A 56662-nucleotide genomic window follows, 5' to 3' on the forward strand; every position below is an offset into this window, starting at 1 on the left:
GCTCGCGGCCCTCCCGCGGCTGTCCCGGATGGGTCTGGTGCAGCGCTCCAAGCAGGACGAGATCGTCTCGTTCTTCATCGATCGGCTGCAGATCAAGGTCTCCAGCCCCGCCCAGCGGGTCTCGGATCTGTCCGGCGGCAATCAGCAGAAGGTGCTGCTCGCCCGCTGGCTGTGCCTGCACCCCAAGGCCCTGCTCCTGGACGAGCCGACCCGCGGGATCGACGTCGGCGCCAAGGCCGAGGTGCAGGGGCTCATCGAGGAGCTCGCGCGGGACGGGCTCGCGGTGCTGCTGATCTCCTCCGACCTTGAGGAGTTGATCGAGGGTTCGGACCGGATCGTGGTCCTACGGGAGGGGAAGGTCGTGGACAACCTCACCGGGGACGCCGTCACCGACGACAACCTCATGCGTGCTCTCGCCGCTGACCCCTCCAGATCCGATGACGCGCAACCGGCGAAGGACTCCTCATGACCGCCACCCTGACCTCGACGAAGGCCGAGCAGCCCGTGGGGCGCAGGCGGTGGGCCGGACCCGTGGCCAAGTACGCCGTCTACGCCGGCATCGTCGTCCTCATCGTCGTCAACGCCGTGATGAGCTCCACGTTCCTCAGCCTAGACAACCTGCGCGTGCAGCTCTACCAGGCCGTGCCGGTGCTGATTGTCGCGCTCGGCATGGCGTTGGTGATCGGCACGGAGGGCATCGACCTGTCGGTGGGCGGCGTCATCGCGCTCACCTCGGCGGTGCTGCCGCTCTACCTCGGCTACGGGGTGTGGGTCGCGATCGCCCTCGCGATCCTGGCCGGCGGGGTCTGCGGCGCGATCTCCGGGAGTCTGGTCGCCTTCGCCCGCGTGCAACCGATCGTCGCGACGCTGTCCCTGATGATCGGGTTACGCGGGCTGGCGGTGATCATGAACGGCGCCACGGCCAAGCCGATCAACGACTCCACCCTGCTCAACCTCGGCCTCACCGGGTGGTTCGGGCTGCCGCAGATGGCCTACATCGGCGCCGGGCTCGTGGCGGTCATCGCCTTCGTGGTCCGGCGCACGACGCTGGGCCGCAACCTGGTGGCCGTCGGCGACAACGCGTCGGCGAGCTTCCTGGCCGGGCTGCCGGTGCGCCGCATCCTGCTCTCGGTCTACGTGATCTCCGGGATGCTCGCCGCCGTCGCCGGCGTCCTGATCGCGGGTCACGGCGCGTACGCCGACCCGGCCAACTACGGGCTCAACTACGAGCTGCTCGCGATCACCGCCGTCGTGGTGGGCGGAACTCCGTTGAGCGGCGGCCAGATCCGCGTGATCGGCACCGTCGCCGGCACGATCTTCATGCAGTTGGTCTCCGCGACCCTGATCCAGAACAACGTCAAGAACTCCTACGAGCAGATGATCGAGGCCGTCATCATCTGCATCGCCGTGTTCATCGCCCGGGAGAGTGCGAACCGATGAGCAGTCAGACGACCGCACCCGCCGAGGATGTGGCCGGCGGGGTGACGGAGACACCCCGCGAGCGGGTGTTCGCGCTGCTGCAGCGCCAGGGCGGCCCGGTGGTGCTGGTGCTCGTGGTGCTGCTGGCGAGCATCTTCTCCTCGGGCTTCGCCTCGAGCGGCAACTTCTCCACGATCCTGGTGGGCAACGCGTACATCTCCCTGCTGGCGCTCGCCGAGACCTTCGTCATCATCTCCGGCGGGATCGACCTGTCCGTCGGGTCGATGTTCGCGCTCGGCGGTGTGCTCGCCGCCTGGGGGATGAACCACGGCGGCAGCGGGGTGGCGGTCCTGCTGCCGATCGCGGTGGGTCTGGTCGTCGGTGTCGTCCAGGGGTCCCTCATCGCGTACGCGCGGCTCGCGCCGTTCATCGTGACCCTCGCCGGGTTGCTCTTCGCCCGCGGCCTGCTGCAGGCGATCAGCAACGAGGGGTCGACGACCTACCTCGTGCCGGGTCACTCCGTCTTCGCCTTCCTGGGCGACGGCACGTGGCGGCCGATCCTCACCGCCGTGGCCCTCTTCGCGATCGCCGCGGTGGTGCTGGTGCGCACCCGTTTCGGGCAGGCGCTCTTCGCCATCGGCGGCAGCGAGAACGCCGCCCTGCTGATGGGCGTGCGGGTACGCCGCACGAAGGTCTTCGTCTACATGCTCTCCGGGACGCTCGCCGCGGTCGCAGGGATGCTCAACGCGTCGCGGCTGCAATCTGGCGTGACCAACATCGGGGTGGGGTACGAGCTCACCGCGATCGCCGCGGTAGTCATCGGCGGCACGATCCTGACCGGCGGCTCAGGCTCCATCTACGGCACCGCGGCCGGCGTCCTGCTGCTCGCGGTCATCCAGAACCTCATCGGCGTGCATCTGTCCCAGTACGGCTCGTCCGCCTCGGACCTGGTCAACGGCGCGTTCCTGGCCGTGGTCGTGGTGCTGCAGTCGTTCCTGGCGCGGCGACGGGCGCTGTGACCGGTCAGCCGCTCACGGGCTGCGGCGTCGCCGCGCCCTGCACGACCCGATAGCGCACGAACGCCGGTACCAGCAGCGCCGCGACGACCACCAGGATCACCACGAGCACCCCACCTCCGGCGGCTGCGGCCGACGTACCGACAACGGCGGCCGCGCCTCCGTGCGCGACATCGGCCAGCCGCGGACCGCCCGCGACCACCACGGTGAAGACCCCCTGCAGCCGGCCGCGTACGTCGTCGCTGGCGGCGGTCTGCAGCATGGTCGAGCGGAACGCCGCGGACGCCATGTCGGCGGCTCCGGAGACGGCCAGCGCCAGGATCGCGACGATCAGCAGGGTCGTGGCGTGACTGCCGTGCGCGAAACCGACGGCCAGACCGAAGACCACGATCCCGAGGCCCCAGACCACGATGGCGACGATGACGGCGTACCCCTGACGCTCGGTGCGGGAGACCCACCCGGAGAAGACACCGCCGAGGACGGCACCCGCGGGGATGGCGGCGAACAGCAGCGCGAACACCAGGCCGCCCTCGGCCGGGCCCCCGAACGACTCGTGGGCGATCTGCGGGAAGAGGGCGCGCGGCATCCCGAAGAGCATCGCGATGATGTCGACAAGGAACGACATGAGCAGGATCCTGTGGTCCCGCAGGTAGGCGAATCCGTCGAGGACGGAGCGCAGTCCTGCCTTGGGTGCGTTGCCGTCCGGAGGGAGCGGCGGCAGCGCGATGACGGCCCACAGAGTGGCGACCAGGGACAGGGTGTCGAGCAGGTAGAGCCAGGAGAACCCGAAGACCGGCAGCAGTGCGCCCCCGACGAGCGGTCCGGCGATGGCACCGAACTGCATCACCGTCATGTTCAGGGAGTTGGCGGCCGGGAGCTCCTCCTTGGGCAGGATGCGCGGCAGCACGGCCGACCGCGTCGGCTGGTTGACCGCGAAGAACGCCTGCTGCACCGAGAAGAGGACGAGCAGCAGCCACACGTTGCGCAGGCCAAGCAGCGCCTGTACCCAGAAGAGGCCGCTGCTCAGGATCAGGCCGACCGTGGTGATGCGCAGCAAGGTCCGCCGGTCCATCACATCGGCCAACGAGCCGCCGTACAGCCCGAACACCACCAGCGGGACGAGCCCGAAGATCCCGGTCAGCCCGACGTACGCCGAACTGCGGGTCAGCACGTAGATCTGCGCCGGGACCGCCACGACCGTCAGCTGCGCGCCGATCAGGGTGACGATGCCCGCGGTCCAGAGCCGACGGAACTCAGGCGTGCGCAGCGGCCTGGTATCGGCCATCAGGGCGCGCATGTTCGCCACGCAGACTCCTGCCTCGGGTAGGTGATAGCCAATCTATGTGGCGCGCCGGACTCAGGTTCACCGTGCCCCTATGGGCCTAGATTGACCTCTCGTGATCGATCCCCGTCGTACCCCCGAGCGGTCGATGCGACGGTGGCCGATCTCCGCCGCCGTCGCCCTCGTGCTCGTACTGCAACTCTTCCTGCCCCGACAGGCCGCGATCGGGCCGGCCTGGCTGATGCCGGTGGCGCAGGCGCTGCTGCTCGTCCCGCTCGTGCTGTCGGACCCGGTGCGGTTGCGACGGGAGGACCCGGTCTTCCGGCGGGTCTCACTGGCCTCGGCGCTCGGCGTGCTGCTCGTGAACGGGCTCGACCTCGCGCACCTGGTCATCGGGATCGCCACCGGCGGCAAGGTGTCCGCCCGCGAGATGATCGTCGCCGCCGTCGTCATCGAGGTCACGAACATCGTGGCGAACACGACGATCTTCTGGGAGATCGACCGCGGTGGGCCGTTCGCGCGCAACCCCGAGCATCCGCGCCCGTCCGAGCACCCCGACCTGCTCTTCCCCCAGATGGCGAACGTGCACGACGCATCGTTCCTGCCGTGCGTCACCGACTATCTCTTCACGGCGTTCACCCTTGCCACGGCATTCAGTCCGACCGACACGATGCCGGTGAGCCCGCGCAGCAAGATGCTCTTCATGCTCGGCGGGACGGTGTCGGTGCTCTCGCTCACCCTGGTCGCCGCCCGCGCCGTCAACCTCTTCTGACGCGGCACTCGACCCTCGACGCAGGACGTCGCCCAACCGTTCGAGCGTCCCGCACGTCATGACAGGTAGACCCGCGGCACTGAGCCGCTGGTGCCCGCGCCGTGTCGGTGTCACCGGCTGACACCAGTCCTCCTCATCGGGGGGTGAGGAAAGCGACGAGGGGTGGGGCTATAGCCCCACCCCTCGTTCGTTTCTCCACCCCCCGACAGGAGCGGGGCTTCAGCGCAGAGTGCGAAAGCGCCGTAGTCGCAACGAGTTGAGCACCACGAAGACCGAGGACAGCGCCATCGCGAGCCCGGCGACCATGGGTCCGAGCCGCCCGCTGACGGCCAGCGGGATCGCCGCGACGTTGTAAGCGAACGCCCACACCAGATTCTGCTTGATCACCCGAAGAGTCCTACGGGACAACCGGATCGCGTCGGCGACCGCGAGAGGGTCGCTGGATGCCACCGTGATGTCGCCGGCCTCGATCGCGGCGTCGGTGCCACCGCCCATCGCGATGCCGAGATCGGCCTGCGCGAGCGCCGGCGCGTCGTTCACGCCGTCGCCCACCATCGCGACCGCGTGCCCCTGCTCCTGCAGCTCGCGCACTGCCGTCACCTTGTCCTGCGGCAGGACGCCGGCGATGACCTGCTCGATCCCCACCTCCGCGGCGACCCGGGCGGCCGCCCCGGCGTTGTCGCCGGTCAGCAGCACCGGGTGCAGACCGAGCGAGCGCAGCCGGCGTACGGCGTCCGCGGACGTGGGGCGCACCGTGTCGGCGACCGCGATGACACCACGTGCAGACCCGCCCCAGGCCACGAGCACCGCTGTGGCGCCGTCGTTCTCGAGGCGTCGAAGCTGCTCGGTCAGCCGATCGGGCACAGCCACCGAGTGCTGTTCGAGCAACGCGGGACGGCCGACCAAGACCGTCGTGTCGTCGACCATTCCGGTCACGCCGAGTCCGCCGACGTCCTTGATGCAGTGGGCATCGGCCCGGCCCGGGGCGGCCGTGCTGATGGCGCGGGCGATGGGGTGCGTGAAGGACTGCTCGACCGACCCGGCCCGGCGCAACAGCTCGTCGCGGTCGACACCGTCCATCACCACCACCTCGCGCACCGTCATGACGCCGGTGGTGAGGGTGCCGGTCTTGTCCAGCAGCACCGTGTCCAGCGTGCGAGAGCTCTCCAGCACCTCGGGGCCCTTGATCAGCAGACCGGACCGGGCACCACGCCCGGTGCCGACGAGCAGCGCCATCGGGGTCGCGAGCCCGAGCGCGCACGGGCACGCGACGACGAGTACGGCGACGGCGGCCGTGAACGCCGCGGTGACGTTGCCGTCGACCGCGAGCCAGCCGATCAGCGTGGCCAGGGCGATGAGAAGGACGACCGGGACGAAGATGCCCGCGACCTTGTCGGCGAGCCGCTGGACCGCTGCCTTTCCGGACTGGGCGTCCTCGACCAGCTGGGCCATCTGGGCCAGCGCCGTGTCGGCGCCGACCCGGGTCGCGCGGACGACCAGCCGACCTTCGACGGCGAGCGTCCCGCCGGCGACCGAATCGCCCTCGCCGACCTCCATGGGGAGCGACTCCCCGGTCATCGTGGAGGTGTCGACCGCCGAACGCCCCTCGGTGACAACGCCGTCCGTGGCGATCTTGTCGCCGGGGCGGACGACGAAGGTGTCACCGACGGCGAGGTCACCGATCGGCACACGGTGCTCACGATCGCCTCGCAGCACCGCCACGTCACGCGAGCCGAGGTCGAGCAGCGCCCGCAGAGCCGCGCCGGCGGCCCGCTTGGAGCGTGCTTCGACGTAGCGGCCGGTGAGCAGGAAGGCGGTCACGCCGGCCGCGGCCTCCAGGTAGATGGAGTCCGTCGCGCTGGACGCGGGCACGGTGAGCTGGAAGCCGTGGTGCATGCCCGGCATGCCGGCATCGCCGACGAAGAGTGCGTAGAGCGACCATCCGAACGCCGCGAGGGTGCCGAGCGAGACCAGGGTGTCCATGGTCGCGACGCGGTGCCGGGCATTCGCCCATGCCGCGACGTGGAAGGGCCGGCCACCCCAGACGACGACGGGCGCGGTCAGCACCAGGGAGAGCCACTGCCAGTTGCGGAACTGCGCGGCGGGGACCATCGCCAGAACGATCACCGGCACGGTGAGGATCCAGGTGACGATCAACCGCTGCCGCAGGGAGGCGACGTGGTCCGGGGCGTCCGGCGCGGTCGGCGCGTCGACGGCCACCGGGAGCTGCGCTTCGTACCCCGCGTCCTGGACCGCCCGCACCAGCTCCGCACCCGAGACGGCCGGGTCGTGCTGCACCCGCGCCTTCTCCGTGGCGTAGTTGACCTGCGCATCCACCCCGTCGAGCGCGTTGAGACTCTTCTCGATGTGCATGGCGCACGAGGCACAGGTCATCCCGGTGATGACCAGTTCGGTCTCGGCGAGCGCCGTCGCGCCCGGGCGGGTCGTCAGAGTCACCGGCGTGGTGGTCGTGGACATGGAACCTCCTGGATTGCCTCGTACAATACCCCTAGGGGGTATAACTGGAGCAATGTGGGGGTCCTTCCTCGCTCATCCTTGGCGAGCCCTGCGCGGGAGTCAGGTGAGGGTGAGACGCTGATCACATGAAGAGCACCATGCAGACCACGCCTCTGCTCATCTCCCAACTCCTGCGCTACGGAACCACGGTCCACCGGGACAGCACCGTCTCGACCTGGACCGCAGACGGGGCGCGCACCACGACGTACGCCGAGGTCGGCCAGGACGCCGCGCGGCTCGCGAATGCGTTGCGCGGCATGGGGATCACCGGCGACCAGCGGGTCGGCACGTTCATGTGGAACAACACCGAGCACCTGGTCACCTACCTCGCGGTGCCCTCGATGGGCGCAGTCCTGCACGCGATCAACATCCGCCTCTTCCCCGAGCAACTGATCTACACGGCGGTGCACGGAGGCAGCGAGGTCGTGGTCGTCGACGACAGCCTGGCCGAGGCGTTCTCCAACGTGCTGCCGAAGCTGCCCGCCGTGCGGCACGTGATCATCAACGGCGACGCGGTCAGCGACGAGGTCCGCACGACGATCGCGCAGACCGAACACGTCGAGAGCGTGCGCGGCTGGCGCGAACTGCTCGACGAGCAGCAGGACACCTTCGCCTGGCCGGAGGATCTGGACGAGAACAGCGCGTCCTCGATGTGCTACACCTCCGGCACCACGGGCAACCCCAAGGGCGTCGCCTACTCCCACCGCAGCAACTACCTGCACGCCACCGGCGTGGTGTCCGGCCTCGCGATGCGCCAGGCGGAGAACTTCCTGGTGGTCGTGCCGCTCTTCCACGCCAACGCGTGGGGGTACCCGTACTGCGCGATGGTGTCCGGGGCGTCCCTGGTGATGCCCGACAAGTACCTGCAGCCCGAGCCGCTCGCCGAGATGATCGAGCAGTTGAAGGTGACCACCGGCGCCGGCGTCCCCACCGTGTGGAACGCCCTGCTGCAGTACCTCGACGCGCACGAGGACGCGGACGTCTCCAGCTGCCGGATGCTGATGGTCGGCGGATCGGCGGTGCCCCTATCGATGATGCGGGCCTTCCAGGACCGGCACGGCATCGAGATCATCCAGGGCTGGGGCATGACCGAGACCTCCCCAGTCGGCAGCCTGGCGGTCCCGCCGGGTTCCGCCGAGGAGGGCTCGGACGAGTACTGGCACTACCGCGCCGCGGCCGGGCGGCTGCTGTGCGGCATCGAAGCGCGCATCATCGGCCCCGACGGTGACGAGAAGCCGTGGGACGGCGAGAGCGTCGGCGAGATCGAGGTGCGCGGACCCTGGGTGACCGGCGCCTACCACTCCAACGGCACCGAGTCCGCACAGCAACTCGACGACGCGGCGGCCAAGTTCGACGACGGGTGGCTGCGCACCGGCGACGTCGGGCTGCTCACCCACGACGGGTTCCTGGTGCTGACCGACCGGTCCAAGGACGTCATCAAGTCCGGTGGCGAGTGGATCAGCTCGGTCGACCTGGAGAACCACATCATGGGTCACCCGGACGTCGTCGAGGCCTCCGTGGTCGGCGTACCCGACGACAAGTGGGACGAGCGACCGTTGGCGGCCGTCGTACTCCGCTCGGGCGCGTCACCGTCCGCTGACGACCTACGCGACTTCCTCTCCGACAAGGTCGCGAAGTGGCAGCTGCCCGAGCACTGGACCTTCATCGACGAGGTGCCCAAGACCAGCGTCGGCAAGTTCGACAAGAAGGTGCTGCGCCAGCGGTACGCCGATGGCGACCTCGAGGTCAGCACCGTCGGCTGATCATCCGGCCCACCGCGGTTGTCCGCATTTTCGTGCCGACGGGGTCACGAAAGTGCGGACAACCGAATGCTCACGCAGCGCGCAGTTCCGCCAGATCGTTTTGGACATGCACGGCGAGGCAGATGTGCCCCGTCGTGCATGTCCAAAACCTGGTGTCAGCGCCCGCGTTCCGGCAGGCCGGCCGCCCACAGAGCTGCCGCGATGAGGGCGGGCTGTCCGAAGAGCCGAAGAAGCCGCTTCATGTCGGTGTCGAGCCCGAACCCGTCGGTGCGCTCGACGTACTGGCCGATGTTGCCGGGGAAGATCGCCACGTAGAACGCGGCCAGCGTCAGCCCCGTGGTGCGCCGCTGCCGCGGTAGGAGCAGCGTCGATAAGCCGAGCCCCATCTCGACCACTCCCGACGCCAGCACCACGAGATCGGTGTCGACGGTAACCCAGCTGGGCACCTGTGCCCTGAACTCCTTCCGTGCGAACGTCAGATGCGACGCCCCCGCGAACGTCATCAACCCGCCCAGCACCTGCCTCGTGATCGCTTGAGAACGAGGGGGCGTCGATGCGTTCGCGAGGTGGCTCATCCGTTCAGCGTATGGCGATCCACGCCCGCCGCGCAGACCTCGTTACGCCCGATGGTCGCCTGGCCACGGAGACCACAACGCCCCGGGACCTCGACGCTGCTGGCGCGAGATCCCGGGGCGTGTGTGCCTTCGTTCAGACCGGTGTGGTCCTACGGTCGGACGGGCGGCTCACCCGTGTCCTCGTCTGCGAGGTGGCCGGGCTCCCCCGGTGTCTGCTGTCTGAAGTGGGTGCGCTCACCCGACGCCTGTGTCTCCTCGTCCGCGACCGGAGCCTGTTCTCCCCCGCTCGCCTCCGTCAGGTGCGTGGGCTCACCGGTCCCGGAATCCCCGTAAGGGGTCCGTGCACCGGTCCCGTCATCCCGGACGACATGGGACGGCTGGGCAGTGCCTTCTTCGCCGAAGGCGGTGCGCTCGCCCGGGCCCTGATCCTGGGTGTGCGACGGCTGGGCAGTGCCCTGCTCGCCCTGGTCGCCGTAGTGGGTCCGCTCGCCCGTCCCGTCATCCCGGACGAAGTGCGAGGGCTCACCCGTCCCCTGGTCCTGGACGCGCGACGGCTGGGCAGTGCCCTCTTCGCCGAAAGCAGTGCGCTCACCCGTCCCCTGATCCTGGAGGTGCGACGGCTGCGAAACGCCCTGCTCGCCCTGGTCGCCGTAGTGGGTCCGCTCACCGGTCCCGTCATCCCGAACGAAGTGCGAGGGCTCACCCGTGCCCTGATCCTGGACGTGCGACGGCTGCGCGGTGCCCTGCTCGCCCTGGTCGCCGTAAATGGCCGGCTCGCCCGTCCCCTCGTCCCGGAGGCCGGTGCGGTCTCCCGCGACTCGGTCGTCGTCGTGGGCGGGAAGGCGCGCACCCTCGGCGTCCGCAGCGTCGGCATGAGCTGGGCCGCCGGTCGCCGTCGCCCCGCGACCGTCGGCGTCCGTCTGGTGCACCGCCGCGTCGTCGGCGGGCGTCTGCCCGGCCACGGCGGCCGAGGTGCCGGCATCGCGCGTGGCATTCTCGTCGCGGGTCTTGCTGCCGCCCACGCGGTTGCCGGCCCGGTCGGTCTCTACGTCGGGGTCGACCTTGTCGGCCTTGCGCAGCGTCTCGTCGTGTTCACGTCGTATCGCGGCCGCGGCCTCCTGCTCGTGCTGCGCCTCGGTCTCCAGCTCTTGGGCGTGCTGCTCTTGTGCGTCCGCCGTGGCGCGGGCCTCCTGCGCGGACTCGGTCGCGGTCTGCGCCCGATCATCGGCCCTCTCGACCGTCGCCTGCCCACGCTCTGCACGGTCCCGCAGGTGATGTGCTTCGCGCCGGTGCGCTCGCTTGCGCGACCTGCTCATGATCGCGCCGACCAGGGCAACCAGAATGACCACCACGACCACCGCAATGATGATCCACCAGATCTTCGAGTTCATATTGAGTGATCCTCCTAGGTAGGGGTCTTCGGGCTTGCCGTTCGAAACTAGCGGGTAGGCGACCCCTTGCGCACTCCCGTGCTCGAAGCAGTCGCCACCATCACCCGTTCCGAAACAGCACGACGCCCCGCGATCGACGTACGACCGCGGGGCGAAGTGAGTGGATCAGAAAGCGGATGTGCCGTTCGGGGTGCCGAGGCCGGTCGGGCCGTCGTAACCGCTGCCCGCGGTGCAGAAGTACGAGCACGACCCGTTGCTACCGCTGGTCACGTCGAACAGACCGGACGTGTTGGCGTAGGGGAGCGTGTTCGCGTAGCCCGCGGTGTTGCCGGACAAGGCGTAGACCGAGGCGACGATCGGCGACGAGAGCGAGGTGCCGCCGTACTGCGCCCAGGACGACGAGCTCGCCGTGGTGGGCGCGTAGACCGCGAGGCCCGTGTTCGGGTCGGCATCCGCCGAGACGTCCGCCATGGAACGGCCGGAGCAGTGCGTGACGGCCGAGCTCTGGCCGGCGGGCGCGGTGTTGAGCGTCGTGCAGCCCGATCCCGAGCCGCTCCAGGCGGTTTCGGTCCAGCCACGCGTGTTGGACGCGGTGTTCAGCGACGTGCCACCGACCGCGGTGACGTAGTGGGAGGACGCCGGGTAGCTCGCGCCCTGGTAGCCGTTGTCACCCGTGGAGGCCGTGACCGCGATGCCGGGGTGGTTGTAGTAGGTGCCGTAGGTAGAGTCCGCGCTGTCGCCGCCGCCGTAGCTGTTGGAGATCGCGACCACACCGGCCTTCTTCGCAGCGGTGTTGACTGCCGTGCCGAGGTTGACGTTGGAGGCCGTCTTGGCCTGCACGAGGAGGATCTTGCAGTCGGGGCACGCGGCCGATACGGCGTCGAGGTCGAGGGCCTGCTCCTGGTCCCAGCCCACGTTCGTGGTCGGGAGGGAGGTCGTGCTGCCCGACTGGTTCTCGATGGTGAGGCAGCCGTTGGCCACAGTGCAGGCCGACAGACCGAACTGGCTGCGGTAGACGCCCAGGTCGCGCTCGGCGTTCGGGTACCCGTACGCGTCCACGATGGCTACGGTCCGTCCGCCCGAGTTCAGACCGGTGAGCTTGTACGCGCTGCGGATGTCGGTCGGGGTCTTGCCGGAGATCGCCCTCGGGGTGATCGACTTGCCGGCGGCGCTGACCGCGGCACCCTTGGTGTTCTCCAACTTCACCGCGAAGCAGGTGGCGTAGCCCTTCGAGACCTTCTGCGCACACGAATGTGCTTGCTGCACACCAGATCCGGCGGCAGAAGCAGACGGGGTGAGGGCGCCGGTGAGCGCCGAGGCCGAAGCCAGGGCGAGCGCGGCGATAACGGGGGACTTGCGCATTCGGGATCTCCTTGTTGCGAGGCCGTGCCGGGAAATGTCCGGCGAGCCGCAGCCTCTCCGGCGGCTCCTCCGAGAACAAGAGCGTGCTACATCTCTGCACACTACTTAGACAACCTCTTGACCGGATCCATAGGGAATTCCCAGGAAAGGCATCGATCTGCTCCAATGGTGAAGCAGATCGGCCTTCTTCGCCGCCCGCCGGGAACCGCCGGGAGTCGTCTCGTACCGTGCCCCGTATGACGTCCGCCTCCTCGGTGCCTGCCTTCTACACATCCCTCGGGGCGGGGCACTACCGGCCGAGCATCTCTGTGCAGGGAGCATGGCGGCCGGATGAGCAGCACATGGCGCCGGTCAGCGGGCTGATCACCGAGGCGCTGGTGCGGCACGAGCACCGCGCAGGCATGCGCATCGCACGGCTCAGTTTCGAGATCCTCGGCCTGATACCCCTGGAAGACCTGCACATCGCGGTGCGCACGCTGCGCCCGGGACGCACCATCGAACTGTTGGAGGCCGACCTGACGATCGGCAGCAGGACGATCGTGCGGGCGCGGGCGTGGCGCCTGCAGCTCAGCGACACCACCGACGTACAGGGCAACGAGCTGCCCACGATGCCGCCTCCGCAGGACTGCCTGGACTATCCCGAGGGAGGCACCGAGTGGCAGGGCGCGTTCATCGCGTCCCTGGAGTGGCGTACGGCGCCCGGTGGCCGGGAGGGCCGCCGCGGGGTGTGGGTGCGCAGCGCCGCCGCCCTCCTGGAGGACGAACCGGCCGACCCGATCTCGTCATTCGTGATGCTGGTCGACGCCGCCAACGGCAGCGCCACCCGGATGCGGCCGACTCAGATGATGTTCCCGAACGTCGACCTGGGCATCCACCTCGTGCGCGCTCCCGATCCCGCCTGGGTCGGACTGGACACCGCGGTGACCTTCGGAGCCGACGGTGTGGGGCTGACCTCCACGACGCTGAACGACGTAGGCGGACCGGTGGGTCGCGCTGAACAGATCCTCACGGTGCGGCACTTCGCGAGCTGACTCCGCCCGCCGGAGCCGTGCACGGCGCAGCAACCGCCATCCGGCCAGCACGCAGACCGCGAAGAACGCGCCCGCCAGCTCATCGATCACGTAGTGCTCGCCGCCGTAGACGAGCGAGACCGCCATCAGCAGCGGGTAACAGGCCAGCAGGCACTTGACCCACCACCGAGCGCCGAACCAGAAGAACCCGGCGATGAGCACGGTGAAGGCCTCGTGCAGAGAGGGCATGGCGGCGACCAGGTTGGCCTTGGCCTGCCCCACGGTGATGGTCCGAGCAGCGAAACTCAGGTGCAGGTAGTCCCATCCCTCTGAGCTGTAACGGCCGATGGGTGCACCGGAGACGTATCCCTGCCCGGAGGCCAGCCACGGGGGCGACATCGGGAAGAGGAAGTAGGTCACCAATCCTATGAGCGTCATCGCGAGCACGCAGTAGACCCACGCACGGAACCGGTCGCGCCACCAGATCCACAGAGCGACCGCGATGAGCGGAGTGATGAGGAAATGGCTGGTGTAGCTGAGGCTGAAGAGCACGGTGTACCAGCGGGCACCCCCCGGATGGTGCAGGTGGGCCTGGAGCCACTGGGTCGGCAGCGTGCCATCGAAGAGGAAGCGGTCGGCGTCGATCGGGAAGACGGTGTGCAGGGGGACGCCGATGATGTTGCGGGCGCCGTCACGCGGAGCCGCACCGTCCGTGTCGTACTGGCCGGCGAAACCCCGGCTGAAGTCGTAGGCGAGGAGCAGTGCCTGGAACGGCAGCCAGTCCAGCATCAACCTGCCCCACGCGCGCCATCCTTTGCCGACGACGGCGCATGAGAGCCCCCCGAAGATCCACAGCATGATGCCGAGCCTGTCCAGGGGCACCCCGAACAACGCGAGATAGCCGATCAGCACCACGAGGTATCCGACGACAGCGACTCGTCGCCACCACACCCAGTCGATCGGCTGCGCTGTGAGGCTGTCCTCGGCCGCTGCCATAGGCGAACAGAGTATGGACTCAATCTGTCCGGGAGATGACCGACCTCCCGATGTCGGGCAGCGCCGCGACCGACGACGGCTGCACGCGCAACCGCACCCGGGCACCCGCCGGGGGCGCTGTCTCGTCGTCGGTGACGGCCGGCAGGGCGCCGAGACCCTCCACCTGCACCTCGAGTCGTACGCCGTCGGGGCCCGCTGCGCTCGAGATCACCGTGGCCACGATCGGCCCGGTCGAATCGACACGAAGCGCGTTGCGGCGCAGTGCTGTCGAGCGACCGGGGTGGCCCAGGGACAGTCCCGCTTCGGGGGGCAGCACGGTCCGGTAGCCGAGGAAGCGTGCCGCGTCTGCATCGATCGGCGCACGCCAGACATCCAGAGCGGGACCGTGCTGGACCACGCGGCCGTCGCGTAGGAGGGCCACGTCGTCCGCGACCGCGAACGCCTCCTCTTGATCGTGGGTGACCATGATGGCCGTCGTCCCTGTCGCGCGCAGCACATCGCGCAGCTGCGTCGCGAGCTGCTCGCGCAAGGTGGCGTCGAGGGCCGACAGCGGCTCGTCCAGCAGCAGCAGCCGCGGTTCGGCGGCGAGGGCGCGCGCCAACGCGACCCGCTGCTGCTGCCCACCCGAGAGCGAGCCGGGCCGCCGATCCTCCAGCCCGGCGAGCCCCACCAGGTCCAGCAGGTCTGCGACCCGGGCCCGCACGACCCGTCGCGACAGCCGACGACGGCGTAGGGCGTAGCCGACGTTCTGTGCGACGTCGAGGTGGGCGAAGAGCTGGCCGTCCTGGAACATCAGGGCGAATCCCCTGCGATGGGTGGGTGTCTCCGTCAGATCCACGCCGTCGAAGACCACCCGCCCACGGTCGGGCCGCTGCAGGCCCGCGACGATCCGCAGGAGGGTCGACTTGCCGCACCCGGACGGCCCGAGCACCGCCAGCGTGTGGCCGGCGGCCACCGTCAAATCGACCCCGTCGACTGCGGCCTTGCCGCCGAAACCGACGCTGACACCCTCCATCCGCAATTCACCCATCAGAACCGGCCCACCGATCCGACGCGCAGACTCTCCACCCCGGCCATCACGGCAGCGGTCATGAGAGCGAGCAGGACCGACGCCGCGAGCGCCATCCCGAAGTTGTCGCCGCCCGGGTGCCCGATGAGCTGATAGATGACCACCGGGAGTGTCGGGTGATCCGGCCGCGCCAGGAAGCTGGTGGCCCCGAACTCCCCCAGCGACACCGCGAATGCGAACCCGGTCGCGGCGAGCAGGGGGCGCCATACGACGGGGAGGTCGACGGTGCGCACGACCTGCCATCGACCGGCACCCAGGCTCGCGGCCGCCTGCCGTTGCCGGTCGTCGATGCCGACGAGCGCGGGCGCGACCGTGCGCACGACGAGGGGAAGCGCCACCAACGCCTGGGCGATGGGGATCAGGATCTGCGAGTCGCGCAGATCGAGCGGCGGCCGGTTGAGCGTGACGATGAAGCCGAATCCGACTGTCACCGCGGAGATCCCGAGCGGCAACATGAAGACGGCGTCGAGGACGGCGAGTCGCCGGGGACGACCTGACCGACCGTTCGGTCGGTGGGCGACGGTCACCGCGACGGCTAGCCCCAGGATCACCGACAACAACGTCGCGTCGACGGCGATACGCCACGAGCTGGCGATGGCGTCGCCGACCGGGACCAGCAGGGCGCCGCCGTCACCTGCCGTGCCCAGTCGGCGGTAGTTCTGCAGGCTCCATCCACCGTCGGCGTGCAGGGAGCGCGCGACCAGGCTCGCGAGCGGCAGCACCAGGAAGATCACCACGGCGGCGGTGACGGCGAGGACGGGCAGATCCTGCCGAGCGGGACGGCGTCGTCGCCCGACGCCCGCGCCGGCCGGTTGCGGTCGTACCCCGCTGCGGGCGCGTTCGACGACGACCAGCAGCAGGACGACCACCACGAACTGGGCGATCGAGAGCACAGCGGCCGTGCGCAGGTCGAGCACGTCGGTCGTCTGCTGGTAGATCTCGGTCTCGATGGTGCTGTAGCGCAGTCCGCCCATTGTGAGGACGACACCGAAGGCCGTCGCGCAGAAGAGGAAGACGATCGTCACGGCCGACAGAATCGTCGGCGCGAGGGCAGGGAGCGTGACGGTCCTGAACACCCGCACCGGCCCGGCTCCCAGGGCGGCGGCCGCCTCCTGCGGGCGCGGATCGAGTGCAGCCCAGGCGCTGCCGACGGTGCGCACGACGACCGACAGGTTGAAGAAGACCAACGCCAGTGCGATCGCCACCCAGGTGCCGTCGAGGCCGAGAAAACCGAGGGGCCCGGAGCTCACCAGCAGGGTGCGGAAAGCGACACCGACCACGACGGTCGGCAGCACGAACGGCGTGGCGACCAGGGCCCGCAGCACCCCGGCCCCGGGGATGCGCAACCGGTAGAGCGCGTACGCGACCGGCAGGCCGAGCACGGTGGTCACCGCGGTGCCGAGCGTGGCGATGCCAAGCGTGAAGAGGACGACCCGACGCTCCCGCGGGCGCCCGAACACTCGGGCGGCGTCCGCCAGCGCCCAGTGGCCGTCCGGATGCAGCCCGCGCGCGAGCATGCCGGCCACCGGGAGCACGAAGAACACTCCGAGGAAGGCGAGCGGGACCAGGGCGACCGCCGCAGGCCACCATCGGCCCAGTCCGTTGACTCTCATGTGTCGTCGGCTAGGACGTGACGTCCTGCCACTGGCTGATCCACCGGTCGCGCTGAGCGCTGATCTGCGTCGCCGGCAGGTTGAGCGGCTTGCTCGGGGTCTTCACGAAGGACGTCCAGTCGGCCGGCACGGGTACGCCGCGATCGACGGGGAAGACGTACATGCTGGCCGGCATCGAACTCTGGAAGGTGCGACCCAGCATGAAGCGGATGAAAGCCTCGGCCCCGGCCGTGTTCTTGGCACCCTTGAGCACGCCGGCGTACTCCTGCTCCTGGAAGCAGCTGTCCATCAGCGCCGTCGTCGTCGACTTGCCCGCGGTGACCGTGTCCGCAGGAGATGTGTTGTAGGACAGGACGATCGGGCGATCTCCCTTGCCGCCACCGGCCGTGTAGTCGACACCCCACGCGTCGCTCCAGCCGCTGGTGAGCTTGGCGCCGTTGGCCATCAGCTTCTTCCAGTACCCCTGCCAGCCGTCCTGTCCGTACTTCGCGACGGTGGCGAGCAAGAACGCCAGGCCCGGTGAGGACGTGGCCGCGCCCGGGCTCACGAACAGCCCCTTGTACGCCGGGCTGGTCAAATCGCCCATGCTGCGCGGCGCGGTGCGGTGGTGCTTGGCGAACCAGGCGTCGTCGACGTTCACGCAGACGTCGCTGTAGTCGATCGGCGTGAGCATCGTGGCCGGTGCGCCGCTCAAGGCGTACTTGGCTGCGCCCGCCGGCAGCGAAGGCGAATACGCCTGCAGTGCGCCCGAATTCGCCACTCGTGAGGCGAAGGTGTTGTCGATGCCGAAGGTGACGTCGCCGGTCGGGTCGCCCTTGGTGAGCACCAGGGAGTTCGCGAGCTGCCCGGCGTCGCCGGAGGCCTGCACCTTGACCTGGTAGCCCGTCGTCTTGGTGAATTGCGCGAGCACGGTCTTGGGCACGGCCCACGAGTCGTGCGTGACCAGCACGACCTGGCGGTTGGCTGTCGAGCTGCCATGCGACGTACCAGCGGCGTCGCTGCCACTCACGGCGCAGCCGGCCAGGGCGGGCAGCGTGATCAGCGCGCAGACGGACATGGTCGTGAACTTCATCGGATTCGACCTCCTCGTAATGAGGGGCCTCAACTTCCTACACCGGTACTAACCGGATCAGGTTCGAGGGTCTGCGGCCGATCCGCACTCTCAGCGCTGCTGCGCTCCCCTGTCGTATCCGTCGCTCACGATACGCGCGCCGGACAGACCCCCACGCCCGCAGGGTAGGTTTGACGAAGGTTTGCGATTCGTCTTCGAAAGGTGGGCTCATGGGTTCGATTGCGTGGAAGGTGCTCTCCGTAGCGACCCGATTGGCGTCCACCCGGGTCGCGACGAAGGTCACCCAGACCGGGTGGAGAGCCGCGACCGGCAAGAAGGCACCGACCGATCGTTACGAGCCCGAGCGTTCGCATGCGGAGGCCACCGCGTTCGCCGTCGTGTCGGCCGCGATGCTCGCGGGCGCCACGACCTTCGTCGAGCGCAAGGTCGCCGACTACTACACGCGCTCCACCGGCGAACTCGCTCCGCCCATGCAGAAGGCGATCGAGAAGCGCGAGAAGAAGTTGCAGAAGGAAGCCGACAAGCACTGATCGACGAGTGTCCGCAGTTCCGTGCGCAGGTGCGCGCGGAACTGCGGACATCCGCGAGCGGGTCACAGAACGGTCAAGCGGCGGCGTCCTCCGCATCGCGCAAGCCCGCCATCGCCCAGTTGATCGTGGCGACACTCAGCGTGCCCGCGATGGTGTCCGCCCGGCGTGCGAGGTCGAGGCCGGACTGTCCGAGGGCGCGCCGCGCCCAGTTGGGCAGCGCCGCCACGCCGCCGCGGGCGACGAGGCCGTAGACGGGCTTGGCCGCGCGGGGAAGCGGCGGCTCGCGCAGCAGGAAGTGACAGGCGTCGACCGCGGCCGGCGTCGATCGCAGCACCGCGCGGTAGGACTGCAGTCGCTCGCGAAGCTCGGTGACGTCGGCCGGCAGATCACGGGCGCCGAGCAGGGTGGACGCCGTACGGGCCTGGGAGACATAGGTATCGGACTCCTGTGGCGTGAGCCGATCGCCGGAGTACATCTGGTACGCGGCGAGGAAGCTGTGCACCTCGGCGACGTGCACCCAGCTCAGCAGGTCCGGATCGGACGCGGCGTACGGCGCTCCGTCGTCTCGGCGGCCGCGGACCCGCTCGTGGATCGAGGCGACCTGGGCGATGACCTCCTCGGCATGCTCGATCGTGCCGAAGGTCGTGGCGGCGATGTAGTAGCTGGTGCGCTGCAACCGGCCCCAGGGGTCACCGCGGAACCCGCTGTGACCGGCGACGCCGGCCATCGCCGATGGGTGCAGCGACTGCAACAACAGCGCCGCCACACCGCCGGGGAACATCGCGGCGTGCTGGTGGACACGCCAGATGGGGTCCTCGGGGGTGAACCAACGCGGCCCCTCGGCCTCCCAGATGCCCTTCGCCTTGGCGGGAGCGTCGTCCCCGGCCACCTTCGAGCGCAGGAGCTGACCGAGCGCGCGCTGTGCGCCGGTGGCGGGGACTCGTACGAAGGGGATCATCACTTCGAGTATGCGGTCCCGTGGAATCGAGCCCTTCGCCGACCGGCTCGACGCCTGCATCCGCCCCGTCAGCGAGGGAGGAGTGCTGCCGCTGCGGTGACGAAGTTGAAGACGGAGGAGTAGTCGTCGGCATCGATGGTGCCGTTGGAGACCGAGCGACATCCGGTCTCGTTCGCCCACAGGGACGCATCCCTTCCGTCGGCGTAGATGAGCGCGATGACGGTGACGGATCCGTCGTCCATGGGGCAACTGGTGACGCCGCCATCGGTGTGAGCGAGGTCGATCGCGGTCGCGCTGCGCGCCAGCCGACCCGCCTGAGCGGTGCCCAGCCGGGCCTGGGACCGCAGCGCGGACGCTGCACCGTTGAGCCCGTTGTAGGAGCAGATCAATCCGGCTGTCGGCGACCCCGCGGGCAGCAATGAAGTTGCCGGTCCGCGTGTGACGTTGATGGCGCCTCTGTCACTGCCAGGGCAGCCGCCCGCCACCGTGACAGCGAGTCGTCTGCCGCCGACGGGTGCGGTTGCCGGGGTGGGATCCATCCAGAGCGCGATCCCGTCGGCGCGCCATACGCTGCCGTTCACGCCGTCCGGTGCGATCCCGATGTCGAGCATCGCGTTCTGCCAGGCCGTGCTCCGCCGATCGTCGGCGTAGCTCCACCCCATGCTGGTGACGACGGAGCCGGTGGTGGAGTTCCCCGAACCGGTCGCGGTCAGTCCGCGCGGCGCGTGCGCGGCGAGCCAGGTCGCGGACTGCCCCATCGTCATCGGCACCCGCCACAACCGCGACGTATCGACGAGAGACGCCGACATCTGAGCGCCCATCGCCGGACCGCGCAGCATCTCGGGCGCCGTGGTCAGCGGGGATGCCCCGGCCGGGACCGTGACGAGGTCGATCAAGCGGCGCGTTTCGGTCGACGTCTGCGTCTTGTGCGTCGACGCCAGGACCTGCGAGACCTTGCTCGGGGTCGTGACGTGCCCCGGACGGGGTGCCGGTGCCGAGCCGCATGCCGCCAGCGCCGCGCACCCGACGCCCGCCGCCACCCAGGCCGTGACCGTCCGGCGACGGGTCCGGGTCGGACGAAGACTGCTCACGTTTCTGAGACGCCCCGACACGCAGTTCGGTTGATCGAGATCAGTCCTGCGCGTCGTCGGGTTCGGCGATCCACGCGGCGAAGACGGGGAGCCCCTGCCACGGATCGCCCGGTGTGGACCCCAGGGCGGTGGCCACGACGGCGTACGGGTGGCCGAACCGGAGGGTGGCGGTGCGATAAGGACCCGACGGCCTGGCCACGCGGCCACTTGCAGGAATTCCGAGGACTGTCACCGCTGCGGCTTCGAACCCCCGCCGGCCGTACCGGGCGACCGCACTCTGCACGGCCTTCGCTGGGTGAGGGAGGCCGGCGAGCTGCTGCAGCGCGTCCCCCGCCGCCACGAAACCGAGCGAAGCCTCCGTGAGCAGATCGTGTTCGCTGCTGGCGCTCCAGGCAGGGAGCAGGGCATCCACGCGTTCGCCGCGTTCCTCGGCGCGTTCCTCGGTGATCGTCCACTGGGCGTTCTCGCCGATCGGGAGGTCGAAGAGCGAGACGGCTCCGGGACCCGCGCGGGCGTGGCCCTCCGCAGCCGCGATCTCGTGGGCGGCGGCGAGGACGTCGGCCGCTGCCACGGCGGGGTCGGCGATGACGGACGTGACCTCCAGGTCGTCGGCCAGCGCGCTGTGGACGGCGACGAGCCCCGCCCGTTCGGTGTTGGCAATGAACGCCGTGTGGCCGAGCAAGCGAGATGCGCGCAGCACCCGATGCAGGGTGGTGCTCCACGGACCCAACAGATCAGCTGCGTCGGCGATCTCGAACGGCGTCGCCCAGGTGACCCGGGCGGCCAGCGCCGACGCGAGCAGGACGGCGGATTCCTCGGTGTTCAGGGGGAATCGGTGGATGAGTCCGAGGGTGTGGTCGCGCGCCCACGCATCGGCCTGATCCTGGGTGGGGACGCCGCCCGTCTCGACCTCGGCGGGCAGGGTGGCCAGCCACTGGTCCAGTCCAGGCGGGCCGTCTCTCCTCCAGGCAGCCGCCGCCGCGGACACCGCCGGATGCGGGTGGGCGAGCAGCTCGCTCGCCGCGTGATGTGCGGTGTCGACGTCGGCGCCGAGGGCGTCAGCTATTTCATCCGCCAGCTCGCCGGACGCCGCGGGCGCCGCGAGGGCGAGCACCAGCCACGCGCCCAATGGTGACCCGACGTGGTGCTTGCCGGAACTCAGGGCGGCGAAGCGGTCTGCGTAGCGACACATCAGGGCGGGGAGTTCCATGCCCGTCACTGTGCCCGCTCACGCGATCAGATGCGCGGCAATTGATTCGTGTAGCCGCGCTGCGTCCGACAGTGCGTGCGGTCGTAACCGCAACGCACGCATCGTCGGCCGAGCGCGCGAATTGTCGGCGGTGCGGTCACTTTCCGACGCGCGCACCACCGCTCAGCCCATGTTGTCGGCCACACGGTCACTTCCCCACGCGGTCGCCGTACGCGGCCGGGTCGCTCAGCGCAGCAGGTCGCCCTGGCCGAAGAGTTCGGCGGTCTGGGCGGCCGACGGGCTGCCGGCGTCGACGTCGGCGCCGGCCTCGAGCAGCACCCAGACGATGGTGTCCTCACCCTTGAACACGGCACCGGCCAACGGGGACTGACCCCGGTCGTTGAGCCGGTTGACGTCGGCGCCACGCTCGATCAGGGCCTTCACCGCGGAGGCGTGCCCGTGGTAGGCCGCGAGCATCAGCAGGCTGTTGCCGGAGGCGTCGGTGAGGTCGACGGGCACGCCACGGTCGACGTACGCGGCGAGCCGGGTGGCGTCGCCGGTCCGGGCGAAGTCCGCGCAGGCATGACCGATCTCCACCAGGGCGGGGTCGGGAGAGGCATCGGTCACGAAGGTAAGGCTAACCCGCGCTCAGGTCCCGTCCAGAATCACGTGAGCCAACGGGACACCGGGCCGGTACGGCAGGTGCCGATAGCTGGGGGCGTCCAGCGCGGTGAGATCGGCCCGGGCACCGACCCGGAGCACGCCGATGTCGTCCCGTCGCAGCGCATGGGCACTCCCGGAGGTGGCCGCGCGGACCGCCTGCGCCGGGGTCATGCCCATCTCGCGCACCGCGAGCGCGATGACGAACGGCATCGAGCTGGAATAGCAGGTGCCGGGGTTGCAGTCGGTCGCGAGGGCGACCCGCACGCCGGCGTCGAGGAGCGCGCCCCCGTCGGGATACGGGGAACGCGTGGAGAACTCCACCCCAGGCAGCAGGGTCGCCACGGTGTCGGACCCGGCGAGGGCGTCGACGTCGTCGCCGGTCAGATAGGTGCAGTGGTCGACGCTCGCCGCACCGACCTCGACGGCGAGCCGCACTCCGGGACCCCGGCCGAGCTGGTTGCCGTGCACGCGCGCGAGCAAGCCCGCGTCCTGGCCCGCGCGCAGCACCCGCCGCGACTCCTCCTCGGTGAAGGCGTGCGGGCTGTGCGGTTCGCAGAAGACGTCGATCCACCGGGCGTACGGCGCGCAGGCGGCCAGCATGTCCCCGGTCACCAGGTCGAGGTACGCGGCGCGGTCGTCGCGTGCGTCGGGCGGGATGACGTGTGCGCCCAGATAGGTGGTCTCGGCGGTGAACTCGCTCGCGATCCGCAGCGCCCGTGCCTCATCGTGCGGGGTGAGTCCGTACCCGCTCTTGATCTCCACGGTGGTCGTGCCCTGCGCGCGCATCTCCGCCACCCGGCGGCCTACGAGGGCCCGCAGCTCATCATCGGTCGCGGCGCGGGTGGCCGCCATCGTGAGCGCGATGCCGCCCCCGTCGTACGGCGTGCCGGTCATCCGGGCCTCGAACTCCGCCGACCGGTCGCCGGCGAAGACGAGGTGCGAATGGCTGTCGACGAATCCCGGCAGCACACAACGGCATTCGACGTCGATCGACCGGTCGGCAGCGGGTGCGGCGGCCGCTGATCCGATCCACTCGATCCGGCCGTCGGTCGCCACCAGGGCCGCATCGGGCACGATGCCGAGCTCGTCGCCGCGGGTGTCGTCGACAGTGACGAGCTCGCCGATGTTCGTGACGACGGTGCTGGTCATCGTGCGTCCTCCCAGAGCGGGTCGATGGCGTCGGTCAGCAGGGTGCCGACATCGCCCAGGACGTGTCGCCCGCCCTCGACGACCAGATCGCCGTCGCGGATCACTGTGTGCACGTCGCCCGCCGTGGCGGCGTAGAAGATCTGGGCCGGGGCGGAACCCGCCGTGGTCACCGAGTCGGTCGACACCGCAACGAGATCCGCTCGTGACCCCTGCGCAAGTGCCCCCGCATCGGGCCAGGCCAGACTGCCGTGGGCGGTGAGCGCCTGGTGCAGCCCCGTCAGAGTGAAACGACCGCGCTCGTGAGACGTGAGGCGCTCGTGCATCTCCAGCGCCCGCGCCTCCTCGAAGAGGTCGATCACCGCGTGCTGGTCGCTGCCGAGGCTGAGATGGGCGCCCGCGTCGCTCAGCCTGCGGGCCGGCCCGATGCCGTCGGCGAGGTCGCGCTCGGTGGTCGGGCAGAAGCACGCGGTCGTCTCGGCCCGACCCAGCAGGCCGATGTCGTCCTGGGTGAGGTGGGTGGCGTGCACAGCGGTGGTGCGCGCCGTCAGCGCGCCACCGTCCTGTAGCAGCCGAGTCGGCGTGACGCCGTAATACCGCACGCACGTGTCGTTCTCGGCGCGTTGCTCGGACAGGTGCACGTGCAGCGGCCGCTCACCGGTGGCGGCCACCACTGTCGGGATGGCTTCGCGGGGCACGGCGCGGACGGAGTGGATGGCGGACCCGATCCGGGTGGTGTCGTCCTCCCGCAGCGCCTGCATGCGATCGACCCAGGCGTCGACGTCGACGTCGCCGAAGCGCAACTGCTCGGCGTTCAGCGGCTCGTGTCCGTCGTCGGTCAGTCCGCCCGCGAGGTAACAGGTGTCCAGCAGCGTGAGGCGCACCCCGGCGTCGCGGGCGGCCTGTCGTAGCGCCTCACCCATCGCGTTCGGATCGTCGTACGGGCGGCCGCCCGGCGCGTGGTGCAGGTAGTGGAACTCCCCCACGCTGGTGATCCCGGCCAGGGCCATCTCTGCGTACGTCGCCCGCGCAAGCCGCAGGTAGCTGTCCGGATCCAGTTGCGCCGCAACGTCGTACATGCCATCGCGCCAGGTCCAGAACGTCCCGCCGCCGGCATGGGTACGCCCTCGCAGCGCCCGATGGAACGCGTGGCTGTGGCAGTTGGCCAAGCCCGGCAGCACGACGCCGGGCAGCCGGTGCGCGTCACCCTGCGGCTGCCCGGGCCGCACCGACGTAAAGCGGCCGCCGTCGATCTCGAAGCGAACGTCTGTGGCGATCCCGGTCGGCAGCAGGGCGTGCGCTGCCCAGTAGGCGGTCATCCGGCCAGGTCCCGCAGGACGGCGGTGAGTGCGCGTACGCCGGCATGGCAGTCGGCCTGCTCCGCGAACTCCTCGGGTGAATGCGAGACGCCGGTGGGGTTGCGTACGAAGAGCATCGCGGTGCTGACGCCCGCGTTCGAGAGGATGCCCGCGTCGTGTCCGGCACCGGTGCCGAGCATGGGCACGTCACCCAGGACCGTCTGCAATCGAGCGGCCAGTGACGTGTCGAACGCGGTCGTCGGAGTCCACGACTCGCGGCTCACGTCGGCCGCCGCGCGCTCCGAGAGTTCCTCGACCATCGCGAGCACAGCCGCCTCGTCGGCTCCCCGTGCGTCGAGCCACGCGGTGACGTGCGACGGGATGGCGTTCACCCCATTGGGTTCGACCTGCAGCTTGCCGACCGTCGCCACGCACCCGTGCTTGTCTGCCAGACCGCGCGCCTCGGCGACCGCCACCGCACAGGCGAGCATCGCGTCGTGCCGGTCCTCCAGTCGCGTCGTGCCCGCGTGATTGGCCACCCCCGCGAAATCGAGTCGCCAGCGACCGTGCGGCCAGATGTCGGTGCCGATCGCCACCGCCGCGCCGTCCTGGGCGTAGCGGTCGGCGTCCGCCATCGCACGGCCCTGTTCGACGTGCAGCTCGACGAAGCTGGCGATCCGGCTCACGGTGTCCTCGTCCGTGCCGATGGTGGTGGGGCGTCCCGCTCGCTGGAGCGCTTCGCCCATCGTGACGCCGTCGGCGTCGGTGAGACCGAGCGCGCGGTCGGCGTCGAGCTCCCCGGTGATCACCCGTGAGCCGGCGCAGGCCACCCCGAAGCGGGCACCCTCCTCGTCGCCGAAGTTGACCACTCCGATCGGGCGTTCGGGCCGGAATCCGCTGTCCCGCAGAGCATCCACCGCGGCAAGCGCGCTCACCACACCGAGCGGACCGTCGTACGCACCGCCGTCCGGCACGGAGTCCAGGTGCGATCCTGCGACCACTCCGGGCGCGACGTCCGGGTCGCCCCACCACGCCCACTGGTTGCCCATCCGGTCCTCGACGAGGTCCAGGCCGCGCGCAGAGCACTCCCCGGCGAACCACTCGCGCAGGGTGTGGTCCTCGCGGGTCCACGCGAACCGCCGGTAGCCGCCGGAGGCAACGCGGCCGACCGGCTGCAGGTCAGCCCACATCCGGTCGAAACCGGCGTACGACGTGTCCGTCGGCACCGCTCAGCCCTCGCGCATCGGCACGCGCACTCCGCGGGCCTCCGCGACCTCTTCCGCGCGGTCGTATCCCGCGTCGACGTGCCGGATGACGCCCATGCCCGGGTCGTTGGTGAGCACCCGACGCAGCTTCTCAGCCGCCAGCGCAGTGCCGTCGGCGACGGTGACCTGACCGGCGTGCTGCGAGCGGCCGATGCCGACGCCACCACCGTGATGGATGGACACCCAGCTGGCGCCGGACGCGGTGTTGACCATGGCGTTCAGCAGCGGCCAGTCCGCGATCGCGTCGGATCCGTCTGCCATCGCTTCGGTTTCGCGATACGGCGACGCGACCGAGCCGCAGTCGAGATGGTCGCGCCCGATGACGATCGGGGCGGATACCTCGCCGCTGGCGACCAGGTCGTTGATGGCGAGGCCGGCCTTGTCGCGCTCGCCGTAGCCCAGCCAGCAGATCCGTGCCGGCAGCCCCTGGAAGGCGATCTTCTCCTTGGCGCCGCGCATCCACTTCTGCAGGCGATCGTTGTCGGGGAAGAGGTCCATCACGGCCTTGTCGGTCGCGTAGATGTCCTTCGGGTCGCCGCTGAGCGCCACCCAGCGGAAGGGGCCCTTGCCCTCGCAGAAGAGCGGCCGGATGTACGCAGGCACGAAGCCCGGGAATTCGAACGCCCGGTCGTACCCGCCGTGTCGGGCCTCATCGCGGATCGAGTTGCCGTAGTCGAAGACCTCGGCGCCCGCGTCCTGGAACTCCACCATGGCCTTGACCTGGCGTGCCATCGACGCGCGGGCGCGGTCGGTGAAGTCCTCCGGCTTCTTGTCGGCGTAGTCGTGCCAGTCGCCGAGATCGACGTCGTCCGGGAGGTAGGAGAGCGGATCGTGAGCGCTCGTCTGGTCGGTGACGATGTCGATCTCCACGCCACGACGGAGCAGCTCGGGGAAGACCACCGCCGCGTTGCCCACCACACCGACGGAGTACGCGCGGCGGGCTCGCTTGGCGGCCAACGCCTTCGCGACCGCGTCGTCGAGGTCGTCGGCGACCTCGTCGAGGTAACGGTGGTCGACACGGCGCCGCAGGCGCGTCTCGTCGACGTCGACGATCAGACAGACGCCATCGTTCAATGTGACAGCCAGTGGCTGAGCGCCACCCATCCCACCGCAGCCGCCCGTCAAGGTCAGCGTGCCCGCAAGGGTGCCGCCGAAACGCTTCTCGGCCACGGCCGCGAACGTCTCGTACGTGCCCTGCACGATGCCCTGGGTGCCGATGTAGATCCACGAACCCGCGGTCATCTGCCCGTACATCGTCAGGCCGAGGTGCTCCAGCCGCCGGAACTCCGGCCAGGTCGCCCAGTCGGGCACGAGGTTGGAGTTGGCGATGAGCACCCGCGGCGCCCACTCGTGGGTCTGCATGACTCCGACCGGCCGGCCGGACTGCACGAGCATGGTCTCGTCCTCGCGCAACGTCTGCAGGGTGCGCACGATGGCGTCGAAGGACCGCCAGTCGCGGGCGGCGCGACCGGTGCCGCCGTAGACGACCAGATCGTCGGGGCGTTCGGCCACCTCCGGGTCGAGGTTGTTCATGAGCATCCGCATGGGTGCCTCGGTCGACCAGGACCGTGCGGAGAGAGTCGTGCCGCGGGGTGCGCGGACCGGGCGTGCGCCTTCCATCATTTCCTCCGTGCCGTGGTGGTGTGGTTCATCTTCGCGTCCTGCCGGGGTGGTGTCATGAGAGTCGTCCGACGACACCCTCGGCGTGCCGCACGGCGTCGCCGGAGGCGACCAGCTGCACGGCGGCCTCGATGTCGGGGGCCAGGAAGCGGTCGGGTCCGGGGCCGGGGAGCGCGCGCACGACTGCTGCCGTGCCGGGCGACGAAGCGAGCGGCGCCCGCAGCGCGATTCCCCGTGCGGCAGTGAGCATCTCGATCGCCAGCACCCGCGTGAGGCCGTCGACCGTGCGCCGCAGCTTGCGCCCGGCGGACCACCCCATCGATACGTGGTCCTCCTGCATGGCGCTCGACGGGATCGAATCGACACTGGCCGGCGCCGCGAGGCGCTTCAGCTCGGAGACGATCGCGGCCTGGGTGTACTGGGCGATCATGTAGCCGGAGTCCACGCCGGGGTCATCGGCCAGGAACGCGTGCAGGCCGGCGTTGCGCGCCGGGTCCAGGAACCGGTCGGTACGTCGTTCGCTCATCGAGGCGACGTCGGCCGCCACGATCGCCAGGAAGTCCAGCACGTAGGCGACCGGAGCGCCGTGGAAGTTGCCGTTGGACTCCACGCGGCCGTCCGTGGTCACGACCGGGTTGTCGACCGCCGCGGCGAGTTCGCGCGACGCGATCAGCTCGGCGTGCGCCAGGGTGTCACGCGCCGCCCCGGCCACCTGCGGCGCGCAGCGCAGCGAGTACGCGTCCTGCACCCTCGTGCAGGCTGCCGGGTCGCGATGGCTCTCTCGGATCTCGCTGTCGGCCAGCACGATCCGCAGATTCGCGGCGCTCAGCGCCTGCCCGGTGTGCGGGCGCAGCGCGTGCAGATCGGCCGCGAAGACGTCGTCGGTGCCGAGCAGCCCTTCGACGCTCATCGCGGCCGAGATGTCGACGGTGGTGAGCAGCAGGCGCAGGTCGACGATGGCCATGCACAGCATCCCGAGCATTCCGTCGGTGCCGTTGATGAGCGCGAGTCCCTCCTTCTCCTGCAGCTCGACCGGGTCGATCCCGGCCTCGGCGAGCGCCTCACCGGCCTCCTTCACGGCGCCGGCTGCATTCCGCACCGGGCCCTCCCCCATCAGGGCGAGAGCGCAGTGTGCGAGCGGCGCGAGGTCGCCGGAGCAGCCGAGCGAGCCGTACTCGTGCACGACGGGCGTGATCCCGGCGTTCAGCATCGCGACGTACGCCGCCAACGTCTCCTCACGAATGCCCGTGCGGCCGGTCGCGAGGGTGGAGATGCGCAGCAGCATCGTGGCGCGCACGACCTCGCGCTCGACCTCTGGGCCGGACCCTGCCGCATGCGAGCGGATCAGGCTGCGCTGCAGCTGCTTCCGCTGCTCCAACGGGATGTGCTTGGTCGCGAGCGCACCGAAGCCGGTGGAGATGCCGTAGTGCGGGATCGCGTCGTCGGCCAGGCGGTCGATGATTCGGCGGCTGTTGCGCACCTCGGCCAGCGACTCCTCGCTGAGCCGGATGGAGGCACCCCCTCGCGCCACGTCGACGACCTGCTCGATGGTGAGCGGTCCGATGCCGACCTCCACCTCGTTCTGGGTGCCCTGCTCGACTGCGGTCTGCGTCATGCCCCCATTGCACCGCGCCCGCGGTGGTGAGCACTACGACCGGGAGGCATATCGTGTCTCGTATCCGAGACAAGCCCGTCGCGGCGCGTCCCCGGAGAGGTCGGTACGACGGTGGCCAGCGACAACGCCCCGGCGGCTGGGCAGGTGCTCGCCATCCTGCAGGCCATGGCCGGGCACGCGGAGCCGGTGCCCGCGGCCACGCTCGCGCGCGAGGTCGGGCTGCCCCGGTCCACGACCTATCACCTGCTCGCGACTCTGCGTGAGCGCGGTTTCGTCACCCACCTCACCGAGGAGAAACGCTGGGGTCTGGGCGTGTCCGCGTTCGAGCTGGGGTCGGCGTACAACCGGCAGGCGCCGTTGCAGCGCATCGCCCGCGTGGGCCTCACCCGCCTGGTCGACACCACGACGCACACGGCACACCTCGTGGTGCTGCACGGGCGCGACGTGCTCTACGTCATCGAGGAGCGGGCGCCCGGCCGGCCGTCACTGGTGACCGATGTGGGGGTACGGCTGCCGGCCCAACTCACCGCGTCGGGTCTGGCGATGCTCGCGGCTCTGCCCGCAGCGCAGGTGCGGGCGCTCTATCCGGACCGCGCGGCGTTCGTGCAGCGCGCGGCACGGGGCGCGACGTCGCTAACCGCGCTGCGTTCCGAGCTCTCGCAGGTGCGCCAGCGGGGGTACGCCGTCGAGAAGGACTCCGTCACGCGGGGGTTCGCGTCCGTCGCGGCCGCCGTGCTCGACCACAACGCGCATCCCGTTGCGGGTGTCGCGGTCACCTATCCGCACGACCACTTCGGCGGTGGGACCGTCGACGCACTGGCGACGGCGACGGTGCGAGCGGCCGCCGACCTGTCCTACCGGCTCGGCCACCGCCCCTGACCCGCCGAGTGGCATACATATGTATCCAGTGGCGTAGGTACGAGTGCGCCGCTCGATGGATATGTGCGCCACTCGACGGAAGGTGGGCTGCCTAGTCCTCGACGGAGATGTCCACCCGATCGGGGTAGAACGCCATGTGGCCCTCGATCTCGGCGACCGCGTCGTGCGGGTGCTCGTAGACCCAGATGGCGTCGTGCACCGTGCCGGTGTCCGTCTGGATGTCGCGGTACGTCGCATCCCCCTTGTACGGGCAGTGGCTGGTGGTGTCGCTCGCGCGCAACAGCAGCGGGTCGACATCGCTGGGCGGTAGGTAGTACGCCGGGGGGTAGGTCGATTCCTGCAGCACCAGTGCCGACCGGGTGTCGGCCACCACGGTGTCCCCCACGCGTACGACGACGTGGCGGGTGGTCGGCTCCACAGTGATGGGGTGGTCCGGGCCGGGGATCAGTACATCGGGCATGAGGCGCTCCGTTTCGTGAGACCAGCTGATATCTCCGACGCTAGACCCGTGCCGTGCCGGCTTCCGCGAGACCCTTCAGATTGAGCAGTTGGCGACGCGCCATCACCAGGTCGCCGACCGATACGAGCGGCGCGATCAGGCGGCCGCGCGCCATGACCACCTTGAGCAGCAACCGGGTCGACCCGTCGATCGGCACCAGGACGTACGACATCACCGCGCCCATGATCTGCGCGGTCAGCTGCTGATCGGGTACGACGGACAGGATCCGTCCCTGCGGCCGCCCGGCCACCGCGGTGAAGTGTTCGCCGACCACCGGCGCCGGCAGGTCACTCAACCGGTCAGGCGAGCGCCGACCCGCGTTGTCGATCCAGTCGTAGGAGTACGGCGCCAGCCTGATCTGCCCGATCCACGACCACACCCGCCCCGCCGGGGCATGCACCGTCACCCCTCGCCAGGCCTGCAGGACCGGATCCGGCACCACGGCGTCACAGGGGAAGGCGCGGGCGACCTCCTCGTCGGTCACGCCCCAGCGGTCACCGATCACGACGTCCCCTTCCCCGCCGAGTGGCGTACCTATGTATCCAGTGGCATACCAACGAGTGCGCCACTCGAAACATATGTCTGCCACTCGGGGTGGGAGCAGAGCGGGGGACAGACTGGGCGCATGGACCTCACGGCGATCGTGCTCTGCGGCGGCCGGTCCTCCCGTTTCGGCTCCGACAAGACCCGCGCGCCGCTCGACGGGCGACCGCTGCTCGACCACGTGCTGGACACCCTGCCGCCCGACTGGCCGATCGTGGCCGTGGGTCCGCGCCGAACGACGGCCCGAACGGTCACCTGGGTGCGCGAGGAACCGGCGTTCGCGGGTCCGCTCGCCGCGCTGGCCGCCGGACTCGCGTCGCTCGCCACTCCCACTTTCGTCCTCGTCGGCGCCGACATGCCGTACGCCGCGGGCACCGCCGTCGCGCTCACCGAGCAACTGTCCCGCGCACCCGAGGATGTCGACGCCGTCGTCGGGCGGACGCCGGACGGGCGCATGCAGCCGTTGCTGCTGGCCTGCCGAACCGCCGCGGCACGGTCGGCGCTGCCACCGGACCCGGTAGGCGCGTCGCTGATGAGCTGGGTACGCCGGCTGCGCAGCTCGGCGTACGACGTCACCGCCACGGCGGCCCACGACGTGGACACCCCGGGCGATCTGACCGGACCGCCCGGCACCAGCTGAAGGAGCGGCTCGATGAGGCGCCCTGCACGCGGCAGCTCATTGCACCAGTGCCGCCGCCCGACGCACCCGGTCGGGCCATGACTACGGTCGAGGGATGAAGGCCATCACGCTCCCGGAATTCGGCGACGAAGACGTCATGACGCTCGCCGACGTGCCCGACCCCACCCCCGGCGCCGGTGAAGTCGTCGTCGAGGTCGCCGCCGCGGGCGTCAACCGCGCCGACCTGATGCAGCGCCAGGGTTTCTATCCGCCGCCGCCGGGTGAGTCCGAGATCGTCGGTCTCGAGGTGAGCGGGCGGATTGCCGAGGTCGGCGACGGGGTCGAGGGCTGGCGGGTCGGGGACGAGGTGTGCGCGCTGCTGGCCGGTGGCGGTTACGCCGAGCGGGTCGTCGTCCCGGCCGGACAGCTCCTGCCCATCCCGTCCGGTGTGAGCGTCGTCGACGCCGCCGCACTGCCGGAGGTCGTGTGCACCGTGTGGTCCAACGTCTTCATGGTCGGAGGTCTGAAGGAGTCCGAGACCCTTCTGGTGCACGGCGGTTCGAGCGGTATCGGCACCATGGCGATCCAGCTGGGGCATGCGTTCGGCGCGCGGGTCGCCACCACGGCCGGCTCCCCGGACAAGCTGGCAGCCTGCCGTGCACTCGGCGCGGACATCCTCATCAACTACCGCGACCAGGACTTCGCCGACGAACTCGACCACTCCACCGACGGCCACGGCGCCGACGTGATCCTGGACGGCATCGGCGCCAAGTACCTCCCGCAGAACGTCCGCGCGCTCGCCCCGCACGGCCGTCTGGTGACGATCGGGATGCTGGGCGGCGCCACGGGCGAGCTCGACCTCAGTGCGCTGCTGCGCAAGTGGGGCACCGTGACGGCCACCGGTCTGCGGGCCCGCCCGCGCGACGAGAAGGCCGAGATCGTCACTGCCGTACGCGAGCAGGTCTGGCCGCTGATCGCCGACGGCCGCGTCCGGCCGATCGTGCACGAGCGGCTGCCGTTGGCCGAGGCTCCGCGGGCGCACCGGATCCTGGGCGAGTCCAGCCAGATCGGCAAGGTCCTCCTCACGACCTGATCACGCCCCATCCGTCGAGCGGAGGGGTCCGCGCTCGAGTGGAGGTGATATCTCCCCTCCACTCGTCGGGGGACCCCTCCACTCGATGGCAAGGAACCGAGCGCGGTCAGTCGCCTGCCACCAGGCTCCCCGGCTGCGGCGTCGTACGCGCGTGGACGGCCCCCTGCAAGATCCGTCGGGTGGACTCGTCGGCCTCGCCCTGGGGCCAGTCGTCCGGGTCGACCCACTCGTATCCGATGGCTTCGCTCGCGACGCGCACCTTCGGTTCGCGGTCGCACTGCACCCGGTAGATCACGTCGGCAACGCGCGATCGGTGATCGAAGACGGTGGTGAAGGCGTCACCGGGCGTGATGCGCAGCCCCGTCTCCTCCCAGACCTCGCGGATCACGGCCTCGGCCGGCTGCTCCCCGCGATCGACGTGGCCACCGGGCAGCGACAGCCCGGAGCGGTGGATCTGTCGCAGCGCGAGCACCCGACCGTCGTACTCGATGAACGCGACCGCGCCGAGCCCCCACGTCGGCAGGACCACCCGGGTCGCCAGGTGACTCGGCCCGGCGGGCAGCACCCGGTACGCGCGCAACGCCAGCCGCCGCAGCGGTCCGGGGTACGCGTGCGACATCGCTCAGACCTCCTGCGAGTCGGGCGAGCGACCGTTGCGGATGGCTTTGACGCCGTTGTTGAGGACTGCGACGAGCGGCACGCCCACAAAGGCGCCGAACGCCCCGGCGAGCAGCGTGCCGGCGGTGACGGTGACCAGGATCGCCAGCGGATGCAGGTCGACGGCCTTGCCCAGGATGATCGGGTTGAGCAGGTTGCCGAACAGCTGCACGATGAGCACCAGCACCACGGCCATCACGATCGCGGTGGCGACGCCCTTGGTCACCAGGGCGATGAGGCAGACGATGACCCCGGCGACGATCACCCCGATCAGCGGCACCAGCGAACCGAGGAAGATCAGCACCGCCAGCGGCGCGACCAGGGGCAGACCGGCGATCCACATGGCCGGCACCATCGCCAGCGCGTTGATGCCGCCGAGCAGCACCAGGCTGCGCATGTACGCCGTGAGCGTGCGCCAGGCGGCCGCCCCGGCGGTCGCCACGTGAGCGCGGCTGTGGACCGGCGCGAGACGCACCACCCACCGCCACATCGAGCCGTTGTCGAGCAGCATGAAGAGCGTCGCGAAGAGGCAGAGCACCGCGCCGGACAGGATGCCGAGCGCTCCGCTGGCCTGCGAGGCGACCCCGGAGAGGATGTTGCCCTGGTTCTGCGCCAGCGTGTCGCCGAGGTTGGTCGTGTACTTGTCCGCCTGCGCGGGCGCGACGTGCAGCGGTCCGTGGACCAGCCAGTGCCGGATCGTGTCCGCAGCGTCCTGCACCTGGGTGATCAGGACGTCCTTGGCAGCCGCGATCTGCGAGAGGGCGTACCAGGTGAGGAAGGCGATCGCCGCGATGCCGAGCACGAAGACGAGCAGGGCGGCGAGCGGACGCGGCAGCCCGAACCCGCGCAGGATGCGCACGGCGGGCTCGAGCAGCGCGCACAGCATCACGGCGATCGTGATGGTCACCGTGACGAGGTAGACGTGCGAGAGCAACGCACCGAGCGCGGTAATGGCCGCCAGGATGAGCAGCACGCAGATCGACCACCAGGCCGCCACCTGCACACCGAAGCTGACGTCGTCGATCGGGCGTTTGGGACCCTCGTCCGCGGCGGTCGAGCCTCGTGACAGCTGCTCACCCATGTCGGCGGGCTCCGCGGGTCGGGACGGTTCTTCGTCACCCCGCGCCCACGGCGTGGCCCAGCGCGTCGTCATAGCGGGAGCATCCCACGCGTCGTCGGCGTCACCCGACGGCAGCCGCCGCGGCGCGCCCGGCGGCGCGTCCGGAGAAGATGCATCCACCGAGGAAGGTGCCCTCCAGGGAGTTGTACCCGTGCACACCGCCGCCGCCGAACCCGGCGGCCTCGCCTGCGGCGTACAGCCCCGGCACGGGAGCGCCGTCGTGACCGAGCGCCCGCGACGAGAGGTCGGTCTGGATCCCACCGAGCGACTTGCGGGTGAGGATGTGCAGTTTGACGCCGATGAGCGGGCCCGCGGCCGGGTCGAGGATCCGGTGCGGCGCGACGACGCGCGCGATACGGTCGCCGCGGTAGCGACGGGCGGCGTGGATCGCCGTGACCTGAGCGTCCTTGGCGTACTTGTTCGCCACCTCGCGGTCCCGCGCCACCAGCTGCCGCTCGATCAGGTCGTGCTCCAGCAGCGGCTCGTCGGTGAGCTTGTTCATGCCGTCGACCAGCTCGCGCAGGCCGTCGGCGACCACGAAGTCGGGACCCTTGTCCATGAACGCCTGCACCGGCGGCGGAGCCGCAGAGGTGACCCGGGAGGCCAGCGCACGCAGGTCGCGGTCGGTGATGTCCGGGTTCTGCTCCGAGCCGGACAGACCGAACTCCTTGGCGATGATCTTCTGGGTCACGATGAACCACGAATGGTCGTGCTCGGCGAGGTCCGGCGTCGTCCGCAGATGACGCAGGGTGGACAGCGTGTCGTAGCCCGGCCAGCACGGCATCGGCAGCCGCCGTCCGAGCGCGTCGAACCACATCGGCGACGGGCCGGGCAGGATGCGGATCGCGTGCTGCGGCCAGACGGGCGCGTAGTTGGCGATGCCTTCGGTGTAGTGCCACATCCGGTCGCGGTTGACCGTGCGGGCACCGGCGTCCTCGGCGACCTTGATCATCGCGCCGTCGACGTACGCCGGCACGCCGGTCAGCATGTGCTTCGGCGCGGACCCGAGCCGCTGCGGCCACCACTCGCGAACCATGTCGTGGTTGCCGCCGATGCCGCCGGTCGTGACCACGACGGCCTGCGCGGTGAGTTCGAAGTCGCCCACGACGTCCCGGGTGCTAGGGGCACCGCGCAGGGCGTCGTCGGGCGCCAGCACGTCACCGCGTACGCCGGTCACCACACCTGCCTGGGTGACCAGTTCGGTCACCCGGTGCCGGTGGTGGAAGGTGAGCCGCCCGGCCTCGGCAGCCTGCAGCGCCGCGTCGACGAACGGCTTCACCACGCCGGTGCCGGTCCCCCAGGTGACGTGGAAACGCGGCACCGAGTTGCCATGGCCGTCGGCGCGTCCGTCGCCACGCTCGGCCCACCCGACCAGCGCGAGCCAGCTCATCCCCTTGTCCTTCAACCACGAGCGCTTCTCCCCCGCGGCGAAGTCGACGTACGCGCGGGCCCACTTCTGCGCCCAGGAGTCCTCGTCACCCAGCCGGTCGAACGCAGCGCTGCCCTGCCAGTCCTGCCACGCCAGATCCGCCGAGTCGTGCACGCCCATCCGGCGCTGTTCGGGAGTGTCGATCAGGAACAGCCCCCCGAACGACCACCACGCCTGGCCACCGAGGTTCGCGGCGTTCTCCTGCTCCACGACGGCGACCCGCTTGCCCGCCTCGACCAGCTCACCGGCAGCCACCAGGCCCGCGAGCCCGGCTCCGACGACGATGACATCTGCATCCATGCGGCAAACCTACGTCCCGTATGGCGCTCACTACCGGTTTTGCCCGCGCTCGGTGAGCGAACGTCGCCCGGCCGGGCCGCCGCAGGAGCGAAGATGGGCGCGTGGTCGCCCAGACGCTCCCCGACGCCGTCGCCCAGCTGTACGCCGGGGCGCCCGCCGACTTCGTGCGCTCCCGCGGCACGCTGGAGGCTGCGGCCAAGAAGGACGGCGACAGCGCCCTCGCCGCGCAGATCAAGGCGCTGCGCAAGCCGAGCGCCGCCGCTCACCTGATCAACCGGCTGAGCACGACCGGCGACCTGCGGGAGCTGCAGTCGCTCGGCGAGCGGCTGCGGACCGCCCAGTCGCAGCTCGACGCTCCGGCCATGAAGTCCCTGGGCGCCGAGCGACACCAGCTGATCGACGACCTCACCGAGCGCGCGTGCGCCGATGAGTCCGGCGTGACGGCAGCCGTCCGCGAACAGCTGCGCGCCACCTTCACGGCCGCGCTCGCCGACCCGCAGGCGCAGCAGGCCGTCCAGAGCGGGGCGCTGGTCACGGCCCTGAGCTACAGCGGATTCGGCGAGGTCGACCTGTCCGACGCTCTGGCAACGCCGCTGACCCTCCTGCAGGGCGGCAAAGCCACCGAGAGGTCCGACAACGACCGGACCGCGGACGACGACCGGCGCCGGACCGCGCAACGGGACGCGGCTCGTCGCGCCGCAGCCGCCCGCTCCGCGCGTGAGCAGGCTCGGCTGGAGCGCGCGGACGACGCGGTCGACGCAGCGCAGCAGTCCGTGGAGCGTGCGCAGGCACGACTGGACGAGGCACGTGCGGCCGTCCGCGCGGCGAAGACGACGCTGGATCAGGCGCAGGCCGACCGGCGTACGGCGCAGGACCGGGTCGCGAAGGTGGAGCAGGAGGGCGACGAGCCGGACCGGCACTGACCGAAGATCCGGCCGGCCCGTCGACCCCTCAGCAGGTGACCGTCAGGTAGAACGGGACGTCGCCGAAGGTCATGCCCGCTTCGGCGTAGACGCCCCCACCCTGTCGAGGCAGGGGTTCGGGTCAGCTGACGACCTTGCCCTGGCAGTAGCTGGCGAGGGCCTTGCTGTCGCGGCTGAGCGCGACACCGGAGGCAGTCCTGCCGGCGGAGCTCTGCGCGGCCAGGGTCTCCATGTCCTTGGCGACAGCGCCGATGTGCGTGGTGTAGGTCTTGTCCGCGGCGCCCTTGGTCGTCGTCCGGATCGAGGCGGCCGTGGTGCGGTAGTTGTCGGCGGCGGGCCGGATCACACTGGTCTTCTTGGTCAGCAGTGCGGCGTTCCACCGGATGGTGGCGGCGGCGACTCGCGCTGTCGAACCGAGGCACGCCTTGCTGAGCGCGGTGTTGGCGGTCGAGGTCGGGCTGGGGCTCGTCGTGGAGCTGCTGGGGGTCGGGCTCGCCGAGCTGCTCACCGACGTCGTCGTCGAGCTCGGGGTGCTGGTCGAACTGCTGCCGGCGGTGCTGCCACCGTCGTTGCACGCGGACAGGACGAGCGTTCCGGCAAGGGCAGCGAGGGGCAGGGCAGGCACAGCGATGGTGCGTCGCAGGGATCGGGACATGCCTCCACTGTGCACAGACGTGTCGTACGCCGCCAAATCCGCGGCCTCAGCCCCGGGCGAGCACTCCCAGCCCCGGACGGGCGTCCAGCCAACGCAGGATCTGTCCGGCGGTCCAGTCCGGAAAGTCGAACATCGGTGTGTGCCCGATGCCTTCGCCCTCGACGTAGGTCCACGACGGGTTGCGCTTGGCGAGGGCGCGCGCGGAGCGCACATTGATGAGTTTGTCGCGGTCGCCGTGCAGCAGCAAGACCGGTCTGGCGATCCGTCCGACGACGCCGTAGTAGCGCTTGCGATGGCCGAGCATGGTGAGCAGCGACCGGCCGGCGACCTCGAAACTCGCGCCCGTGCCGCGCTGCGACATCCGCTGCTCGGACAATCGCACGTGCCGCTCGATCAGGTCGGGATCGATGTCGTCGTAGCGGGTGGTCACCATCCGGATGGTGCGCTCGACCTCGTCACGCACCGTGCTGGCCGCCAGCCGCTTGGCCGCGATCCTGGACAGCCCGGGCAGCGTGGTCATGGCGAAGTCCCGCACCACGTCCCGGTGCGGATATCCCCGGAACACCAGCGGGATCGCCGGATCGATGAGAACTGCGCCCGCCACCGCCTCGGGGTCGCGGGCCGTGAGCTGAGCCGTCAGCAGCCCGCCCATCGAGTTACCGGCGACGATGGCCGGCCGACCGACCATCTCGGCGGTGAACCGTTGCAAAAGCTTCAGATTCGCCGGTACGGAGGCATCCCGGGGGTGCACCTGGGTGAGGCCGAAGCCACCGAGGTCGAGGCTGAGGACCGTCCCACGTGCCGCGAGCATCGGCGCGACCGCCCCCCAGTTGTCCAGAGAGCCACCCAGCCCGTGCACGAGCACGAACGCCGGCCCATCCGCCGGTCCCTCGTGCCGCTCGTAGTGCACCCGTGTGCCATCGATATCCACATAGTCATCGCTGCCCGTCACCCGACCCATCTAACCGGCATACTCCCGGCATGGCTGAAGTCACCTGCACCGCAGACCTTTTCGACGAGCGTGGCGACGAGCTGGATTCGTGCGAACTGCAGCTGCGCCAGTACGGCGGGCGGGCGGCGTTCGCCGGCACCGTGGTCACCATCCGGTGCCTGGAGGACAACGCGCTGGTGAAGTCGATGCTGGCGACACCCGGCGAAGGAAAGGTGCTGGTCATCGACGGCGCAGGTTCGCTGCGCACCGCCCTGATGGGCGATGTCATCGCCGGATCCGCCCTCGAGAACGGCTGGTCGGGGGTGGTCGTCCACGGGTGCGTCCGCGACGTGGCGGCGCTCCGGGCGCTGGATCTGGGGGTCAAAGCGCTCGGCAGCAATCCGCGCAAGAGCGCCAAGACCGGTGCCGGCGAGGTCGATGTGCCGGTGTCGTTCGGCGGCATCACGTTCCACCCCGGCGCACAGCTCTGGAGCGACGAGGACGGGATCCTGGTCACCCGACCGCCGGTGGGCCGGTAGCAGGCTCGCACCCGACCGCGGTTGTCCGCGGTTTTGTGGTGCCGGCGCCACAGATCCGCTGACAACCGGCAACGGCTGGTGCTCAGCCGGCGCCGGTGGGGTCGGCCTGCGCGGTCTCGGGCAGGTCGTCCTCCAGCCCGCCGGCCGGCGCGTTGTTCCACGAGACCAGCCGCCATCCGGAGGTCTGGTCGCCCTCCAGCGTGACGATGCCGGTGTTGTCGAGCGACTCGGCCGCGAGCTGGCCAGTGCCCGCGCACCGCAACCCCGACCAGGTGCGGATGAGCGCGCCGTGACTGACGAGCACCGCTGCGTCCAGCCCGCGGTCGCAGATCGCGTCGACAGCAGCATCGACCCGTTTCAGCATCTGATGCCCGTCCTCGCCACCGGGTGTGGACGCGTCCAGATCGCCCTCCCGCCACAGCCGCAGCGTCGTGATGTACGCCGTGATGCTGGTCTCGTCGGTACGCCGCTCCAGCGCGCCCGCCTGCACCTCGTACACCCCCGGCAGCACCTCGACCGGCAGGCCGCGTGCTGCCGCCAGCGGCTCCGCGGTGAGCTGCGCGCGGGTCGCCTCGGAGGCGAACACGGCCTGCACCTCACGCTCGGCCAGCGCGTCGACCAACGCGGACGCCTGCCGCGCACCGAGATCGGTCAGGCCCGGACCGGGCAGGAAGGTGTCGAGGGAGCCCTCGACGTTCGCGGGGGTCTGTCCGTGCCGTATCAGCATCAACCGCATGCGCTCATCGTCGCAGGCCGGCGGTCCCGACCCCGCCGTGGACCACCCACGCGACTCCGATCCGTTTGATCGACAACGAGATTGCGCATCATCGCCGCCTCACCGGAATGGCACAGCAACCCCATAGACGACGCCGTCACTCTCTCCTCATGACTACTTCTCCCGCCGCCAGCGCCCCCATCGACTCCCGTCCGTCACACCGGCTGCGTCGTACGCTCGCCGCTGTCTGCGCCGGCGCCGGCGTCGCCGTCGTGGGGGTGTCCGCGATGCCCGGCACCGCGCAGGCCGCCGGTGTCGCGACCGGCTACCGCTACCTCCCGACGTCCTCTGCCGCGACCGGATCGTCCCTCTCGCCGACCTCACTGCCGGTCCACAACCTGGAGAGCTCGGCCGTCCTGCGCTACACGGTCGCCGCGGACGGATCCCTGCGGAGCATCTGACCCCCCGTCGACGGCACGGCCCGGGTGTCCGCGGCGGCTGCCGGACCTCCCAGTGCGATCATCGCCGTATGACGCGCTCGGTCTTCCTGGTCCGCCACGGACAGGCGTCGTTCGGCAAGGCCGACTACGACCAGCTCTCGCCGATCGGTCGCCAACAGGCACGCGCGCTCGGCGAATCCTTCCAGCGGCGCGAGTGGCGCCCGGACCGGATCCTGTGCGGCTCGATGAAACGCCACCAGCAGACCGTCGCCGAGATCATGGCCGGCGCACAGCTGGACGACCTCGAGGTCGACAGCGACCCGGCGTGGAACGAGTTGGACCACGTGGAGGTCATCACCGGCTACAAGCCGGCGTACCGCAACATGCTGGTGCTCAAGGCCGACATGGTCCGCACGCTGCGACCACGTGCGGCGTTCGAGGACATGTTCGTCAACGCCATCCTGCGCTGGGCCGGAGGGGAGCACGACGAGGACTACCGCGAGACGTTCGCGGCCTTCACCGATCGGGTCACGCGCGCGCTCGACGGACTGGTGGCCGCCACGCAGGAGGGTGAACGCACGCTGGTCGTGTCGTCCATCGGGGTGATCGCCTGGGTGGTCACCCGACTGCTCGGAGGGCAGACCGACCCGACCTGGCGCGAGTTGTCGATGGCCGGTTACAACACCGGGGTGACGCGGCTGCAGGTCGACAAGTCGGGCCCGCACCTGCTGACCTTCAACGAGATCAGCCACCTGGAGATCGCGCGGCTGCTCACCCACCGCTGACCACCACGCATCGAGCGGAGGCGTCCGCGGCCGAGCGGAGGTGAAATCACCCCTCCACTCGAGCGCGGACCCCTCCGCTCGATCGTGAAAGCGCTAGGCTCAGCGGTAGCTGGGTGCCTTGCCCGCGGCGACCTCGTCGGCGTAGCCATCGTAGAGCGGCACGTACTCGGCCTTGGCGAGCACGAAGACCTCGTCCCCACCGGCGTCCTGGAATCCCTGATCGCGCAACTCGACCTTGCGGCTCTTGAAGGTGCTGGTGTGCTCCAGGGTCGCGACGAGCCGGATGAAGAGCGGGACGGCGTACGTCGGCAGGCTGTCGATGAGGTGGTCGGCCATCACCCGACCGTCGAAGCTCGCGCCCTCGACGAGCTGTACGGCGGCCATGCCGGCCTTGCCGTCGGTGCCTGCCACCTCGACGCCGTAGACCGTGCAGTCCTCGACGTCGTGGGCGTGCCCGAGCGCCGCCTCGACCTGGGTGGTGGCGACGTTCTCGCCCTTCCAGCGGAACGTGTCACCGACCCGGTCGACGAACGCCACGTGCTGCATGCCCTGCTTGCGCACGAGGTCACCGGTGTTGAACCAGCAGTCGCCGCTCTTGAAACCGTTGCGCACCAGCTTCCGCTCGGAGGCGTCGTCGTCGGTGTAGCCGTCGAACGGCTGGCGGTCGGTCACCTTGGCCAGGAGCAGCCCGACCTCGCCGACCCGGACCGTCTCCAACCGGCCGCGGGCATTGCGGCGGGGCTCACCCGTCTCGTCGTCGTAGGCCACCACCTTGTGCGGCAGCGGGCACATGCCGGCGGTCTCGTCGACGTCGAGCGCGTTGATAAAGGCGATGTTGCATTCGCTGGCGCCGTAGAACTCGGCAATCCGCTTGACGGCGAACCGCTCCTGGAACTCCTTCCAGATGTCCGCGCGCAGTCCGTTGCCGACGATGACGCGGATCCCGTGCCGGGTGTCGTCCGGGGACGGCTTCTGCGCGAGCAGGTAGCGGCACAGCTCGCCGATGTAGACGAACGAGGTCGCGTCGTAGTGACGTACGTCGTCCCAGAACTTGCTCGCCGAGAACTTCGGCGCCACCGCCATGGCCGCTCCCCCGTGCAGGACGGCGCCGAGCGCGACCGTCACGGAGTTGTTGTGGTACAGCGGCAGGGAGCAGTAGAGGGTGTCCTCACCGTTCAGCCGGACGCCGAGCGCGCCGAGACCGCCGTACGACTTCAGCCACCGGAAGTGGCTCATCACCGACGCCTTGGGCATGCCCGTGGTCCCCGACGTGAAGATGAAGTACGCGCGCTCGTTCGCGACGATCTGCGCGGTGACCTTCGGGTCCTCGCTCGACGCCCCGAGCGACATCTGCTTCAGCTCCGACATGGTCAGCACGTGCTGGGAGGTGACGATGTCGCCCGCGCTCGCGAGGTCGTCGCCCAGGTCGTCACCGATCACGACCGCGCGGGCACCGAGGATCCCGATGCTGTGGGCGAGCACCTCGCCGCGCTGGTTGTAGTTGAGCAGCCCGGCGACCGCGCCGAGCTTGACCACCGCGAGCATCACCAGGAGGTTCTCGATGTCGTTGGCGGCCATCAGGCCGACCACGTCGCCGCGCTGCACCCCCTCACCGATCAGCGTGTACGCGTACCGGTTGATCTGCGCGTTCGCCTCGCCGTAGGTGATGACGCGGTCGCCGCCCTTGAGGAACGGGCGGTCCGGATGCGCGGCCGCTTCCTCCTGGAACACCGACCCGATGGACATCACGGCCGTGGGCTTGAGGGTGAGACCCGGGCCCTTCGTGATGGTGTGACGTAGCTCGGGAAGCGCACGCAGGCTGCCCTTGGCGAAGTCGAGGAGGGTGACACGCTGACGAGTGGTGGTGCTCATGAAATTCCTTCGCGAGACGCGGGGCAGGGTGCATGTTACGGATCGGTAACCTAGCCGATGTTAGCTGGATCACTCTGTCATGGCGACCTGTCTCCAACCCCGGAGTCGGGCGTTCTGGTCGGGGCGGCCCGAAACTCCAGGTTCTGCTTTCCCGCTGCACGACGCCCTCGGGGTGACCCCACCTGCTCTGAGCTGCCGACTGCGCTGGCGCCGTCACTCCACGGTGACGGACTTGGCCAGGTTGCGGGGTCGGTCGATGTCGCGTCCCAGCGCCGCGGCCGCGTGATAGGCGAGCAGCTGCAGCGGGATCGTCAGCACGATCGGGTCCAGCTCGACCTCGCCGTGCGGTACGACGATTCGCTCGGCCGCGAGGTCGCCGAACTCCACACCGGGATGGGTGACGGCGATGACGGGTCCGGTGCGGGCAGCGATCTCGTGCAGGGCGCCCAGGTTGCGCTCCACCAGTTCGTCGTCCGGCACGATCGCCACCGTCGGCATCTGAGGTGAGATCAGCGCGAGCGGTCCGTGCTTCAACTCACTCGCCTGGTAGGCCTCGGCGTGCTGGTAGCTGATCTCCTTCAGCTTCTGGGCGCCCTCGCGCGCGACGGCATACCCGCGCACCCGCCCGATGAAGAACGACGACGGAGCCTGCGCCAACCCCTTGGCGACGACGGCGATCTCGGCCTCGTTATTTAGCACCTGCTGCACCTGACCGGGCAGCGCGCGCAGCCCCGCCACGATCCGCGCGCCGTCGGCGTACGACAGATCGTGCACCCGGCCGAGCAGCAGCGCGAGCAGCGCGAACCCGACACCCATGTGGGTGAGGACCTTCGTGGACGCGACGCTGACCTCGGGCCCGGCGTGCAGATAGATGCCACCGTCGCACTCGCGCGCGATCGACGAGCCGACCACATTGACCAGCCCCACGACCCGGCCGCCCTTGCGCTGGATCTCGCGCACGGCAAACAGGGTGTCGGCGGTCTCACCGGACTGGCTCACCGCGACGTACAAGGTGTCCGACTCCACGATCGGATTGCGATAGCGGAACTCCGAGGCTGCCTCGGCGTCCGCCGGAATGCGCGCGAGGTCCTCGATCATCGAGGCGCCGAGCTGGCCGATGTAGAACGAACTGCCGCAACCGATCGCCTTGACCCGCTTGAACCCGCGCAACTCGCGCGCGTCGATCCCGAGCCCGTCCAGCCGGGCCGTGGCGAACCGGTCGTCGAGACGCCCGGACAGCATCCGCTCCAGCGAGGTCGGCTGCTCGTGGATCTCCTTGTGCAGGAACGTGTCGTGGCCTTCCAGCTGCAGTTCGTCGGCCTGCAGGGTCAACATCTCGGGCTGCTTCGACGTGCGCGCGAGGTCGGCGGTGAAGGTCTCATAACCACCGGCGGTGACGATCGCGAGCTCTCCGTCGTCCAGATGCACGACCCGCGAGGTATGCCGCACGAGCGCCGAGGCATCGGAACCCACGAACATCTCCCGGTCGCCGATGCCGATGATCAGCGGTGAGCCCTGCCGGGCGACCACGATCCGGTCCGGCAGCTGCGCGTCCAGGACCGCGACGGCGTAGGTGCCGGTGATCCGGCGCAACGCCTCGATCACCCGGTCCTCGAGTGCGGACGCCGTGGACCGGCCGATCAGCTGCGCGAGCACCTCCGTGTCGGTGTCGGAGGCGAAGTGCACTCCGTCCGCTTCGAGTTCGGCGCGCAACGGCGTGGCGTTGTCGATGATCCCGTTGTGCACGAGCATGATCCGGCCGTCCGCGCTGCGGTGGGGGTGCGCGTTCGCCTCAGTGGCCGGACCGTGGGTGGCCCAACGGGTGTGACCGATCCCGACCTTGCCGGACAGCCGCTTGGGTAGCGCCGCTTGCAGATCACGCACCCGGCCCACGGCGTGCACGACCTTCGGGCCGGACCCGGTCAGGACCGCGATGCCCGCCGAGTCGTAGCCGCGGTACTCCAGCCGCGTCAGGCCCTCCAGCAGGATCGGCGCGGCCTGCTCCGAGCCGATGTATCCGACGATTCCGCACATGGTTCTGGTCCTATCCGTAGATCATCCGGCGCAACTGCCGGACTGAGAGTGAGGGTGGTGCGACGTTCCGGTCCGCGAGCTCGGCGGCGATCAGCTCGAAGATCTCGTCGTTGCGTCGGCCGTAGGTCTGGTGGTGCGCATGTCGGCGCCGGACGAAGTCGTCCACCGGTTCGGCGTACCAGGCAACGACGTCGTCGACGACCCGCGCCGCCTCGGACGGCGCGAGACCTGTGGACTCGGCGACACGACGTACGAGCTCGGCATCGGGCACGTCGAGCATCATGGACCCATCTGCGTGCGTAATGCACGTATCTGCCCGCTATCGGGCAGATGCGTGACGTTCACTGCTCATTTCATTGTCCCGCACCTCGCCATTGCTCTTCAGATTCACTCGCCGACTGCGCAGGTCGCGGCGGCAGAACGCCTGGAATCGCGCGCGACATGCGCAGTCGGCGAGGTGGGCAGGGCTAGGTTCGGCAGGTATGGCGAGCAAGGGCAGTCCCGCGGTCGAACTCGAGGTGGGCGACCGGACCGTCCGCATCTCCAACCCCGACCGGGTGTACTTCCCCGCACGCGGTGAGACCAAGCTCGACCTGGCGAACTACTACCTGTCCGTGGGCGACGGGATCGTGCGTGCACTGCGTGACCGGCCGTGCATGCTCCACCGGTTCCCGACGGGGGTCGAGGGCGAGAAGGTGCACCAGAAGCGGGTGCCGCGGGGCGCACCGGATTGGCTGGAGACGGTGCGGATCCACTTCCCCCGGTGGAACCGCACAGCCGACGAGCTGTGCGTCACCGAGCTCGCCAGCGTGGTGTGGGCGGTGCAGATGTCGACGGTGGAGTTCCACCCGTGGAACTCCCGGCGCGCCGACACCGAGCGACCGGACGAGTGGCGCATCGACCTCGACCCGATGCCGCAGGCGTCGTTCAGCGCCGTCCGCCGCACCGCGCACACGGCGCACGAGGTGCTCGACGAACTCGGGATCCGCGGCTTCCCCAAGACTTCCGGCGGCGACGGGCTGCACGTCTACGTGCGGATCGAGCCCCGGTGGGAGTTCGCGGAGGTACGGCGCGCGGCGTTCGCCTTCGCGCGCGAGATCGAACGGCGGATGCCGCAGGAGGTGACCACCACCTGGTGGCGCCGGGACCGCGACCCGGAGGCCGTCTTCGTCGACTACAACCAGAACGCCCGGGACCACACGATCGCCAGCGCGTACTCGGTGCGCGGCAATCCGGACGCCACCGTCTCCGCGCCGATCGAGTGGGATGAGATCGACGATGTCGAACCCGGCGACATGACGATCGCCACCGTCCCCGATCGGTTCGCGCGCCTGGGCGACCTGCACGCTGAGATCGACGACACGGCGTACGGCCTGGAGACGCTGCTGGAGTGGGCCGACCGCGACGACCAGGCGCCCCCGGAGAATCCGGAGGGCACGGAGAGCACGGAGGGCACAGAGGGCACCGACTGATCCGCCGACTGCGCATGTCACGGCCCGGATCGGGCGATCGCACCCCCCCGACATGCGCAGTCGGCGAATCTCAGCCGGCCTGCGGGAGCTGGTCCTCGAGCCCCGGCAGACTCACCCGCCCGCGCCCCATCCGGGCGCGGATCCCGGCGAGCCGGGTGTCGTACGCGGCGCGGCTGCGGCGCATTCGGCGTACGCCGCGCAGGTCGTCCAGCGCTGTACTGACCACGTCGACGCGGCTGTCGGGGTCGTCGTACCAGTCGACCGGCACCTCGTGGATGCGCAGACCGGCCCGCTCGGCGAGCACGAGCAGCTCGGTGTCGAAGAACCACGTGTCGTCCTCCACCAACGGCAGCAACTCACGCGCGACGTCGCCTCGGATCGCCTTGAACCCGCACTGCGCGTCGGTGAAGCCGACCCGCAGCGAGACCCGCAGGAGCCGGTTGTAGCTGCGGGAGATGAGGTCGCGCTTGAGGCCGCGTACGACGTGTGCGCCGTGCGCGAGGCGACTGCCGATGGCGAGATCGGAATGGCCCGACATCAGCGATGCCACCAACGGTGACAGCGCATCCAGGTCGGTGGACAGATCCACGTCCATGTACGCCAGCACGAGCGCGTCCGAGGCCAACCACGTCGCCCGCAGCGCCCGACCGCGACCCTTCTGGTCCAGGTGGATGACCCGGACCCCGGCGACGTCCTGCTCCAGCCTGCGTGCCACCGCCAGGGTGGCGTCGGTGGAGGCGTTGTCGGCCACGGTGATGCGGAACGCGTAGGGGAAGTGCTCCCCCAGGTACGCGTGCACCGTCTGGACGCAGGCCGCGAGCGACTCCTGCTCGTTGTAGACCGGGATGACGACGTCGAGCACGGTCGTCGGTTGTCCGACCGAATTGCGCTGTCGTGTCGCGTATTCCGGGAGATAAGTCGTCATATCAGTGTCCTGTCTTCAGTGTCTTCAATGCCCACACGTCGTTGTCAGCTCGCGCTGACGGGCTCGGTCAGGTCGTAGAAGGTCGTGCTGCCGATCGTGACCTTCTTGTAGTGGGCCTCGACCCAGGAGGTGATCGAGCTGCCGGCACCGGAGGATCCGCCCATCCCACCGCCACTGCTGGCGAGGAAGTAGTGGATCTTTCCGGCCTTCGCGTAGGCCTGGAACTGCGCCAGGGTCGGCGAGGGGTCGCTGCCGTTGAAGCCACCGATGGCCATCACCGGCTCACCGCTGCCGAGCTGCAGGCCCGCGGCGTTCTGACTTCCGATGGCCGCCGCCGCCCAGGTGTACTTCGAGGCGTTCGACTGCAGCGCCGCGACCACCTCGGTGTTCGGCGTCGAGGAGTTCAGCAGGCCGCCCATCCCGCCGGCTGCGCGCCTGGCACCCGTCGTGGTGCCACCGGTCGTGGTGCCGCCGGGCGCCTGGCCCGTGGTCGCACCGCCGGGTGCCCCGCCCGTCGTTCCGCCCGGCGCGCCACCAGCGCGTACCGCACCGCGCGCGCCACCCGGGAAGCCTCCGCCCATGCCCGATCCGCTCGGCCCGGCCACCACGATCGAACCGGTGTGCCCGACCTTGAGGGTGGAGACGGTGTACGCGGTGGGTCCGGCGAGACCGGCTACGAGCGCCGCAGCGACCACGAAGGGCACGAACCGTGCGTGCATCCAGCGAATCGCGAGCATTAGGAACGCCGCTGCCATGCCGACTGCCAGGATCGAGACACGCAGCCAGTCGCCGTACGCCGTCACCCGGCTCAGCAGGATGAACGACCATGTCGCGGCAGCGGCGGTCGCCACGGCCATCGTGACGGTGCCGAGCGAGGTGTGCCGTCGCTGCCACATCTCGATGGCGCCCGCGCCGACGATGGTGGCGACGGCCGGCGCCAGTGCGACGGTGTAGTACTGATGGAAGATCCCGGCCATGAAGGAGAAGGTCAACCCGGTGACGATCAGCCAGCCGCCCCACACGAGGTAGAACGCACGGCGCAGGTCGGTACGGGGCCGCCGGCCGCGCACGACGAGGCCGACACCGAGCAGGATCAGCGCGGTCGGGATCAACCAGGAGATCTGGGCGCCGACCTCGCTGCCGAACATCCGGGTGATCCCTGTCGTGCCCCACTGGCCGCCGGCGTTCCCGCCTCCGCCGCCGCCGACCGATCCGGTCTCATTGCCGGACAGCCGACCGAAGCCGTTGTAGCCGAAGGTGAGGTTCCAGAACGAGTTGTCCTGGCTGCCCCCGACGTACGGCCGCATGCTCGCCGGGGTGAGGGAGACGATCGCGACCCACCATCCTGCGGATACCACCATCGCGGCGAGACCCGCTGCGGCGCCGAGGATCCGGCGGCGCACGGTGGTGTTCGCGGCCACCAGGTAGGCGATGCCGAAGAACGGGACCACCAGGAAGACCTGGAACGTCTTGGTGAGGAAGCCGAAGCCGATGAATGCGCCGACGGCGATCATCCACCTGGCCGAGCCCTTCTCGATGGCGCGCATGGTCGCCCAGCCCCCGAGAGCCATCAGCAAGGTGAGGAGCGCGTCCGGGTTGTTGAAGCGGAACATCAGCACGGCGACCGGTGTCAGGGCGAGCACCGCACCTGCGATGAGCCCGCCAGCGGCGCTGAAGTAGCGCTTGACCGTGGCGTAGACGACCGCGACCGCTCCGACGCCCATCAGTACCTGGGGCATCAGGATCGCGAACGAGTTGAGTCCGAAGACGCGCACCGACAAGGCCATCAGCCAGAGTGCGGCCGGCGGCTTGTCGACGGTGATCGAGTTCGCGGCATCGGAGCTGCCGAAGAGGAACGCTTCCCAATTGACCGAGCCCGCCTGCGCTGCAGCCGAATAGAACGAGTTGGCCCAGCCGCTCGCGGTCAAGTTGTAGAAGTAGGCGGCCGCCGTGACGATCAGGAGGCCGAAGAGTGCCGGTCGCGCCCACGAAGGGTCACCGTCCGGGCCGCGCCACACCTGCTTGAGGCGGTCGGTGGCGAGGGATGAGCGAGACGCACCTGCACCGGGCCGGCCGGTCGGGGCGTTCACCGCGTCGGAGGAGCGCAGGTGCGCTGTTGCGGGGTTCATGGGAGGAACCGTGGCGGGATGCTCTGTGCGGTTGCTGTGGCAGGACCCTTACCCCCCGATGTGAGTGGAGCCACGGCTGTCCGAGCACGTCAACCCACGTGCAGCATCTAGATCGTCGTCGCGAATCACCGTGTCCGCACGTCGAATCCGGTGCACGGCGCTGGCATAGCTGCGGCACAGGCACCCCGGTCACGATCTGCGCGGACCACCTCATGAAACAGACAAGGAGTGTGCGATGCCGCACGAGGATCATCAGCCCGCCGACTCACCCCGAGCCGACCCGACCCGACCGATCCACCAGCAGGCGCCCGAGCAGTTCGGGGCCGAGCACCGACCGGCGCCGCATGCGCAGTTCCGACAGGCGCAGCCGGGCGTAGGGCCGATGTCGCCGCTCGCGGCATCCGAGGCGGACACCGAGGGAACGTCGCCCGCGTTGCGACGACCTCGCTGGTCCGGCAAGAAGACAGCGGTGGTCGCGGCCGTTGCCATCGGTCTGTCGTCGGCCGGCGCGATCGGCGCGGCAGCGGCGTCACCTGCGGGCCAGTCCGGTGGGGGCGGGTTCGGCCAGAACGCACCTGGGAGGTTCGGTGGGGCGGGCACCCAGCGTGGGACCGGCACCCAGAGCGGTACCGGAACCGGCGCCCAGGGGAGTGCCGGAACCGAGGGCGGTACCGGCGCGCAGGTCGGGCCGGGCGGCTCCGGGCTGTCCGTGCCGCCGGGCGCTGGCACTCGCGGTCAGGGCACGACGTCCAGCCAAGGCACCACGAACGGCACGACCACCTGAGACCGTGCGGACGGCCCGGGACTCCGTCGGGGGAAGCACCGGGCCGCCGCACCTTCACTTGGAGCGCTGCGCCATCCTCGCTTGCAGTTTGGCCACGAGCGGCGGTATGGCCGGGCCACCCTTCGCGAGGCTCTTCCCCGCGCGCTTCATCGTCGCCGTATAGATCGGGCGACTGAATCGCTTGCTGTTGTAAGCGATCCGACCATCGGGATCGGTCAGCACGATGAACTTGCCCGCCTTCATCCCGGCGTACGCCGCGGCGGCGACCTCACCCGCGCCACGCGGAGCCTTGTTGATCAGGTCCACCGCCGTCTCCTCCATCTCGACGTCCTTGCCCTGCAGTGACGACGCGAGATTGGTCCGGAAGAAGCTCGGGCAGATCACCGAGACCGTGATGTCCCATGGTGACAGTTCGTGCAACAACGTCTCGGATAGGGCGACCACGCCGGCCTTGACTGCGTTGTACGACGCCATGGCCGGCGAGTGCACCAGGCCGGCGAGCGACGCGGTGTTCACGATCTGCCCGCCGCGCTGTTCCTTCAACATCGGGGTGAAGGTGCGGCACCCCCGGACGACACCCAGCAGGTTGATGTCGACGATCCACTTCCAGTCGTCCATCGACGTCACGTCGATGCGGCCACCCGCCGCCACGCCGGCGTTGTTGACCAGCAGGTCCAGCCCCTGCCAGTTCGACTCCACCCAGACCCGGGCCTCGTCCCATTGCTCGTCGGAGCGGATGTCGAGCCGGCGGTACTCGACCTCCGGCGGCAGCACGCCCACCGGTGCCTGGTCGTGCACGTCACCGACCAGGACCCGGGCGCCATCGGCGACGAGCAGCTTGACCAGTTCCAGACCCAGGCCACTGCACCCGCCGGTCACCAGCGCCCGCTGGCCGGCGTACGAACGGGGACTCGCGTGTGAAGATCTCATGGCGGCGACCCTACTCGCGCGTAACCTGGATCACACCCACCGACCGGAACGTACCTGGACGGCCACCTCGAAGTGCGCCGAGTCGCCGTCGCCCAGGCCCTCCGCCTCGCGGACCGCCGACTTGAGCGGCAGCGCGTACCGACCGTCTCTGGGGAAGAGCGATGTCTCCCACGAGGTGTCTCCGATCCGCGCATGGACCGGGATCATCCCCCACCCGTAGCTGACCTCCTTGGCCAGCTCGCGCAGCTCGGCGCAGTCCGGCTCGGGAAGGTTCACGAAGTAGAACGGTGCCGGTCCACGCCAGTACCAGATCTCTGCATCGAAGCTCGATTTCATCGCAAAGACAACGCCTTTCACTCCAAGAGGGAGGCGATGTCCGCGGCCGTCACGGCGCCCGCGACCGCACCTCCGGAATCCATCACGGAGGCGAACAGATCCCGCTTGCGCTCCTGCAACGCCACCACCTTCTCCTCCACGGTGCCCTGCGAGACCATCCGATAGACCGTCACCGGTCGTTCCTGCCCGATGCGGTGCACCCGGTCGATCGCCTGTGCCTCGGTGGCCGGGTTCCACCAGGGATCGAGCAGGTAGACGTAGTCGGCCTCGGTGAGGGTGAGCCCCACACCGCCGGCCTTGAGCGAGATCAGGAACGCCGTCTGGTCGCCGGACCGGAACCCGTCGATGACATCCTGCCTGCCCCGGGTGGATCCGTCGAGGTACGACGTGCGCACCCCGGCCGCGTCGAGCGCATCACGCGCGAGCGCCAGATACGACGTGAACTGGCTGAAGACCAGGGCGCGGTGCCCTTCGTCGGCCAGTTCCGTGAGGTGCTGCGCGAGGAGGGTCAGCTTGGCGGACTGCTCGGCCGCGGGATAGTCGTCGTCGACCAGCCGCGGGTCGAGCGCGAGCTGCCGCAGCCGGGTGAGGGAGGCGAGGATCGCGACGCGGTTGGTGTCGGCGTCCTCCAACAGCCCGAGGATCCGCTGGCGTTCACGCTGCAGGTGGCGGCGGTAGGTCGCCTCGTGACGGGCGGACGGCTCGACGTGCAGGAGCTGGATCTGCTTCGCGGGCAGGTCGGCGGCCACGGCCTCCTTGGTACGCCGCAGCATCAGGGGGCGGATCCGACGACGTAGCTGCTCCAGCAGCTCGGGCGCCTTCCCGCTCTCGATGGGGCGGCGGTAGCGCTGGGCGAAGACCTCGGGATCGGGATAGAGGCCCGGCGCGGCGAGCGCGAACATCGACCACAGGTCCATCAGCGAGTTCTCCAGCGGGGTGCCGGTGATCGCCAGCGTGAACGGCGCACCGAGTCGCTTGGCCACCTGGAAGGTCTTGGACCGGTGATTCTTCACCCACTGTGCCTCGTCGAGGATCAGCCCGCTCCACGCCTGGGAATGGAAGTTGTCGGCGTCGAGGCGCAGCACGGCGTACGACGTCACGACGATCCGCGCGTCACCGACGGTCTCGGCGAGCGACCGGCCGCGCTTACCGGACGTCTGTGGCAGCGCCACGATCGGGATGTCGGGCGCGAACCGGGCGGCCTCACCGACCCACGTGCCGACGACCGAGGACGGTGCCACGACGAGGACGGGCTCGGTGAGGTCGCCGCGCTCATGCGCGCGCGCCAGCATCGCCAACGTCTGCACCGTCTTGCCGAGGCCCATGTCGTCGGCCAGCACGCCGCCGAGACGGGCGTCCCAGAGTGTGCTCAGCCAGGCGAACCCGTCGCGCTGGTAGGGCCGCAGCTCGGCGCGGAAGCTGCTCGGCAGCTTCGGTGGCTCGATCCGCCCGACGTCGCGCAGTCCGCTGACCGCCTCCGCCCACCGGGTCGACTGCCTCCCGGGCACCCCGAGGGCGACCAGCTCGTCGTAGAAGCCGACCTGGAAGCGGCCCACCCGCAGCCCCTCCCCGGGCTCCCGGTCGACCAGGTCACGGGCCTCCTCGATCAGCTCGCGCAAGCGATGCAGCGAGGGGTCGTCAAGGGTGAACCAGGTGCCGGACTGCAGCAGCATGCTCTCGTCGCCGCGTACAAGCGCCGCGAAGAGCGGCTCGAACGGGACCTCTTCGCCGCCGACGGTCACGCTGACCCGCAGGTCGAACCAGTCGGTGCCGTCCTCCCGGTCGTCGGTGCCGATCTCGATCAGCGGGGTGTCCGTGACCTGCTCGTACGCCGGCAGCTCGCCCTCGACGATCACCTGCAGGTCGTCGTGCTCGCTCCACTGCGGAAGCGTGTCCGCGAGCCGGACGGCCTCCCAGCCGGCCAGCGTGTGCTCCGCGCGCGGCCACCACCCGAGGCCGCCGACGGCCTCGAGCAGACCGGCCGACCGCAGCAGCGGGCCGACCCGCTCCACCAGCTCCCGCTCGGCGATGCGGTCGCGGCCGGCCTGTGACCAGCCGAGCGCGACAGGGTGCAGCCGACGCGCGTCGTACCGGAACGCCGCCCGCACCCGGATCTGCTGGTCGGCGGGACTGTCGAGCGTCAGCTGCAGGCGCAGAGGGTCGACCGGGGCGGTGGCTCGAGGCAGCTGGGGCAGTTGTCCGCTGTCGGTGAGCCGGGGCAGAGCCTCGGCCTCGAACTCCGCAGCGTCCTCGGCGGGCACCCGCAGTCCGCCCGACCGCAACAACTCCTCCATGGCGGGACGCGCCGGTGCGGCGAACCCGGCCAGTGTCATCGCACCGCCACGCTCGATCACGGCGACGCCGTGGGCCGGTGAACCGATGAAGATCCGCTCCCCGTCGGGCAGTTCGGGCAGCGCGGGTGCCAGCAGGAGGTCACCGTTGTCGCCGTCCTGCAGCACCTGCAGCGACGGGGTGATCGGGTAGGGCGCGACCTCCAGCCCCGCCGACACGCTGAACCCCTGCATGATTGCTATTCCCGCGTCGGAGGCCTGGGCGAGCGCAGGCCACAGCGTCGGCGCGAACTGGTCCAGATACAGCTCGCTCGGCAGCAGGCCCCCGTCGGCGATCCGGTGCAGCGCCGCCAGTGCTCGGTGCTGCGCGGGATCCCAGGGACGCAGCGGACTGTCGTAGAGCACGTCGTGCCAGGCGGCCTCCTTCACCCAGCGCCCCGTCTTGCCCAGGTAGGTCGGCACGATCGCGATGCGCCGCGCAGGCGTGCTGTCGTGAATCGTCGACGGGCGGGTGACCGGCATCATCCGCAGGCCCAGGCGGCGGGATGCCGCGGTCGGCTCGGCGTACTCCTGCACGAACCGGCGCCACGCCGCCGAACGGTCGACCTCGACGGCGCCGCCGAGCGACTCGCGCGCGACGAGCAGGAGGGTGGCCACGTGCTTGCACCGCGCCTGCATCGGGCAGGAACACCGCGAGGTCCACTGCGGGCGCGGGCCGGTGTCCTTGGTGCGGGTGACCAGCGTCGTGTAGTCGTGGTCGCGGCTGCCGCCGATGACCCCGAGCAGCATCCGGCCCTGGTCGCCGGTGTTGATCGAGATGACCCGCTCGGCGTCGACGTAACCGAGCGCGCGCTCGTAGGCCTTGTCGCCGACGTAGGCCTCGACATCGGCGTCGGAGACCTCGCGCAGCCACTCGGCACCGCGCACCTGGAAGGCGTGCGAGTGCTCGTACGGCGACTGGTCACCGGCGCGTGCGCCATACCCTCCGCTCACAGCCACGACGCTACCGGCCGGGTCCGACAACGCCGGTCACCCTATGGACCAATCCGCGGGGAAGCGTTGCCCACCATGGCGCAGGTAAGCCCGAGGGACACAGGTCTACCTGCGTCCCTCGGGCTTACCTGCGTCACGGTCACATCTTGGTGGTGTGGAACGGAACGCCGTGCTGCTCACAGACGGTACGCAGCCGCTCGGCGATGCCGTCGCCGTCCGGCTTGTCGAAGACCACGAGGGCGACGAACCCCGTGTCGAAGGGGTCGCCGTCCCGGCTCACCTCGACGTGCGCCACCGGCCGGGCGAACGCCGAGCGGGGGCGCACGAACTCCACGCCCGTCATCTGCGACCAGGCCGCGGTGCGCGATCCGCCACCGTGGGAGCCGACGAGCCCTTCGGACGTCGCTCGCAGGTCACGGCGCGCTCCGGATCGGCGCAGGTCCCACACCACCAGCGCGATCAGGGCGGCGGCGACCACCAGGATCCACCACAGCCTGAAGACGATGCCCGTGCCGACCGCGGCGACCAGGATCAGGGCCACGCGCGGCCAGACACCCAGCGGCACCCCACCCCGCGGCGCCGCGATGACCGAGAAGCCGGCGTCCGCGGTCGGGGCGACCTCAGGCGTCGGGGACATTGCGGCGCAGCTCCTCCAGCCACACGGTGGCGTTGCCGTCGGAGGGTGCCCGCCAGTCACCGCGTGGCGAGAGTGCGCCGCCCGCAACGACTTTCGGGCCGTTGGGCAGAGCCGAGCGCTTGAACTGGCTGAAGCCGAAGAAGCGCTCCAGGAAGACCTCCAGCCAGTGCCGGATCTGACCCAGGTCGTATGCCGTCCTGTCGCCCTCGGGGTACCCCGTCGGCCACTCGCCCCGGGCCACGTCCGACCACGCGTGCAGCGCCAGGAAGGCGATCTTGGACGGCGCGAAGCCGTAGCGCAGCACGTGGAAGAGGGTGAAGTCCTGCAGTTCGTACGGTCCGATGACCGCCTGCGTCGACTGGGGCCTGGCGCCCTCAGCGGCCGGCACCAGCTCGGGGCTGATCTCGGTGGTGAGGATCGAGGACAGAGTCGACTCCACGGCCGGCTCGAACTGCTCCGAGCTCACGACCCAGCGGATCACGTGCTGTATCAACGTCTTCGGGATACCTGCGTTGACGTTGTAGTGCGACATCTGGTCGCCGACGCCGTAGGTGCACCAGCCGAGCGCCAGCTCCGACAGATCGCCGGTGCCGAGCACGATGCCGCCCTCGTGGTTGGCGATGCGGAAGAGGTAGTCGTAGCGCAGCCCGGCCTGCACGTTCTCGAACGTCACGTCGTAGACCGGCTCTCCGCGCCCGGCGGGGTGGCCGAGATCGCGCAGCATCTGGGTGGCAGCGGGCCGGATGTCCAGCTCGGAGAACGTGACTCCGAGCTGATCGGCGAGCGCGATGGCGTTCGCCTTGGTCTCGTCACTCGTGGCGAACCCGGGCATCGTGTACGCGAGGACGTCGCTGCGCGGCCGCCCGAGACGGTCCATGGTGCGCGCCGCGATGATCAGCG

Annotated in this window: 51 protein-coding genes, 1 pseudogene and 1 riboswitch (2 of these 53 only partly in view); of the genes and pseudogenes, 16 read left to right on the top strand and 36 right to left on the bottom strand. The window is 70.1% G+C overall.

What is annotated here, in order from left to right; genetic code table 11:
* The 3 genes in view from J4030_RS02485 to J4030_RS02495 are tightly spaced (each overlapping or abutting the next) and all read left to right on the top strand, a layout consistent with a single transcriptional unit that may run on beyond the window.
* Positions 1-469 carry the 3' portion of a sugar ABC transporter ATP-binding protein gene (locus J4030_RS02485; RefSeq protein WP_208047619.1) on the top strand. 1088 nt of this gene lie to the left of the window's left edge, so the window shows 469 of its 1557 coding nt (coding positions 1089-1557); the start codon falls outside the window, past its left edge; it ends in the stop codon at positions 467-469.
* Positions 466-1440: an ABC transporter permease gene (locus J4030_RS02490; protein ID WP_208047620.1), complete on the top strand. Its 975-nt coding sequence runs from the start codon at positions 466-468 to the stop codon at positions 1438-1440. The genes J4030_RS02485 and J4030_RS02490 overlap by 4 nt, the downstream gene beginning before the upstream one ends.
* Positions 1437-2438, top strand: a complete 1002-nt coding sequence (locus tag J4030_RS02495) for an ABC transporter permease (RefSeq protein ID WP_208047621.1) — start codon at positions 1437-1439, stop codon at positions 2436-2438. Before J4030_RS02490 ends, J4030_RS02495 begins: the two co-directional genes overlap by 4 nt.
* A 4-nt stretch (positions 2439-2442) precedes the next feature.
* Here the strand turns inward: J4030_RS02495 and J4030_RS02500 are convergent, their stop codons facing one another.
* A complete protein-coding gene (locus tag J4030_RS02500) occupies positions 2443-3732 on the bottom strand; it encodes an MFS transporter (RefSeq protein WP_208047697.1) in 1290 nt (429 codons plus the stop codon).
* A gap of 100 nt (positions 3733-3832) precedes the next feature.
* Between J4030_RS02500 and J4030_RS02505 the strand changes: the two genes are divergently transcribed.
* Positions 3833-4489, top strand: a complete 657-nt coding sequence (locus J4030_RS02505) for a hypothetical protein (RefSeq protein WP_208047622.1) — start codon at positions 3833-3835, stop codon at positions 4487-4489.
* A gap of 219 nt (positions 4490-4708) precedes the next feature.
* Here the strand turns inward: J4030_RS02505 and J4030_RS02510 are convergent, their stop codons facing one another.
* Positions 4709-6967, bottom strand: a complete 2259-nt coding sequence (locus J4030_RS02510; protein WP_208047623.1) for a cation-translocating P-type ATPase — start codon at positions 6965-6967, stop codon at positions 4709-4711.
* 125 nt (positions 6968-7092) lie between these two features.
* Here J4030_RS02510 and J4030_RS02515 point away from each other — a divergent pair, with 125 nt between their 5' ends.
* The gene (locus tag J4030_RS02515; protein ID WP_208047624.1) at positions 7093-8769 is read left to right on the top strand and encodes a fatty acid--CoA ligase; all 1677 of its coding nucleotides are present in this window, start codon (positions 7093-7095) and stop codon (positions 8767-8769) included.
* Between the two features lie 155 nt (positions 8770-8924).
* On the opposite strand, the gene J4030_RS02520 is transcribed toward J4030_RS02515, so the two are convergent.
* The 3 genes from J4030_RS02520 to J4030_RS02530 form a co-directional block, all read right to left on the bottom strand.
* Entirely contained in the window at positions 8925-9344 is a 420-nt protein-coding gene (locus J4030_RS02520; RefSeq protein ID WP_208047625.1) for a hypothetical protein, read from the bottom strand.
* Positions 9345-9493: 149 nt separating this feature from the next.
* Positions 9494-10735, bottom strand: a complete 1242-nt coding sequence (locus J4030_RS02525; protein WP_208047626.1) for a hypothetical protein — start codon at positions 10733-10735, stop codon at positions 9494-9496.
* 165 nt (positions 10736-10900) lie between these two features.
* Complete coding sequence (locus J4030_RS02530; RefSeq protein ID WP_208047627.1) at positions 10901-12097, bottom strand: S53 family peptidase; 1197 nt, start codon at positions 12095-12097, stop codon at positions 10901-10903.
* 236 nt (positions 12098-12333) lie between these two features.
* On the opposite strand from J4030_RS02530, the gene J4030_RS02535 reads away from it, so the two are divergent.
* The gene (locus J4030_RS02535) at positions 12334-13128 is read left to right on the top strand and encodes a thioesterase family protein (protein WP_208047628.1); all 795 of its coding nucleotides are present in this window, start codon (positions 12334-12336) and stop codon (positions 13126-13128) included.
* Between the two features lie 33 nt (positions 13129-13161).
* Here J4030_RS02535 and J4030_RS17795 read toward each other — a convergent pair.
* From J4030_RS17795 to J4030_RS02550, 4 genes and pseudogenes are all read right to left on the bottom strand, one after another.
* Positions 13162-14103, bottom strand: a pseudogene (locus tag J4030_RS17795) (phosphatase PAP2 family protein); the annotation flags it as partial.
* Positions 14104-14122: 19 nt separating this feature from the next.
* Entirely contained in the window at positions 14123-15118 is a 996-nt protein-coding gene (locus J4030_RS02540) for an ABC transporter ATP-binding protein (RefSeq protein WP_243762753.1), read from the bottom strand.
* Positions 15119-15132: 14 nt separating this feature from the next.
* Positions 15133-16785 (bottom strand): iron ABC transporter permease, encoded by a 1653-nt coding sequence (locus J4030_RS02545; protein ID WP_208047630.1) that lies wholly within the window; start codon positions 16783-16785, stop codon positions 15133-15135.
* A gap of 10 nt (positions 16786-16795) precedes the next feature.
* The gene (locus tag J4030_RS02550; RefSeq protein ID WP_243762754.1) at positions 16796-17857 is read right to left on the bottom strand and encodes a thiamine ABC transporter substrate binding subunit; all 1062 of its coding nucleotides are present in this window, start codon (positions 17855-17857) and stop codon (positions 16796-16798) included.
* 17 nt (positions 17858-17874) lie between these two features.
* A riboswitch (TPP riboswitch) is annotated at positions 17875-17978 on the bottom strand.
* 88 nt (positions 17979-18066) lie between these two features.
* On the opposite strand from J4030_RS02550, the gene J4030_RS02555 reads away from it, so the two are divergent.
* The gene (locus tag J4030_RS02555) at positions 18067-18387 is read left to right on the top strand and encodes a DUF4235 domain-containing protein (protein ID WP_208047631.1); all 321 of its coding nucleotides are present in this window, start codon (positions 18067-18069) and stop codon (positions 18385-18387) included.
* A gap of 73 nt (positions 18388-18460) precedes the next feature.
* Here the strand turns inward: J4030_RS02555 and J4030_RS02560 are convergent, their stop codons facing one another.
* The 9 genes from J4030_RS02560 to hutH form a co-directional block, all read right to left on the bottom strand.
* On the bottom strand, positions 18461-19345 hold the full coding sequence (locus J4030_RS02560; RefSeq protein ID WP_208047632.1) for an oxygenase MpaB family protein: 885 nt from the start codon (positions 19343-19345) through the stop codon (positions 18461-18463).
* Between the two features lie 68 nt (positions 19346-19413).
* Entirely contained in the window at positions 19414-20436 is a 1023-nt protein-coding gene (locus J4030_RS02565) for a hypothetical protein (RefSeq protein ID WP_208047633.1), read from the bottom strand.
* A gap of 40 nt (positions 20437-20476) precedes the next feature.
* Entirely contained in the window at positions 20477-21646 is a 1170-nt protein-coding gene (locus J4030_RS02570) for a hypothetical protein (RefSeq protein ID WP_208047634.1), read from the bottom strand.
* Positions 21647-21871: 225 nt separating this feature from the next.
* Positions 21872-22252, bottom strand: coding sequence for an ankyrin repeat domain-containing protein (locus J4030_RS02575; RefSeq protein ID WP_208047635.1), 381 nt, complete (start codon positions 22250-22252; stop codon positions 21872-21874).
* Positions 22253-22273: 21 nt separating this feature from the next.
* Positions 22274-23437, bottom strand: coding sequence for an imidazolonepropionase (hutI, locus tag J4030_RS02580; protein WP_208047636.1), 1164 nt, complete (start codon positions 23435-23437; stop codon positions 22274-22276).
* Positions 23434-24753, bottom strand: a complete 1320-nt coding sequence (locus tag J4030_RS02585) for a formimidoylglutamate deiminase (protein WP_208047637.1) — start codon at positions 24751-24753, stop codon at positions 23434-23436. The genes hutI and J4030_RS02585 overlap by 4 nt, the downstream gene beginning before the upstream one ends.
* Positions 24750-25922: an allantoate amidohydrolase gene (locus J4030_RS02590; RefSeq protein WP_208047699.1), complete on the bottom strand. Its 1173-nt coding sequence runs from the start codon at positions 25920-25922 to the stop codon at positions 24750-24752. Before J4030_RS02590 ends, J4030_RS02585 begins: the two co-directional genes overlap by 4 nt.
* Positions 25923-25961: 39 nt before the next feature.
* Positions 25962-27617: a urocanate hydratase gene (gene hutU, locus J4030_RS02595; protein ID WP_208047638.1), complete on the bottom strand. Its 1656-nt coding sequence runs from the start codon at positions 27615-27617 to the stop codon at positions 25962-25964.
* Between the two features lie 55 nt (positions 27618-27672).
* Positions 27673-29232 (bottom strand): histidine ammonia-lyase, encoded by a 1560-nt coding sequence (hutH, locus tag J4030_RS02600; RefSeq protein WP_208047639.1) that lies wholly within the window; start codon positions 29230-29232, stop codon positions 27673-27675.
* A gap of 111 nt (positions 29233-29343) precedes the next feature.
* Between hutH and J4030_RS02605 the strand changes: the two genes are divergently transcribed.
* Entirely contained in the window at positions 29344-30111 is a 768-nt protein-coding gene (locus J4030_RS02605) for an IclR family transcriptional regulator (RefSeq protein ID WP_307864526.1), read from the top strand.
* Between the two features lie 91 nt (positions 30112-30202).
* Here the strand turns inward: J4030_RS02605 and J4030_RS02610 are convergent, their stop codons facing one another.
* Both J4030_RS02610 and J4030_RS02615 read right to left on the bottom strand, forming a co-directional pair.
* Positions 30203-30571, bottom strand: a complete 369-nt coding sequence (locus J4030_RS02610; RefSeq protein WP_208047640.1) for a DUF427 domain-containing protein — start codon at positions 30569-30571, stop codon at positions 30203-30205.
* 40 nt (positions 30572-30611) lie between these two features.
* Positions 30612-31115, bottom strand: coding sequence for an SRPBCC family protein (locus tag J4030_RS02615; protein WP_208047641.1), 504 nt, complete (start codon positions 31113-31115; stop codon positions 30612-30614).
* Between the two features lie 120 nt (positions 31116-31235).
* Between J4030_RS02615 and J4030_RS02620 the strand changes: the two genes are divergently transcribed.
* Together J4030_RS02620 and J4030_RS02625 are read left to right on the top strand one after the other, a co-directional pair.
* The gene (locus tag J4030_RS02620; RefSeq protein WP_208047642.1) at positions 31236-31793 is read left to right on the top strand and encodes a molybdenum cofactor guanylyltransferase; all 558 of its coding nucleotides are present in this window, start codon (positions 31236-31238) and stop codon (positions 31791-31793) included.
* Between the two features lie 94 nt (positions 31794-31887).
* Positions 31888-32865, top strand: a complete 978-nt coding sequence (locus J4030_RS02625; RefSeq protein WP_208047643.1) for an NAD(P)H-quinone oxidoreductase — start codon at positions 31888-31890, stop codon at positions 32863-32865.
* A 106-nt stretch (positions 32866-32971) separates the two neighbouring features.
* Here the strand turns inward: J4030_RS02625 and J4030_RS02630 are convergent, their stop codons facing one another.
* Genes J4030_RS02630 through J4030_RS02640 form a run of 3 tightly spaced genes read right to left on the bottom strand, consistent with a single transcriptional unit; the run spans position 32972 to position 36371 of the window.
* Positions 32972-33484: an NUDIX domain-containing protein gene (locus J4030_RS02630; RefSeq protein ID WP_208047644.1), complete on the bottom strand. Its 513-nt coding sequence runs from the start codon at positions 33482-33484 to the stop codon at positions 32972-32974.
* A gap of 3 nt (positions 33485-33487) precedes the next feature.
* Positions 33488-34675, bottom strand: a complete 1188-nt coding sequence (locus tag J4030_RS02635) for an AI-2E family transporter (protein WP_208047645.1) — start codon at positions 34673-34675, stop codon at positions 33488-33490.
* Between the two features lie 28 nt (positions 34676-34703).
* The gene (locus tag J4030_RS02640; RefSeq protein ID WP_208047646.1) at positions 34704-36371 is read right to left on the bottom strand and encodes an FAD-binding dehydrogenase; all 1668 of its coding nucleotides are present in this window, start codon (positions 36369-36371) and stop codon (positions 34704-34706) included.
* A 101-nt stretch (positions 36372-36472) separates the two neighbouring features.
* Here J4030_RS02640 and J4030_RS02645 point away from each other — a divergent pair, with 101 nt between their 5' ends.
* Entirely contained in the window at positions 36473-37294 is an 822-nt protein-coding gene (locus J4030_RS02645) for a hypothetical protein (protein ID WP_208047647.1), read from the top strand.
* Between the two features lie 121 nt (positions 37295-37415).
* On the opposite strand, the gene J4030_RS02650 is transcribed toward J4030_RS02645, so the two are convergent.
* The gene (locus tag J4030_RS02650; protein WP_208047648.1) at positions 37416-37949 is read right to left on the bottom strand and encodes a hypothetical protein; all 534 of its coding nucleotides are present in this window, start codon (positions 37947-37949) and stop codon (positions 37416-37418) included.
* 46 nt (positions 37950-37995) lie between these two features.
* Positions 37996-38901 carry an alpha/beta fold hydrolase gene (locus tag J4030_RS02655; protein WP_208047649.1) on the bottom strand — a complete coding sequence of 302 codons (906 nt, stop codon included), beginning with the start codon at positions 38899-38901 and terminating at the stop codon, positions 37996-37998.
* A 29-nt stretch (positions 38902-38930) separates the two neighbouring features.
* On the opposite strand from J4030_RS02655, the gene rraA reads away from it, so the two are divergent.
* On the top strand, positions 38931-39419 hold the full coding sequence (rraA, locus tag J4030_RS02660; protein ID WP_208047650.1) for a ribonuclease E activity regulator RraA: 489 nt from the start codon (positions 38931-38933) through the stop codon (positions 39417-39419).
* An 82-nt stretch (positions 39420-39501) separates the two neighbouring features.
* Here the strand turns inward: rraA and J4030_RS02665 are convergent, their stop codons facing one another.
* Positions 39502-40155: a histidine phosphatase family protein gene (locus J4030_RS02665; protein WP_208047651.1), complete on the bottom strand. Its 654-nt coding sequence runs from the start codon at positions 40153-40155 to the stop codon at positions 39502-39504.
* Between the two features lie 149 nt (positions 40156-40304).
* Between J4030_RS02665 and J4030_RS02670 the strand changes: the two genes are divergently transcribed.
* Positions 40305-40595 carry a hypothetical protein gene (locus J4030_RS02670; RefSeq protein WP_208047652.1) on the top strand — a complete coding sequence of 97 codons (291 nt, stop codon included), beginning with the start codon at positions 40305-40307 and terminating at the stop codon, positions 40593-40595.
* A 68-nt stretch (positions 40596-40663) separates the two neighbouring features.
* Entirely contained in the window at positions 40664-41359 is a 696-nt protein-coding gene (locus J4030_RS02675) for a histidine phosphatase family protein (protein WP_208047653.1), read from the top strand.
* A 99-nt stretch (positions 41360-41458) separates the two neighbouring features.
* On the opposite strand, the gene J4030_RS02680 is transcribed toward J4030_RS02675, so the two are convergent.
* From J4030_RS02680 to J4030_RS02690, 3 genes are all read right to left on the bottom strand, one after another.
* On the bottom strand, positions 41459-43231 hold the full coding sequence (locus tag J4030_RS02680; protein ID WP_208047654.1) for a long-chain-acyl-CoA synthetase: 1773 nt from the start codon (positions 43229-43231) through the stop codon (positions 41459-41461).
* A 213-nt stretch (positions 43232-43444) separates the two neighbouring features.
* Positions 43445-45265: a glutamine--fructose-6-phosphate transaminase (isomerizing) gene (gene glmS, locus J4030_RS02685; protein ID WP_208047655.1), complete on the bottom strand. Its 1821-nt coding sequence runs from the start codon at positions 45263-45265 to the stop codon at positions 43445-43447.
* 10 nt (positions 45266-45275) lie between these two features.
* On the bottom strand, positions 45276-45548 hold the full coding sequence (locus tag J4030_RS02690) for an HU family DNA-binding protein (protein WP_243762756.1): 273 nt from the start codon (positions 45546-45548) through the stop codon (positions 45276-45278).
* 199 nt (positions 45549-45747) lie between these two features.
* Here J4030_RS02690 and ligD point away from each other — a divergent pair, with 199 nt between their 5' ends.
* Positions 45748-46737 carry a non-homologous end-joining DNA ligase gene (gene ligD, locus J4030_RS02695; protein ID WP_208047656.1) on the top strand — a complete coding sequence of 330 codons (990 nt, stop codon included), beginning with the start codon at positions 45748-45750 and terminating at the stop codon, positions 46735-46737.
* Positions 46738-46807: 70 nt separating this feature from the next.
* Here the strand turns inward: ligD and J4030_RS02700 are convergent, their stop codons facing one another.
* Both J4030_RS02700 and J4030_RS02705 read right to left on the bottom strand, forming a co-directional pair.
* Positions 46808-47662 carry a dolichyl-phosphate beta-glucosyltransferase gene (locus J4030_RS02700; RefSeq protein WP_208047657.1) on the bottom strand — a complete coding sequence of 285 codons (855 nt, stop codon included), beginning with the start codon at positions 47660-47662 and terminating at the stop codon, positions 46808-46810.
* Positions 47663-47706: 44 nt separating this feature from the next.
* Entirely contained in the window at positions 47707-49791 is a 2085-nt protein-coding gene (locus tag J4030_RS02705; protein ID WP_208047658.1) for a glycosyltransferase family 39 protein, read from the bottom strand.
* A gap of 235 nt (positions 49792-50026) precedes the next feature.
* Between J4030_RS02705 and J4030_RS02710 the strand changes: the two genes are divergently transcribed.
* Positions 50027-50575: a hypothetical protein gene (locus J4030_RS02710; protein WP_208047659.1), complete on the top strand. Its 549-nt coding sequence runs from the start codon at positions 50027-50029 to the stop codon at positions 50573-50575.
* Between the two features lie 54 nt (positions 50576-50629).
* On the opposite strand, the gene J4030_RS02715 is transcribed toward J4030_RS02710, so the two are convergent.
* The 5 genes from J4030_RS02715 to J4030_RS02735 form a co-directional block, all read right to left on the bottom strand.
* The gene (locus J4030_RS02715; protein ID WP_208047660.1) at positions 50630-51505 is read right to left on the bottom strand and encodes an SDR family NAD(P)-dependent oxidoreductase; all 876 of its coding nucleotides are present in this window, start codon (positions 51503-51505) and stop codon (positions 50630-50632) included.
* 30 nt (positions 51506-51535) lie between these two features.
* Complete coding sequence (locus tag J4030_RS02720) at positions 51536-51841, bottom strand: DUF1905 domain-containing protein (protein WP_208047661.1); 306 nt, start codon at positions 51839-51841, stop codon at positions 51536-51538.
* A gap of 17 nt (positions 51842-51858) precedes the next feature.
* A complete protein-coding gene (locus J4030_RS02725; RefSeq protein ID WP_307864527.1) occupies positions 51859-55125 on the bottom strand; it encodes a DEAD/DEAH box helicase in 3267 nt (1088 codons plus the stop codon).
* Between the two features lie 139 nt (positions 55126-55264).
* Complete coding sequence (locus J4030_RS02730) at positions 55265-55762, bottom strand: hypothetical protein (protein WP_208047662.1); 498 nt, start codon at positions 55760-55762, stop codon at positions 55265-55267.
* Positions 55746-56662: the final stretch of an NAD(+) synthase gene (locus J4030_RS02735; RefSeq protein WP_208047663.1), read on the bottom strand. 1129 nt of this gene lie beyond the right edge of the window; the window shows 917 of its 2046 coding nt (coding positions 1130-2046); its start codon lies off the right edge, out of view; it ends in the stop codon at positions 55746-55748. Before J4030_RS02735 ends, J4030_RS02730 begins: the two co-directional genes overlap by 17 nt.

Origin of the sequence: Allobranchiibius sp. CTAmp26 (genome assembly GCF_017565405.1) — a bacterium.
In the GTDB taxonomy this organism is placed as follows: domain Bacteria; phylum Actinomycetota; class Actinomycetes; order Actinomycetales; family Dermatophilaceae; genus Allobranchiibius.

Bases quoted from the DNA above. Each gene is read 5' to 3' on its own strand.
- J4030_RS02490 (WP_208047620.1), top strand. From the start codon at position 466: ATGACCGCCACCCTGACCTCGACGAAGGCCGAGCAGCCCGTGGGGCGC.
- J4030_RS02495 (WP_208047621.1), top strand. From the start codon at position 1,437: ATGAGCAGTCAGACGACCGCACCCGCCGAGGATGTGGCCGGCGGGGTG.
- J4030_RS02500 (WP_208047697.1), bottom strand. From the start codon at position 3,732: ATGCGCGCCCTGATGGCCGATACCAGGCCGCTGCGCACGCCTGAGTTC.
- J4030_RS02510 (WP_208047623.1), bottom strand. From the start codon at position 6,967: ATGTCCACGACCACCACGCCGGTGACTCTGACGACCCGCCCGGGCGCG.
- J4030_RS02515 (WP_208047624.1), top strand. From the start codon at position 7,093: ATGAAGAGCACCATGCAGACCACGCCTCTGCTCATCTCCCAACTCCTG.
- J4030_RS02520 (WP_208047625.1), bottom strand. From the start codon at position 9,344: ATGAGCCACCTCGCGAACGCATCGACGCCCCCTCGTTCTCAAGCGATC.
- J4030_RS02525 (WP_208047626.1), bottom strand. From the start codon at position 10,735: ATGAACTCGAAGATCTGGTGGATCATCATTGCGGTGGTCGTGGTGGTC.
- J4030_RS02530 (WP_208047627.1), bottom strand. From the start codon at position 12,097: ATGCGCAAGTCCCCCGTTATCGCCGCGCTCGCCCTGGCTTCGGCCTCG.
- J4030_RS02535 (WP_208047628.1), top strand. From the start codon at position 12,334: ATGACGTCCGCCTCCTCGGTGCCTGCCTTCTACACATCCCTCGGGGCG.
- J4030_RS02540 (WP_243762753.1), bottom strand. From the start codon at position 15,118: ATGGAGGGTGTCAGCGTCGGTTTCGGCGGCAAGGCCGCAGTCGACGGG.
- J4030_RS02545 (WP_208047630.1), bottom strand. From the start codon at position 16,785: ATGAGAGTCAACGGACTGGGCCGATGGTGGCCTGCGGCGGTCGCCCTG.
- J4030_RS02550 (WP_243762754.1), bottom strand. From the start codon at position 17,857: ATGAAGTTCACGACCATGTCCGTCTGCGCGCTGATCACGCTGCCCGCC.
- J4030_RS02555 (WP_208047631.1), top strand. From the start codon at position 18,067: ATGGGTTCGATTGCGTGGAAGGTGCTCTCCGTAGCGACCCGATTGGCG.
- J4030_RS02560 (WP_208047632.1), bottom strand. From the start codon at position 19,345: ATGATCCCCTTCGTACGAGTCCCCGCCACCGGCGCACAGCGCGCGCTC.
- J4030_RS02570 (WP_208047634.1), bottom strand. From the start codon at position 21,646: ATGGAACTCCCCGCCCTGATGTGTCGCTACGCAGACCGCTTCGCCGCC.
- hutI (WP_208047636.1), bottom strand. From the start codon at position 23,437: ATGACCAGCACCGTCGTCACGAACATCGGCGAGCTCGTCACTGTCGAC.
- J4030_RS02585 (WP_208047637.1), bottom strand. From the start codon at position 24,753: ATGACCGCCTACTGGGCAGCGCACGCCCTGCTGCCGACCGGGATCGCC.
- J4030_RS02590 (WP_208047699.1), bottom strand. From the start codon at position 25,922: ATGTGGGCTGACCTGCAGCCGGTCGGCCGCGTTGCCTCCGGCGGCTAC.
- hutU (WP_208047638.1), bottom strand. From the start codon at position 27,617: ATGGAAGGCGCACGCCCGGTCCGCGCACCCCGCGGCACGACTCTCTCC.
- hutH (WP_208047639.1), bottom strand. From the start codon at position 29,232: ATGACGCAGACCGCAGTCGAGCAGGGCACCCAGAACGAGGTGGAGGTC.
- J4030_RS02610 (WP_208047640.1), bottom strand. From the start codon at position 30,571: ATGCCCGATGTACTGATCCCCGGCCCGGACCACCCCATCACTGTGGAG.
- J4030_RS02620 (WP_208047642.1), top strand. From the start codon at position 31,236: ATGGACCTCACGGCGATCGTGCTCTGCGGCGGCCGGTCCTCCCGTTTC.
- J4030_RS02625 (WP_208047643.1), top strand. From the start codon at position 31,888: ATGAAGGCCATCACGCTCCCGGAATTCGGCGACGAAGACGTCATGACG.
- J4030_RS02630 (WP_208047644.1), bottom strand. From the start codon at position 33,484: ATGTCGCACGCGTACCCCGGACCGCTGCGGCGGCTGGCGTTGCGCGCG.
- J4030_RS02635 (WP_208047645.1), bottom strand. From the start codon at position 34,675: ATGACGACGCGCTGGGCCACGCCGTGGGCGCGGGGTGACGAAGAACCG.
- J4030_RS02640 (WP_208047646.1), bottom strand. From the start codon at position 36,371: ATGGATGCAGATGTCATCGTCGTCGGAGCCGGGCTCGCGGGCCTGGTG.
- J4030_RS02650 (WP_208047648.1), bottom strand. From the start codon at position 37,949: ATGTCCCGATCCCTGCGACGCACCATCGCTGTGCCTGCCCTGCCCCTC.
- rraA (WP_208047650.1), top strand. From the start codon at position 38,931: ATGGCTGAAGTCACCTGCACCGCAGACCTTTTCGACGAGCGTGGCGAC.
- J4030_RS02665 (WP_208047651.1), bottom strand. From the start codon at position 40,155: ATGCGGTTGATGCTGATACGGCACGGACAGACCCCCGCGAACGTCGAG.
- J4030_RS02670 (WP_208047652.1), top strand. From the start codon at position 40,305: ATGACTACTTCTCCCGCCGCCAGCGCCCCCATCGACTCCCGTCCGTCA.
- J4030_RS02675 (WP_208047653.1), top strand. From the start codon at position 40,664: ATGACGCGCTCGGTCTTCCTGGTCCGCCACGGACAGGCGTCGTTCGGC.
- J4030_RS02680 (WP_208047654.1), bottom strand. From the start codon at position 43,231: ATGAGCACCACCACTCGTCAGCGTGTCACCCTCCTCGACTTCGCCAAG.
- glmS (WP_208047655.1), bottom strand. From the start codon at position 45,265: ATGTGCGGAATCGTCGGATACATCGGCTCGGAGCAGGCCGCGCCGATC.
- J4030_RS02690 (WP_243762756.1), bottom strand. From the start codon at position 45,548: ATGATGCTCGACGTGCCCGATGCCGAGCTCGTACGTCGTGTCGCCGAG.
- ligD (WP_208047656.1), top strand. From the start codon at position 45,748: ATGGCGAGCAAGGGCAGTCCCGCGGTCGAACTCGAGGTGGGCGACCGG.
- J4030_RS02700 (WP_208047657.1), bottom strand. From the start codon at position 47,662: ATGACGACTTATCTCCCGGAATACGCGACACGACAGCGCAATTCGGTC.
- J4030_RS02705 (WP_208047658.1), bottom strand. From the start codon at position 49,791: ATGAACCCCGCAACAGCGCACCTGCGCTCCTCCGACGCGGTGAACGCC.
- J4030_RS02710 (WP_208047659.1), top strand. From the start codon at position 50,027: ATGCCGCACGAGGATCATCAGCCCGCCGACTCACCCCGAGCCGACCCG.
- J4030_RS02715 (WP_208047660.1), bottom strand. From the start codon at position 51,505: ATGAGATCTTCACACGCGAGTCCCCGTTCGTACGCCGGCCAGCGGGCG.
- J4030_RS02720 (WP_208047661.1), bottom strand. From the start codon at position 51,841: ATGAAATCGAGCTTCGATGCAGAGATCTGGTACTGGCGTGGACCGGCA.
- J4030_RS02730 (WP_208047662.1), bottom strand. From the start codon at position 55,762: ATGTCCCCGACGCCTGAGGTCGCCCCGACCGCGGACGCCGGCTTCTCG.